The organism is Paenibacillus sp. An7 (assembly GCF_009870785.1).
In the GTDB taxonomy this organism is placed as follows: Bacteria; Bacillota; Bacilli; order Paenibacillales; family Paenibacillaceae; genus Paenibacillus.
The window spans coordinates 1-47,914 of sequence record NZ_WTWX01000023.1; the positions used below are offsets into that span (position 1 = coordinate 1).

43 protein-coding genes, 1 tRNA gene and 1 other RNA gene are annotated in these 47,914 nt (G+C 43.8%); 41 read left to right on the forward strand and 4 right to left on the reverse strand.

The features are described from left to right. The first annotated feature begins 326 nt into the window (after positions 1-326). The 24 genes from GQY27_RS18330 (at position 327) to GQY27_RS18445 (ending at position 24,222) form a co-directional block, all read left to right on the forward strand. A complete protein-coding gene (locus GQY27_RS18330) occupies positions 327-1,448 on the forward strand; it encodes a PucR family transcriptional regulator (protein ID WP_160036702.1) in 1,122 nt (373 codons plus the stop codon). 144 nt (positions 1,449-1,592) lie between these two features. Next, on the forward strand, positions 1,593-2,717 hold the full coding sequence (locus tag GQY27_RS18335; protein ID WP_160036703.1) for an ABC transporter ATP-binding protein: 1,125 nt from the start codon (positions 1,593-1,595) through the stop codon (positions 2,715-2,717). A gap of 332 nt (positions 2,718-3,049) precedes the next feature. After that, entirely contained in the window at positions 3,050-3,988 is a 939-nt protein-coding gene (hprK, locus tag GQY27_RS18340) for an HPr(Ser) kinase/phosphatase (RefSeq protein WP_160036704.1), read from the forward strand. Positions 3,989-4,104: 116 nt separating this feature from the next. Beyond that, the gene (gene lgt, locus GQY27_RS18345) at positions 4,105-5,127 is read left to right on the forward strand and encodes a prolipoprotein diacylglyceryl transferase (RefSeq protein ID WP_160036705.1); all 1,023 of its coding nucleotides are present in this window, start codon (positions 4,105-4,107) and stop codon (positions 5,125-5,127) included. 18 nt (positions 5,128-5,145) lie between these two features. Then, positions 5,146-5,787, forward strand: coding sequence for a pyrophosphatase PpaX (ppaX, locus tag GQY27_RS18350; protein WP_160036706.1), 642 nt, complete (start codon positions 5,146-5,148; stop codon positions 5,785-5,787). A gap of 8 nt (positions 5,788-5,795) precedes the next feature. Beyond that, positions 5,796-6,305: an acyltransferase gene (locus tag GQY27_RS18355; protein ID WP_160036707.1), complete on the forward strand. Its 510-nt coding sequence runs from the start codon at positions 5,796-5,798 to the stop codon at positions 6,303-6,305. Positions 6,306-6,598: 293 nt separating this feature from the next. Beyond that, positions 6,599-7,819, forward strand: coding sequence for an ATP phosphoribosyltransferase regulatory subunit (locus GQY27_RS18360; RefSeq protein ID WP_160036708.1), 1,221 nt, complete (start codon positions 6,599-6,601; stop codon positions 7,817-7,819). A 37-nt stretch (positions 7,820-7,856) separates the two neighbouring features. After that, positions 7,857-8,492, forward strand: a complete 636-nt coding sequence (gene hisG / locus GQY27_RS18365) for an ATP phosphoribosyltransferase (protein ID WP_160036709.1) — start codon at positions 7,857-7,859, stop codon at positions 8,490-8,492. A 212-nt stretch (positions 8,493-8,704) separates the two neighbouring features. Then, a complete protein-coding gene (gene hisD, locus GQY27_RS18370) occupies positions 8,705-9,994 on the forward strand; it encodes a histidinol dehydrogenase (protein ID WP_160036710.1) in 1,290 nt (429 codons plus the stop codon). A 124-nt stretch (positions 9,995-10,118) separates the two neighbouring features. Further along, positions 10,119-10,736, forward strand: coding sequence for an imidazoleglycerol-phosphate dehydratase HisB (gene hisB, locus GQY27_RS18375; RefSeq protein ID WP_160036711.1), 618 nt, complete (start codon positions 10,119-10,121; stop codon positions 10,734-10,736). Between the two features lie 3 nt (positions 10,737-10,739). Further along, positions 10,740-11,363, forward strand: coding sequence for an imidazole glycerol phosphate synthase subunit HisH (hisH, locus tag GQY27_RS18380; RefSeq protein ID WP_160036712.1), 624 nt, complete (start codon positions 10,740-10,742; stop codon positions 11,361-11,363). Positions 11,364-11,392: 29 nt separating this feature from the next. Then, positions 11,393-12,148, forward strand: a complete 756-nt coding sequence (gene hisA / locus GQY27_RS18385; RefSeq protein WP_160036713.1) for a 1-(5-phosphoribosyl)-5-[(5-phosphoribosylamino)methylideneamino]imidazole-4-carboxamide isomerase — start codon at positions 11,393-11,395, stop codon at positions 12,146-12,148. A gap of 69 nt (positions 12,149-12,217) precedes the next feature. Then, positions 12,218-12,976, forward strand: coding sequence for an imidazole glycerol phosphate synthase subunit HisF (gene hisF / locus GQY27_RS18390; protein ID WP_160036714.1), 759 nt, complete (start codon positions 12,218-12,220; stop codon positions 12,974-12,976). After that, positions 12,973-13,671: a bifunctional phosphoribosyl-AMP cyclohydrolase/phosphoribosyl-ATP diphosphatase HisIE gene (gene hisIE, locus GQY27_RS18395; RefSeq protein ID WP_160036715.1), complete on the forward strand. Its 699-nt coding sequence runs from the start codon at positions 12,973-12,975 to the stop codon at positions 13,669-13,671. The genes hisF and hisIE overlap by 4 nt, the downstream gene beginning before the upstream one ends. A gap of 18 nt (positions 13,672-13,689) precedes the next feature. Beyond that, a complete protein-coding gene (gene hisJ, locus GQY27_RS18400) occupies positions 13,690-14,508 on the forward strand; it encodes a histidinol-phosphatase HisJ (protein ID WP_160036716.1) in 819 nt (272 codons plus the stop codon). Between the two features lie 127 nt (positions 14,509-14,635). After that, positions 14,636-15,583, forward strand: a complete 948-nt coding sequence (locus GQY27_RS18405) for a ribose-phosphate diphosphokinase (RefSeq protein WP_160036717.1) — start codon at positions 14,636-14,638, stop codon at positions 15,581-15,583. Positions 15,584-15,858: 275 nt separating this feature from the next. Continuing rightward, on the forward strand, positions 15,859-17,649 hold the full coding sequence (locus tag GQY27_RS18410) for a tetratricopeptide repeat protein (RefSeq protein ID WP_160036739.1): 1,791 nt from the start codon (positions 15,859-15,861) through the stop codon (positions 17,647-17,649). 40 nt (positions 17,650-17,689) lie between these two features. Beyond that, positions 17,690-18,655, forward strand: coding sequence for a thioredoxin-disulfide reductase (gene trxB, locus GQY27_RS18415; protein WP_160036718.1), 966 nt, complete (start codon positions 17,690-17,692; stop codon positions 18,653-18,655). Positions 18,656-18,826: 171 nt separating this feature from the next. Next, on the forward strand, positions 18,827-19,777 hold the full coding sequence (locus GQY27_RS18420) for an ROK family glucokinase (RefSeq protein ID WP_160036719.1): 951 nt from the start codon (positions 18,827-18,829) through the stop codon (positions 19,775-19,777). 71 nt (positions 19,778-19,848) lie between these two features. Next, positions 19,849-20,754, forward strand: a complete 906-nt coding sequence (gene rapZ / locus GQY27_RS18425; RefSeq protein WP_160036720.1) for an RNase adapter RapZ — start codon at positions 19,849-19,851, stop codon at positions 20,752-20,754. A 199-nt stretch (positions 20,755-20,953) separates the two neighbouring features. Further along, a complete protein-coding gene (gene mgfK / locus GQY27_RS18430; RefSeq protein ID WP_160036740.1) occupies positions 20,954-21,919 on the forward strand; it encodes a gluconeogenesis morphogenetic factor MgfK in 966 nt (321 codons plus the stop codon). A gap of 6 nt (positions 21,920-21,925) precedes the next feature. Then, positions 21,926-22,870 carry a DNA-binding protein WhiA gene (gene whiA, locus GQY27_RS18435; protein ID WP_160036721.1) on the forward strand — a complete coding sequence of 315 codons (945 nt, stop codon included), beginning with the start codon at positions 21,926-21,928 and terminating at the stop codon, positions 22,868-22,870. Between the two features lie 118 nt (positions 22,871-22,988). Further along, positions 22,989-23,258, forward strand: a complete 270-nt coding sequence (locus GQY27_RS18440) for an HPr family phosphocarrier protein (protein WP_160036722.1) — start codon at positions 22,989-22,991, stop codon at positions 23,256-23,258. Positions 23,259-23,451: 193 nt separating this feature from the next. Continuing rightward, the gene (locus GQY27_RS18445; RefSeq protein WP_236570653.1) at positions 23,452-24,222 is read left to right on the forward strand and encodes an SIMPL domain-containing protein; all 771 of its coding nucleotides are present in this window, start codon (positions 23,452-23,454) and stop codon (positions 24,220-24,222) included. An 87-nt stretch (positions 24,223-24,309) separates the two neighbouring features. Here GQY27_RS18445 and clpP read toward each other — a convergent pair whose 3' ends face one another. Next, positions 24,310-24,906, reverse strand: coding sequence for an ATP-dependent Clp endopeptidase proteolytic subunit ClpP (gene clpP / locus GQY27_RS18450; RefSeq protein WP_160036723.1), 597 nt, complete (start codon positions 24,904-24,906; stop codon positions 24,310-24,312). Between the two features lie 194 nt (positions 24,907-25,100). Beyond that, positions 25,101-25,175: transfer RNA gene (locus GQY27_RS18455), tRNA-Arg, on the reverse strand. 300 nt (positions 25,176-25,475) lie between these two features. On the opposite strand from GQY27_RS18455, the gene GQY27_RS18460 reads away from it, so the two are divergent. From GQY27_RS18460 to rnr, 9 genes are all read left to right on the forward strand, one after another. Beyond that, entirely contained in the window at positions 25,476-26,498 is a 1,023-nt protein-coding gene (locus GQY27_RS18460) for a sugar-binding transcriptional regulator (protein ID WP_160036742.1), read from the forward strand. Positions 26,499-26,597: 99 nt separating this feature from the next. Further along, complete coding sequence (gap, locus tag GQY27_RS18465; protein WP_160036724.1) at positions 26,598-27,602, forward strand: type I glyceraldehyde-3-phosphate dehydrogenase; 1,005 nt, start codon at positions 26,598-26,600, stop codon at positions 27,600-27,602. A gap of 246 nt (positions 27,603-27,848) precedes the next feature. After that, positions 27,849-29,030, forward strand: a complete 1,182-nt coding sequence (locus tag GQY27_RS18470; RefSeq protein WP_160036725.1) for a phosphoglycerate kinase — start codon at positions 27,849-27,851, stop codon at positions 29,028-29,030. Between the two features lie 31 nt (positions 29,031-29,061). Then, positions 29,062-29,817: a triose-phosphate isomerase gene (gene tpiA / locus GQY27_RS18475; protein ID WP_160036726.1), complete on the forward strand. Its 756-nt coding sequence runs from the start codon at positions 29,062-29,064 to the stop codon at positions 29,815-29,817. A 1-nt stretch (position 29,818) separates the two neighbouring features. After that, complete coding sequence (gene gpmI, locus GQY27_RS18480) at positions 29,819-31,363, forward strand: 2,3-bisphosphoglycerate-independent phosphoglycerate mutase (RefSeq protein WP_160036727.1); 1,545 nt, start codon at positions 29,819-29,821, stop codon at positions 31,361-31,363. 108 nt (positions 31,364-31,471) lie between these two features. Next, positions 31,472-32,758 (forward strand): phosphopyruvate hydratase, encoded by a 1,287-nt coding sequence (gene eno / locus GQY27_RS18485; protein ID WP_160036728.1) that lies wholly within the window; start codon positions 31,472-31,474, stop codon positions 32,756-32,758. Positions 32,759-32,861: 103 nt separating this feature from the next. Next, entirely contained in the window at positions 32,862-33,047 is a 186-nt protein-coding gene (locus tag GQY27_RS18490; protein ID WP_160036729.1) for a YjfB family protein, read from the forward strand. 92 nt (positions 33,048-33,139) lie between these two features. Next, positions 33,140-33,370, forward strand: coding sequence for a preprotein translocase subunit SecG (gene secG / locus GQY27_RS18495; protein WP_160036730.1), 231 nt, complete (start codon positions 33,140-33,142; stop codon positions 33,368-33,370). 282 nt (positions 33,371-33,652) lie between these two features. Further along, the gene (gene rnr / locus GQY27_RS18500; protein ID WP_160036731.1) at positions 33,653-36,331 is read left to right on the forward strand and encodes a ribonuclease R; all 2,679 of its coding nucleotides are present in this window, start codon (positions 33,653-33,655) and stop codon (positions 36,329-36,331) included. A gap of 166 nt (positions 36,332-36,497) precedes the next feature. Here the strand turns inward: rnr and GQY27_RS18505 are convergent, their stop codons facing one another. Together GQY27_RS18505 and GQY27_RS18510 are read right to left on the reverse strand one after the other, a co-directional pair. Beyond that, positions 36,498-37,565 (reverse strand): response regulator transcription factor, encoded by a 1,068-nt coding sequence (locus GQY27_RS18505; protein ID WP_160036732.1) that lies wholly within the window; start codon positions 37,563-37,565, stop codon positions 36,498-36,500. Between the two features lie 117 nt (positions 37,566-37,682). Further along, entirely contained in the window at positions 37,683-39,485 is a 1,803-nt protein-coding gene (locus GQY27_RS18510) for a sensor histidine kinase (RefSeq protein WP_160036733.1), read from the reverse strand. 134 nt (positions 39,486-39,619) lie between these two features. On the opposite strand from GQY27_RS18510, the gene GQY27_RS18515 reads away from it, so the two are divergent. The 8 genes from GQY27_RS18515 (at position 39,620) to ssrA (ending at position 47,498) form a co-directional block, all read left to right on the forward strand. Then, a complete protein-coding gene (locus GQY27_RS18515; RefSeq protein ID WP_160036734.1) occupies positions 39,620-40,996 on the forward strand; it encodes an ABC transporter substrate-binding protein in 1,377 nt (458 codons plus the stop codon). Between the two features lie 21 nt (positions 40,997-41,017). Next, positions 41,018-41,980 carry a carbohydrate ABC transporter permease gene (locus GQY27_RS18520; RefSeq protein ID WP_201450758.1) on the forward strand — a complete coding sequence of 321 codons (963 nt, stop codon included), beginning with the start codon at positions 41,018-41,020 and terminating at the stop codon, positions 41,978-41,980. A gap of 44 nt (positions 41,981-42,024) precedes the next feature. Next, positions 42,025-42,849: a carbohydrate ABC transporter permease gene (locus tag GQY27_RS18525; protein ID WP_160036735.1), complete on the forward strand. Its 825-nt coding sequence runs from the start codon at positions 42,025-42,027 to the stop codon at positions 42,847-42,849. 100 nt (positions 42,850-42,949) lie between these two features. Further along, complete coding sequence (locus GQY27_RS18530; RefSeq protein WP_236570655.1) at positions 42,950-43,861, forward strand: sugar phosphate isomerase/epimerase family protein; 912 nt, start codon at positions 42,950-42,952, stop codon at positions 43,859-43,861. 98 nt (positions 43,862-43,959) lie between these two features. After that, positions 43,960-44,994, forward strand: coding sequence for a Gfo/Idh/MocA family protein (locus GQY27_RS18535; RefSeq protein WP_160036736.1), 1,035 nt, complete (start codon positions 43,960-43,962; stop codon positions 44,992-44,994). Positions 44,995-45,081: 87 nt separating this feature from the next. Then, positions 45,082-46,110 (forward strand): Gfo/Idh/MocA family protein, encoded by a 1,029-nt coding sequence (locus GQY27_RS18540; protein WP_160036737.1) that lies wholly within the window; start codon positions 45,082-45,084, stop codon positions 46,108-46,110. A 287-nt stretch (positions 46,111-46,397) separates the two neighbouring features. Next, positions 46,398-46,877, forward strand: coding sequence for an SsrA-binding protein SmpB (smpB, locus tag GQY27_RS18545; protein ID WP_160036738.1), 480 nt, complete (start codon positions 46,398-46,400; stop codon positions 46,875-46,877). Between the two features lie 257 nt (positions 46,878-47,134). Further along, positions 47,135-47,498: a transfer-messenger RNA gene (gene ssrA, locus GQY27_RS18550) on the forward strand. The last annotated feature ends 416 nt before the right edge of the window (positions 47,499-47,914 follow it).

The window sequence follows — 47,914 nt, forward strand, 5'->3', positions numbered from 1 at the left end:
GTAGAGCACCTGACTTTTAATCAGGGTGTCGAAGGTTCGAGCCCTTCATGGCTCATACGAAAGTCACTAGTTTATACTGGTGGCTTTTTTTGTTATATATAATGTTGTGGCCCTCTATTTAAAACCTATAAGAATAAGAAAACAGACTTATGTATGCGGTCATACTTCTTAAAACAGCTTATATATTAGTTCGATTTTACCGAGAGATACATAAAGAATTTGGTAGAGGCAGACTTCCTGTATTATACTATTTTTGTTGGGTTGGTATGAGTGTGCGAAAACGAAGGCAATAGAGTAGACAATAAAGTCGTAAAGTGGTGGTCATCGTGGCGAATTATGAAGAACTGTTGCAAAAACTACAGAATATTCTTAACGTACCATTTCAAATAATTGAGCTTCCCATTAATAAACATACAATTATAAAAGATAATGAGTCCAGTCACTCTTTTGAAGAAGGGGATTCATTATACTTTTATCTAGAAGCAAGTAAAGAAGAAGGAAAGCAGAAGTTATTATCTGCACCAGCCCAGCTTGTCGAAGCATCTGAAAGAGCACTTATTGAATGGATTATATCATCACTACATCATAACGCAGATTCTACTGAAATTGTGAAAAATAAAGAAGTAAACTCATTAGAACAGCTAGGAACCTGGATTCAGGAGAGTGTAGATAAGGAGGATAAGCCCTTGCCTTATCCTGAAGATCTTAGTGTGTATGAAAAACAGTTTACCAAGGGAATGATTCCTTTTTACCTAACGTATGAGGGAGCCCATGAATCTGGAATCTCACTTAAAGCTTTAAATAAACTACTCCAATCCTATTTTGATGGAAAAGTGCTCTTAGTTCCCTTAGAAGAAGATAAATGGTCTATATTAGCTGAATTAGGTTTAGTGTTAGATAATACGGATGAAGATATGGACCAAGTGGCTCTGCAGCAAAAGATGCAGTTTTCCATTGAAGAAGAGCTTGCTGCCTTTACCGATGGTCTTCATGAGGTGATTGCAAATGAGTGGGTTGGGGTCTTTCATCTATCCGTAGCCAAACCTCTATTCAATATAGCTTACTTACCTCCTACGATCTCTTTTCTGAGAGAAATAACGGAACTGGGTAAAAAGTTTAAAGTTGGCGAGCATGTATACTTTCCATGGCAATTTCATTTAGAACGTTTGATCTATAGTATACCTGAGGAAGAGAGAGCGAATTATCTAAAAGGAATGAGTAACTCTTTGATTCTTTTCGAGGATGAGACGATTTCTACTTTAGAGACCTTCTTTCAGATGGATTGTAACGTAAGTGAAACGGCAAAACGTCTTTATATTCACCGTAATACTCTAATTTATCGCTTAGATAAGATAAAACAAGAGACAGGACTTGATGTACGGACCTTTAAAGATGCAGTATTGGTCAAGTTGACTCTCTTCATGTACAAAGTGACGAAAACCTCTTAATTTTTTTGTGTGAATTGTGCATAGTCACCAGCAGGCTTTCCAGGTTATCATAAGAGCAGGAAATGAATTCGATTACATTATGCTATAATTTGTATGTATTCGCTTTCAATATTAAATTGAAATGATGCTGAGGAGGCAATAATCATGGCTGGTGTACGCTTAGAACATATTTACAAACAATATCCGGGTGCAGATAAAGCGACAGTTGTTGATATTAACTTAGATATTAAAGACAAAGAATTTCTCGTTCTGGTAGGTCCGTCTGGTTGTGGGAAATCTACAACACTTCGGATGATCGCTGGCCTTGAGGAAATCTCCGATGGCAAACTATATATTGGGGATCGCGTTGTAAATGACGTAGCTCCTAAAGATCGTGATATTGCGATGGTATTCCAATCTTACGCTCTTTATCCACATATGAACGTTTATCAAAATATGGCGTTTGGTTTGAAACTTCGTAAAGTGAAAAAAGAAGAAATCGATAAGAGTGTTCGTGAAGCAGCTAGAATTCTTGATATCGAGCATTTGCTGGATCGTAAACCAAAAGCTCTTTCCGGTGGTCAACGTCAGCGTGTAGCTTTGGGACGTGCAATCGTTCGTAACCCACAAGTTTTCTTGATGGATGAGCCGCTCTCTAACTTGGATGCGAAACTTCGTGGACAAATGCGTGCTGAAATCACTAAACTTGCTAAACGTCTTGAAACGACTGTTATCTACGTAACGCATGACCAAATCGAAGCGATGACGATGGGTGACCGTATCGTAGTAATGAAAGACGGCTTTATTCAACAAGCAGCTTCACCGGAAGAACTGTACAATCATCCTACAAACTTGTTCGTAGCTGGTTTTATTGGATCACCTACAATGAACTTTATAACTGGTAAGTTGACGCAGCAAGGTGAAACCCTTCGCTTCGCAGCAGCCGGTCTAGATGTAGAAATTCCACAAGGTAAAGCACAAATTCTTAAAGGCAAGGGTTATGCTGGTAAAGAAGTAATTCTGGGTGTTCGTCCAGAAGATATTCATGAAGAGCCAGTATTCTTGGAAGCTTCTCCACACACTGCTTTCACAGCTAAAGTAGATGTTAGTGAGAACCTTGGTCATGAATTGCTCTTGTACCTGAGTGGTGTAGGTAATGATGTAACGATCGCTCGTGTTGATGGACGTTCAAATACTCGTGATGGTAACACAGTTAAAATGGCAATTGATATGAACAAAGTTCATATCTTTGATAAAGAAACAGAAGCAAACGTACTTGTTCAAGATTAATACGAGTATATTAAAGGGGGTTGTCAGGCTTATCTAAAGCCGGGCAGCCCCTTGTTTTTAATTAAATAATATTAGGATAAGAACATTATGGAACATTAAATTAATGAATAACTTTGATTGTTGAGGGTTGCGATAGTTAAGGAAAACTAATGTTCTACTTCATAGGTACAACATGAAGGTACACCTTGCCGAACATTGCAATCGACTTCATTTTCCGATACGATGAGTACAATGAGAATCAGGTTAATATAGATAGAGAACTGTACATAATAGTGGCAACACTTTCTCTTTAAATCCGCGTTATATTTGCCGTACCGAAAGGAAGATAGAATATGGCTAAAAAAGTAAAAGTATCGCAACTTGTTAATGAATTTCAAATGGAAGTTGTCTCAGGTGAAAATGGCCTAAAAAGACCAATCACGGTAGATGATCTGAACAGACCAGGCCTTGAGATGGCAGGATATTTTGAGTATTATCCATCAGAACGGGTACAGTTGCTAGGAAGAACTGAACTTGCTTTTGTTAAGATGTTGCCCGAGAAAGAACGTCGGGAACGTATGGAAGGATTGTGTCACGAAGAAACGCCTTGTATTGTAGTCACTCGTGGACTCGATGTTCCTCAAGAACTGATTGATATCAGTAATGAGAAAGATCTACCTGTACTGCGCAGTACGATGGCGACAACAATTCTATCAAGCCGTATTACGGGATTTCTAGAAGGAAAGCTGGCTCCAACCACAACCATTCATGGTGTTCTTTGTGACGTATATGGTATCGGTCTACTCATTACGGGAAGCAGTGGAATTGGTAAAAGTGAGGCTGCTTTGGAGCTTGTTAAACGCGGCCATCGTCTTGTTGCCGATGATGCGGTTGAGATCAGCCAAACATCAGACAATCAATTACACGGAACAGCACCAGAACTCATTCGTCATCTGCTTGAAATTCGGGGCGTCGGGATTATTAATGTGATGACCCTGTTTGGAGTAGGTGCCATCCGCAATCATAAAAGAATTACACTCGTTGTCCGCTTAGAAGCTTGGCAACAAGATAAGCAATATGACCGTCTGGGTCTTGATGAAGAGACAACTCGAATTATTGATACCGATGTTCCACTCGTCACCATTCCAGTACGTCCAGGCCGTAACCTTGGGGTTATTATTGAAGTGGCAGCAATGAATTTCCGTCTGAAGCGGATGGGTGTGAACGCGGCTCTGCAATTTACAAATAAGCTGACAGCTACTATTGCTGAAGATAACGATGATATGGACTAAAAATGAGATTAAATAAACTGTAGAATATAAACGGATATGAACGGATTTTAAACTTGCGATAGAGGATGTAACAAACCAGCATATGTTATATTATCAACGAAACAGGGAGTGGGTAGATGGGTACCTTATTACTTGATCCGATTGCATTTTCTATCGGTTCGCTCAGTGTCCATTGGTATGGACTAATTTTGGGGACAGCAGCCATTGTCGGTCTGCTGCTCGCAATACAGGAGGGGAAACGTTTTGGAATCCCCTCTGATTTTTTCATGGATTTATTGCTGCTCGGTGTTCCTTCTGCTATTATCGGAGCACGAATTTACTATGTAGCATTTACGTGGGATGACTATAAGAATAACTTATGGGATGTCTTTAAAATTTGGAATGGCGGTATTGCCATTTATGGAGCACTAATTGGTGCTATAATCTGTGCCTTTTTCTATTTCCGGCATAAAGGTTATAATTTCTGGCGTATCGTGGATATCTGTGCGCCTTCTCTTATTATTGGACAGGCGATTGGTCGCTGGGGCAACTTCGTTAATCAGGAAGCATACGGCGGACCTGTAGAAGAGTCTTTCCTTAGAAATACGCTGCATCTACCTGACTTTATTGTAAACCAGATGAATGTGCAGGGTACTTTTCATCACCCCACTTTTTTATATGAATCTCTCTGGAATATCGCAGGACTGATTTTACTTCTCGTTTTACGTCGTCAAAAATTCATGCGTGCAGGGGAGTTATTCCTGTCCTATTTCATATGGTATTCGATCGGTCGTTTCTTTATCGAAGCACTGCGTACAGACAGTCTTGGATTCCAAGGTCCAGAGTGGCTTGCTTCTCTCGTAAATGCTTTATGGTCTCCTATGACCGCAATGGGCTTTGAACTGGGTTATTTAGACCCTGCTTATGGGAATCTTCGTATATCACAGATTTTATCAATCGTAATTATTATAGTCGCTATTATCCTTATTGTAGTAAGGCGCGTAACAGGCGCTTCAAAAGAACGTTATATGGACCCGATTGTATCCAGTAAGACTCCTACAGATGGAGGTAGTAACAACGTTTCAGAACTAGAACGAAAAAAAGATCGCCGAGATGAGTCATCTTCTATCGGTTCTGGTACTGATCAGAAAAAGGAGTAATAAAGGAGCAATAGTTAAATGATTAAAACGGTTTTATTTGATTTAGATGGTACGATTATCGACACGAATGAGCTGATTATCAGTTCTTTCATCCATGTTTTAAATGAGCTCGGTCCGGGTGTACTCTCTAGAGAAGAAATTATTCCTCATATGGGAGGCACACTTGAGCAGCAAATGCAGGCATTTACCGGCAAACCTGATGTAGCCGAATATGTTACAGGATACCGTGCCTACAACTCGGTTCATCATGATGATATGGTGAAACCTTTTCCGGGTGTAATGGATGTAGTGAAGAAACTGCACGAGCAAGGGATACGTATGGGTGTAGTTACAACTAAAATAAGACCAAGTACACTTCGAGTACTAGAACAGTTCGATCTTCTGAAATATATGGAGTCCATCGTAACTGTATCGGATGTAACGCATCCAAAGCCGCATCCAGAACCGGTTCTTACTGCGGTGAAGCAGCTTCAGGTAGATCCATCGGAGACGCTAATGGTAGGCGATAGTCCAGTCGACATTCAGTCCGCCAAAGCAGCTGGCGTTAAGGCAGCAGGTGTGGCTTGGTCCCTAAAAGGGGAAGCGAAGCTTAGAGAGTATGACCCTGATTATATTTTGCATGATATGCATGACATTCTTACTCTGACCAAGAAGGAGTAGTAAATACTGTGAGGAAGCTGGAACGTTATCCCGTTGAAGAGCAGAATGCACTATGGCATATCTATCGAACGGTTAGTCCCTTCAAAGGGGTTCGTAACTTCGTCTGGGTGCAGCTAGCAAGATATTGTCCCATCTTACCTTTGAAAAACTGGATTTACAAAAGCCGTCTTCGCATGGAAGTAGGAGATCACACGGCATTTGCACTGATGGTGATGGTCGATGTGTTTTTCCCAGAACGAATCCATGTGGGAACCAATTCTGTAATAGGATATAATACAACGATTTTGGCACATGAGTATCTGATTCATGAATATCGCCTGGGTGATGTATGGATTGGTGATAATGTATTAATCGGTGCGAACACGACGATCCTGCCTGGAGTAACCATTGGGGACGGAGCAGTGGTTGCCGCAGGTTCTGTGGTTCATAAGAATGTGGCTGCAGGCGCTTTTGTCGGGGGTAATCCTCTGCGGGAACTTGGTTCTCAGCGAGAAAGCGGAAGTAGCACACTACACTAAAGAGTTCTCTTTACACCTAAAAGAATAGAAATTATGGAAGACCGCTTATCGAGCGGTCTTTTTTTTGTGATATAACCCTTTTAATCAAATAATGGGTGTACATACAGCAGTTTAGAAGAAGACAAAGAATTGACGGTAAAAGGGAAATCGTGGTAAGATACCGAATAATACTTTAATTTGTTAGATTGGTAGCACTTTAATGCAGTGAAGATAATGAAAAAGATTACGGTAAAAACTATGGATAACAAGTCCGGTGTGAAAGTTAGGAACTATAGATGCAGAGGTGAACAGAAATGACCAAACCAAAAGGTTTTGAAAAGCCAGCCGGTGTACGTGATTACCTTCCTCATGTCGTAGATAAGTTGAGACGGATCGAACATAGAGTGCTGGAATGTATGAGCAGCTGGGGATATCGGCAGATTATTACCCCTTCCATGGAATATTACGATACCGTAGGTGTGGCTAGTTCAACGTCCGATCAAAAACTGTTTAAGTTGTTAAACAACCGGGGAACGACACTCGTGCTCCGTTCCGATATGACAGCACCGATTGCGAGAGTAGTCTCTTCTATGCTTAAGGATGAGAAGTTACCTCTACGGCTTTCGTATCATGCGAATGTATTCCGCGCAATTGAAGAAGAAGCAGGACGTGAAGCAGAATTCTTTCAAACAGGTGTAGAGCTGGTCGGCGATGACTCACCAGAAGCAGACGCAGAGGTTGTAGCTCTAGCCATCAGTTCCCTACAGGCGGCTGGAGTGGCGTCATTTAAAATAGCGATGGGTCATGTGGGATTCTTGAACGGATTACTCGGTGAGATTATTCCAGAAGAAGTAGATTTGCAAGAAGAATTAAAGGCAGTACTACTGAAGCGTGACTATGTAGGTTACCGTGAGAAAATTGAAGATTTGTCCTTATCATCAGAGCAAAAAGAGCGACTTGAGTCTATATTACGTCTTCGGGGCGGAAAAGAAATAGGTGAGCGTGCTGAATCATTGGTCTCAAGTGAAGAAGCACGAAATTCAGTGCAGCATCTGTGCGCGGTGTGGGAAGTACTCGAAGCTTATGGAGTATCAGAACATGTACTGATCGATTTAACGATGCTTGGCGATTTTTCATACTACACAGGAATGACATTTGAGGGTTATGCTTCAGAACTTGGATTCCCGGTATGCAGCGGGGGCAGGTATGACAAGTTGCTGAAACAGTTTGGGAAAGACATTCCCGCGACGGGTTTTGCAATAAAGACAAACCGAATCATTGATGGAGTGCAAGGAATTCGAGCAGAGCAACCCCTTCCTGTACTTATTGAATATACGAAGGAACACCGAGAAGAGGCTTTATCTCAAGCATTGCAACTAAGAACGGAAGGTAGGACTGTCGTAACAAGACTCATGCAAAGAATAGAGGATCGTTATCACCAGGGTGTGGATACAAATGAGCAGGGAAGTAACTGTGCGGTGTCTACCCTTCAAGGGAAATATGAAAAAATATATACGTACAGCAGTCCGTTATAGATCTGCCTAAGTATTAAATAAGAAAGGAGCAAGGCATATGAGTGAAATTTTAAAAGTAGCGATGCCCAAAGGGCGAATCTATAAAAAAGCATCTCAATTGTTCCGCGCAGCAGGCATATACATTCCCGAGGATATTGATGATACAAGAAAGCTCGTTATTCCTATTCCAGAAGCATCTTTAGAGTTCATTATGGCGAAGCCTGTTGATGTTCCTACGTACGTAGAATATGGAGCAGCTGATATCGGGATTGTGGGAAAAGATGTACTTCTGGAAGAAAACCGCGACGTATACGAACTGCTCGATCTTGGTATCGCCAGATGCCGTATGTCTGTGATTGGTTTACCTGATTGGGAGCCAGGCATTAGGCAGAGAGTAGCGACGAAATATCCGAATGTGGCTTCACAATATTTTCGTGAGCAGGGGCAGCAAGTAGAAGTTATTAAACTAAATGGATCAATTGAACTTGCACCGCTAATTGGCTTAGCTGATCGAATTGTAGATATGGTAGAGACAGGGCAGACGTTAAAAGAGAACGGTCTTATTGAACTTGACAGCATGTTTGATATTACAAGTCGTTTGATTGCGAACCGAGTTAGTTATCGTATGAAAAACGATCAAATTCAAGGGATTTGTGATTCGTTGCAACAAGTCATCAATGCAGCAGCAAGGTAATCATAAACGATACTCATTTGCGTGAGGGCAGGAATGCAGGTCCATAGAGGCTAGAGCTAGTAATGAAGATGATGGATAAATAAATAGATTTATTAGAAGCAAATTGTTTTAGATAAAGGCCTAGATAACGGAATGTAATGGGGTTTTTAGCATCTATGAAGGTGCATTTCTGCTCAGTGAAGACATTATTTAAAGATAGGGAGTGGAGTGAGATGAAAATTGTAGCAGCTCAGGATTTTCGTCTGGATCGGAATATGGACTATGGAACAAACGAACAGAATGAATCGGTCCGCCAAATTGTTTCCACTGTTCGTAACGAAGGCGATTCCGCAGTGCTCAGGTATACAGCAGAGCATGATCGAGTAGTTCTTACTCCAGAAAAGCTCAGAGTAACGAAGGAAGAAATGATGGCAGCCTACGATAAGGTAGATCACAATTTTGTATCTCATATTCGCGAAGCTGCTAACAATATCCGTAGATTTCATGAGAAGCAAAAACGGAATTCATGGATGGATTTTGAACCCGATGGAAGCCTGCTTGGCCAAATCATTAGACCGCTTGATCGGGTCGGGGTCTATGTACCTGGAGGGAAAGCAGCTTATCCATCCTCTGTACTCATGAATGTTATTCCAGCGCAAGTTGCGGGTGTGAAAGAGATTGTGATGGTTACACCGCCGGCTACAAGTGGCGGTGAAGGAATTAACCCGTACATTCTCGTTGCTGCTGCGGAAGCAGGCGTAAGCGAGATGTACCGGGTTGGTGGCGCTCAGGCTATAGCTGCGCTGGCTTACGGCACAGAAAGTATTCGCAAGGTCGACAAGATATGTGGACCAGGCAATATTTATGTGGCGCTCGCGAAGCGAGAGGTGTTCGGTGCCGTCGATATCGATAGTATCGCAGGGCCAAGCGAGATTGTCGTGCTGGCTGATGAAACGGCGAGAGCCGAATATGTAGCAGCCGACTTATTGTCTCAAGCCGAACATGATGAGATGGCTTCTGCTATTCTTGTCACAACTTCTAGGCTATTGGCGGAGGAAGTGCAGGCAGAGGTGGAAAAGCAGCTAAGCCAGCTGCCAAGGGAGAAGATTGCTCGTGCTTCAATTGATAGTCACGGAAGTATTATTGTTGTTGGTTCCGTACTCGAAGGAATTGAAGTGGTCAACAAGCTTGCACCGGAACATCTTGAAGTGATGGTTCAAGATCCAATGTCCTATGTATCTTATATCCGCCATGCGGGAGCTATTTTCCTTGGGCCGTACAGCTCGGAGCCTGTCGGGGATTATTTTGCAGGTCCTAACCATATCATCCCTACGAACGGAACTGCGAGGTACGCATCGCCTGTGGATGTTGATGATTTTACTAAGAAATCAAGTTTAATTTACTACAGCAAGGAAGCATTACTATCAAATGGAGAAGCAATTATTGGGCTTGCTCGTCATGAGGGACTAGAAGGGCATGCACGGGCAATTGAAGTTCGGTTAAAGCAAGAAAAACAGGGATGAGAGTATCTAAAAATGAAACTTAATGAGATTTCTAATAGAGTGACCAGCGCGCAGTAAGACAAACAGCAAGGCAAATTAATATAGCAAATCAATATAGAAGAGTGATTGAAGGGTGGAGAACCAGATGGGAAATGATGCACAGCAATTTCTTGGTGATGGGCGCGGGGCGAAAGTCAGCCGGAGAACCAATGAAACGGATATTCAGCTTAGTCTTGGTGTAGATGGAAGCGGTCGTACTGAGATCGAGACAGACGTTCCTTTTCTAAATCATATGCTTGATCTGTTTACGAAACATGGACAATTCGATCTTCAGGTAAAGGCGAAAGGTGACATAGAAATAGATGATCATCACACGGTTGAGGATATCGGAATTTGTCTTGGCCAGACACTTTTAGAAGCTTTGGGCGATAAGAAAGGGATCAAACGTTATGCAAGTGTATTTGTTCCTATGGATGAAGCATTGGCACAGGTCGTCATTGATATCAGCAACCGGCCTCACTTTGAATACCGGGCTGATTATCCATCCCAGCAGGTAGGAAGCTTCTCGACTGAACTTGTCCAAGAGTTCTTATGGAAATTCGCACTGGAAGCGCGTATTACGCTGCACGTGATTGTTCACTACGGACAAAACACACATCATATGATCGAGGCTATTTTTAAAGCGCTCGGCAGAGCAATTGATGAAGCAACACTCGTTGACCCGCGTGTTACGGGAGTTCCATCTACGAAGGGAGTGCTCTAGTCTATGACCATTGCCATTGTCGACTATGGGATGGGAAATCTTCATAGTGTAAGCAAGGCGATCGAACGGCTTGGCTATGAAGCACAAGTAACGAGTAAGAGAGAAGAAATTATGGGAGCATCAGGTGTGGTATTACCGGGGGTAGGAGCTTTTGGGGATGCTATGCAGCACCTCAGGGAAACGGAGCTTGATAAAGTGATGCGAGAGGTCCAGGAGAAAGAAGTTCCGCTCCTTGGCATATGTCTTGGAATGCAGCTGTTATTTAGCAGCAGTGAGGAACATGGCTGTCATGAAGGGCTGAATATTATACCTGGGCGGGTAGTAAGATTTGAAGACCGTTCTTCATATAAAGTGCCGCATATGGGTTGGAATGAGCTTCAGTTTATACAGCAAGAGAATCCACTATTTCAGGATCTGACGGAAGGTCACGTCTATTTTGTACACTCATATCATGTGGAACCTAAGGATACTGCGGACCTGCTTGCGGTAACCGATTATGGCTTTCCTGTTACAGCAATTGCCGGCAGAGGTTCAGTATATGGAATGCAATTTCATCCAGAGAAGAGCGGAGAGCTCGGTATGCAGCTTCTGAAGAACTTTTTGAAACTAGCGGAGTCTAGTAATTAATCTGGAACATTTATAAGGGGGCCTATGCGATGACAGCATTCATGATTTACCCGGCAATTGATATTAGAGGCGGAAAATGTGTACGCCTTGTTCAGGGAGATTACAACCAGGAAACCGTGTATCATGACAGTCCTGTAGAGGCAGCAAAAGCTTGGGAAGATCAAGGCGGGTCGTTCATCCATTTAGTGGATCTCGATGGAGCCAAAGCAGGGTCGCCCGTTAACATCGAAGTCATCGGACAGATTGCCTCAACGGTTCAAGTACCTGTTCAGGTAGGCGGGGGAATTCGCAGAATAGAGGACGTTAAGAAACTGCTCGATCTGGGCGTTGCAAGACTCATTCTAGGCACTGCAGCTATTGAGGATCGGCAGTTTACGGAGCAAGTGCTTGGTACATATGGTGATAAAGTAGCCATTGGTATCGATGCGAGAAATGGTTATGTGGCAACTCGCGGCTGGCTCGAGACATCAGAAGTGAAAGCAGAGATCCTTGCAAAAGAACTTGCCCTTTACGGAGCACAGACTTTTATTTTTACGGATATTTCGAGAGACGGCATGATGCAAGGTCCTAATGTGGAGGCTATCGTTGCACTGGCGGCAGCTAGCGGACAAAAGGTTATTGCTTCCGGTGGAGTAAGCACAATGGAGGATCTTGTAAAACTGCAAAGACACCGGGAAGACGGGGTAAGCGGAGCAATTATCGGTAAAGCATTATACACAGGAGCGATTGACCTAAGACAGGCTGTAGAGACGGTACAAAACAGCAACGTAACTGATCTAAAGTAATGAAAGCCACGGCGAAAAGGAGTCTTTGCTAGAAAGTAATGAAAATAAGCGGAGAAGGGGCTGGATCAAATGCTGGCTAAACGAATTATTCCTTGCCTGGATGTAAAAGACGGCAGAGTGGTCAAAGGTGTGAATTTCGTAAATCTGCGTGACGCGGGTGATCCCGTGGAGCTTGCTGCCTTGTATGATCGTGAGGGTGCAGACGAGATTGTATTCCTTGATATATCAGCATCTGTAGAAGGACGACAGACAATGGTAGAAGTTGTACGTCAGACGGCTGGTGAGATTGCAATCCCTTTTACGGTAGGCGGGGGTATCAAGCATGTTGATGATATGAAGACCATCTTACGTGCGGGTGCCGATAAAATCGGAATCAATACAGCGGCCGTTCTGAATCCATCCTTAATTAAGGATGGTGCGCTCAGGTTTGGATCACAATGCATTGTACTTGCTGTAGATGCCAAATGGAATGATGAATTTGGTGAATGGGAAGTGTACACACACGGCGGCCGTAAGCCTACTGGGATTAGGGCACTTGAGTGGGTGAAGCAGGCAGAGAAGCTGGGAGCAGGGGAACTGCTGCTTACAAGTATGGATGCCGATGGGACAAAGAATGGTTTTGATATTCGTCTTACTTCTGCTGTTAGTGATGCAGTAGGTATTCCCGTGATTGCTTCGGGAGGAGCAGGGAAAGAAGAAGATTTTGAGGAAGTGTTTACAGCTGGAAAGGCGGATGCAGGGCTTGCTGCAACGATTTTTCACTATAAAGAAATTGCGATTCCTCATCTAAAACAACATTTGAAAGCCAAAGGGGTGGAGATTCGATGAGCAATCAATTAAAAGATCAGCTATCACTGGGACAGGTAACCGAATATATCAGATGGAACGATCAAGGGCTCGTCCCTGCCGTAATCCAAGATGCTGATTCAAGAGCCGTTTTGATGCTGGCCTATATGAATCAGGAATCACTAAAAAAATCATTAACTACGGGGGAAACGTGGTTCTGGTCACGTTCAAGAAATGAACTCTGGCATAAGGGAGCTACCTCTGGGAACGTACAATCCATTGTTTCTGTAAAATACGACTGTGATGGAGATACCCTATTGTTTTTGGTTAAACCGAAGGGTCCCGCATGCCATACAGGTGAAACGACTTGTTTCTACCGGGAAATTCATGGTGTTCATACAGAGGAAGCGGAGAGTAAGTCTTCTGAATACACAAGTCATCGCTTTGATGTGCTTGCAGAGCTCGAGTCAGTAATTGCCGAACGTGAAAGAGATCGCCCTGAAGGTGCATATACCACGTACCTATTCGACAAAGGGGTAGACAAGATTTTGAAAAAAATTGGTGAAGAAGCATCAGAGACGATTATCGCAGCAAAGAACAAAGATAATGAGGAGCTGAAGCTTGAGGTTAGTGACTTGATCTATCATTTGTTGGTTTTGTTGCAAGAGCGTAAACTACCTTTGGACCAAGTGTTAAAAGAACTCAGTCTGCGTCACGAGCGTCCGCGCCGCGATTAGAGTAAGGGAGGAATACTCATGTTAATTGATTATCATACCCATCATGCCAGATGCGGACATGCGGTAGGAGACCTGGAGGCTTATGTTAAACAGGCTGTCAAACTTGGATACAATGAGATTGGTTTGTCAGATCATATGCCTCTACTCCACGTTAATCCAGCTGAGTATTATCCAGAGATGGCGATGCCTATGGAAGAGCTGCCAAGATACACCCAGGAATGTCTTTATCTAAGAGACAAGTACAAGAATGACATTGAGGTACGTGTTGGTCTCGAAGGAGACTACATTGAAGGTTATGAAAAAGAGATCGAAGAGATCATTTCAGCCTATCCTTTTGACTATGTAATTGGATCTGTTCACTTTCTGAAAGAATGGGATATTACCGATCACAGACAGGTCCACCAATGGGAAGGAAAAGATGTGCTCGAAGTCTACCAATCGTATTACGACGCTGTTCAAAAAGCCGCAAAAAGCGGACTTTATGATTTTCTTGGACACATTGATGTGATCAAACGATTTACATATATCCCTAAGCAAGAAGAGCAGGAAGCTTGGTATGCACTAGAACGCGAAACCCTAGAGGTGATTGCTGACTGCGGGATTCCAATTGAGCTGAATGCCTCGGGCTTATCGAAGCCGTGTGCGGAAATGTTCCCTAGTGAGCGCATGTTGAAGCAGGCCTATCAGCTGAGAATACCGGTAACGGTTGGTTCGGATGCTCATGATCCGTTGAAAGTAGGAGAAAATGTAGATAAAGCCAGGAACATTTTAAGAGAGATTGGGTATACCGAACTTGCTACCTTTAAAGAGAGAAAGCGCTTTATGGTCTCTTTGTAATCTCTAACAAGCGTAGTATAATAAAGGAAAAACATCCTGTTTTTCTATATAACGCACCTATGATTCATTGTGAGCCGTGTACTTTCGGGAATGCTAATGTTAAAAATAAGTTCTTCAGGAGGCATGTATGCAGCACTCTCTCCGTATTTTTTCGGGATCATCCAATCCTCAACTGGTAGAAAATATATGCCAGAAGTTAGGGGTAGAGCAGGGTAAAATCAAAATATCCCGCTTCAAGAGCGGGGAGATTTACGTGCACTATGAGGAAACGATTCGGAATTGTGATGTTTTTCTTGTGCAATCTCTATCAAGACCGATCAATGAGTTACTAGTTGAACTGCTTGTCATGATTGATGCAGCTAAACGTGCATCTGCCCGAACAGTCAATATTATTCTGCCTTATTACGGTTATGCAAGACAGGAGAGAAAGTCTGCTCCTAGGGAGCCGATTTCTGCAAAGTTGCTGGCTGATGTACTCACCACAGCAGGGGCAAACCGGATTGTAACCATTGATCTTCATGCAGCAGCAATTCAGGGGTTTTTTAATATTCCGGTTGATCATCTTACTGCGCTGGACTTAATTAGTGATTATCTTAAAAGCAAAAACATCGATAAACCTGTCATTGTATCGCCTGATGCGGGAAGAGCATCGATGGCAGAGAAACTGGCAAGCAGGCTCGATTCCCCATTTGCTATCATGATTAAGAAGCGTCCAGCTCATAATGAGTCTGTCATTACTCATGTGATCGGGGATGTCGATGGCAGAACTCCTATTATTATTGAAGATTTAATTGATACAGGAACGACGATTGTTAACGTAGTTGAAGGGCTTAAAGAGAGAAATGCATATCCAGCGATTGTTTGCGCAACACATGGACTTTTTTCAGGATCAGCATTAGAAAAACTCTCTCACCCTCATATTGAGGAAGTGATTGTCACGGATTCTATTGAACTTCCGCCGTCGGGTCCACCTTGTTTTACCGTCTTATCGGTTGCTCCTATGCTGGCAAGGGCAATCCGTATCATTTTGGATGGCGGTTCTATTGCCACATTATTCAAGGATGCAGGTATTTAAGGACGACGAATAGACGATTCAGCAAGGTTCTTCAGTGAAGAACCTTGTTTGCGTTTGGCCCGGCAGGGTTAGCAGGCTTAACGTAAAGGATAATAAGTAGGTAGGAAACACCTAGTACCACGAGAGTTTCTCATAAAATGTGTACATCTCTTTTATAGATTGGTGAAGTAAATTTTTCATCCGTTGTATAGTTCTGCAACACGAGAAGAGTCCTTCAGATTATGTTATACTGGAGAGTATGAAATCGTATGATATAAGGAGGTGCCTTGGCACGTATGAAGGGCAAACCGCAGCGGACTGATCGCTCTCTTGTCAATGTTGTACCGATTCAACTGGACGCTTCTTTTTTCTTTGAAAGAGCTGTCCGCTCGCTGGATCGCAATCATTATGACAAGGCATTAAAATATTTTAGTAAAGCAGCTGAATATGAACCGGGAAATCCGGTCAATCATTGTAATGTGGCAGGTATCCTGTCTGAGATGGGAGATTATGCCCGCTCAAATGAAATTTTGAACCATGTGCTCACTGAAGTCGATCCCTCCATGATGGAGTGTTATTTCTATATGGCGAATAACTACGCGAACATGGAACAATTTGAAGCCGCAGAAGAAGCAATTGTTACTTATTTGGAAGAGGATGAACAAGGACAGTTTCTGGATGAGGCGGAAGAGATGCTAGATCTTCTGTTCTTTGAACTGGGCCGGAAGGCTCCTGTGAGACGAATTAAAGCTAGAGAAGGGATTGCAGAGCATGATTATGCCCGCAGCCTGCTGGAGGCAGGAAAGTTTGCTCAGGCAGCAGAAATGCTGGAGAGTATTACAAACGATCAGCCTGATTTCACAGCTGCACGCAATAATCTCGCCTTAGCCTATTACTATATGGGAAGATTCGCAAAAGCGAAGGATACCATTTTTGAATTGTTAGCAATGGAGCCGGGGAATCTGCACGGTCTATGTAATCTTGCTATTTTCTATCAGAATGAAGGTAATAAAGAACAGGTAGAAGCACTTATCAAGCAACTGCAGACTCTAGTTCCTTTCGAGCAAGAGCATGTCTTTAAATTAGGAACGACGATGGGTATTCTGGGAGAACATGAAGCAGCGTATGCTCACTTCCGCAGACTACTTAAGAATAAAGAAACTGCAAGCGACCCTTCGCTTGTTCATTATGCTGCGGTGGCAGCATGTAATACGAAGAGATATAAAGAAGCCGAGCGGCTATGGGGAATGGTGCAGGCACTCGATCCTGAATCAGAGGTCCCTAAGTTTTATATTTCCAGGCTGTCAGCACGGAAGGAAGATCAAGATTTTGGAACGGTAAGTTACCATTATCATTTGCCGTTTGAGGAACAATTCCGACTGTGGGAAAAATACGGTGCGAGTATTCCGGAGGATATCAAGAATGATCCACTCATTCGTTCTTCCTTCTTCTGGGCGCTGCATCATGGTGATGATACGAGTAAAGCCCAAGTCATCAGTGCACTGCGTCATATTGGTGACTATGAAGTATATCAGGCACTTACTGATTTCCTAGAACAACCAGGTGAGACTACGGAGCTCAAAGAACTCGCTCTTTCCGTACTGCGTGAGATTGGGGAACCGGAGATGCTTTTGAAGGAGAAGAGTCAGAATTGTACTTTGCGTTCTGCCGATTCTAGTTCAGCAGGTGAAGAGTTATCCATACTGGATAAGCAAGATACAGAAAATGCAGGATCATCCCAATACGAGCAGCTCAATGATAAACAACAAGCGGTCTTAAACAAAGTGTTGGAGAAGATGAATCAGCAACCTGATATTTTGCGTAAGGGAGTTCAGTATTTATGGGCAGACTATTTGAAGCAAGTTGCTCCAGAATTGCCATCGATCTCACTCATTGAAGGATGGTCCGCTGCACTCGAATATCTCACTGTCAAATCAGCAGGCAAGGAAGTTACCTATAAGGAAGTGGCTGGCCATTATGGTATTTCAGCTTCCACGGTGAGCAGGTACGCTAAGCAAATTGATCTAGTGTGTAATTCTACACATTTGTTAAAGCCCGTATTTGGGTCTTTATCGGAGAAGCTATAATAGTAGTAAACTTTATTTTGTAAAAGGGAGGTAACGATGTATGACTCACTATAAATCCGTTATTATCGGCACAGGTCCGGCGGGACTTACTTCTGCTATTTATCTGGCACGAGCTAACATGAATCCGCTCGTTATTGAAGGCATGGAGCCAGGAGGTCAGCTTACAACAACAACAGAAGTTGAGAATTTCCCTGGATTCCCTGAAGGAATTCTTGGTCCAGAGCTCATGGACAATATGCGTAAACAAGCAGAGCGCTTTGGAGCTCAGTTCAAAAATGGCTGGGTAGACAGCATTGATCTTGCTGAGCGTCCTTTCCGCATTAAAGTAGAAGGTCAAGAGGAAATCACCGCAGATTCCGTTATTATTTCTACAGGAGCTTCTGCAAAATATTTAGGAATTCCAGGCGAAAAAGAAAATGTAGGGCGCGGTGTGAGCACATGCGCAACCTGTGACGGTTTCTTTTTCCGCAACAAAAAGATTGTTGTTGTTGGCGGGGGCGACTCTGCTATGGAAGAGGCAAACTTCTTGACCAGGTTTGCTTCAAGCGTAACTATCGTACATCGCCGCGATCAATTGCGGGCCTCCAAAATTATGCAGGACCGTGCGAATGATAACGAAAAAATAAAGTGGGCTTTAAATCGTTCCCCTCTCGAAGTCGTTGCTGACGATCAGGGAGTAAAAGGCCTCAAAGTTCATAATAATGAAACAGGGCAGGATGAGCTGGTGGAAGCAGACGGCGTATTTATTGCGATCGGGCATACACCGAATACAGCCTTTTTGCAAAATCAAATCACGCTGGATGCAGGTGGATATATTGCTTGTAATCCAGGAACTACGGAGACAAATATCCCTGGTGTTTTTGCTTGTGGTGATGTGCAGGATACGAAATATCGCCAAGCCATAACAGCAGCAGGATCGGGTTGTATGGCTGCTATGGATTGTGAGAAGTACCTTGAGGGCAGCATGGCTCATGACTGGAGCGAAACATTGAACAACGAACAATAATATGAAAAGCTGGCCGGGCATAAAAGGGTGTCCGGACGGCTTTTTTACTTACATTGATTGGATAAGACTTGTGGGAAATGGAAGGGTATTCGTCTTGACCGGTCCCCTTCCTTCAATTATAGTGATAACGTATGAATAAATACTACAGATGATAAAGGTGGCTTGCTAGCAATGTCTGAAAATGTCTACGTTGGAGTGGATTTAGGCGGTACGGCAATCAAAGTTGGGATCTGCAATGAGCAAGGAGTACTTCTGCATACATATGAAGGTCCGACAGAAGTGAGTAAGGGCGTTGATACTGTCATTTCAAACATCGAGAAATATGTCCGTCATATTGTGGAAGAATCACCATACAGTTGGGAGCAACTTGCAGGTGTCGGAGCAGGTGTAGCCGGATTCACTAATGTGCGAGAGGGAGTAATCGTACTCGCGCCTAACGTAGGTTTTAAAGATGTACCGATCCGTTCGATACTCGAAGATAGGCTGGGAAAGCTCGTTAAGATAGATAATGATGCGAATGTTGCGGCTCTTGGAGAAGCGTGGGCTGGTTCAGGTAACGGAGTTGAAAACTGTGTCTGCTATACGCTAGGTACCGGTGTCGGCGGCGGAATTATTATTGATGGTAAGATTTATCAAGGTTTCTCAGGAATGGCTGGCGAGATTGGACACACAAATGTAGTACCGGATCTAGAAGCGATTCAATGCGGATGCGGGAAAATGGGCTGTCTGGAAACGGTTTCCTCAGCTACAGGAATTATACGTATGGCGAATGATGCAGTAGAACGTGGAGATCATACTTCACTTCAATCCGTAGACACCATTATGGCGAAAGATGTATTTGATGCAGCGAAAGCAGGAGATGAGGTAGCACTACGAATTGTTCATCGTGCCGCCTTTTATCTTGGAAAATCACTGGCTTCGGTTGCTGCCGTATTAAATCCTGAGATGTTTATCATTGGCGGAGGGGTTTCTAAAGCTGGTGATATTCTGTTTGATGAAGTGCGCAGCGTGTTTGCAAGTCTTGCGCCCGAGCCTCTTCAAAAAGGGGTGACTATTGTACCGGCAACCCTGGGAAATGATGCTGGTATTGTAGGTGCTGCTGGATTATTGATTCGTTCCTAAGATCGTACGCAACTTAAAATAATAATAGTAAGTCAATAGATAGACGAACTGAAATTGATAGGGGGAAAAACATGTTTGAAGGTGAAAAATCACCAGCAGGTGGAGCAACCCTTATTATCATTACAGGGATGTCAGGTGCAGGAAAGACCATTGCGGTTCAGAGTCTGGAAGATCTAGGGTTTTTCTGTGTTGATAATTTGCCTCCCGTTCTTATTCCTAAGTTTGCAGAACTTATTGTTCAATCGAATGGTAAAATTGGTAAGGTGGCACTTGTCATAGATTTACGGGGACGAGAGTTTTTCACTGCCCTGTCTGAATCTTTGAATTATATTAAGGATCAATTTACGATTCACTGTGAAATTATGTTTCTTGATGCTCAAGACAGTGTTCTTGTGCAGCGATATAAAGAAAGCCGGCGGAGACATCCGCTTGCACCAGAGGGTATGCCGCTTGATGGTATAAGACTGGAACGCAAAATGTTAGAAGAACTTAAAAATTCTGCTACACAGGTGCTCGATACCAGCAGCATGAAGCCTGCGCAGCTGAAAGAAAAAATTATTTCAAGGTTCTCTCATTTAGAGAGTCATATGTTGTCCGTAAATGTTACTTCCTTTGGTTTCAAATACGGTATTCCTATTGATGCTGATTTGGTGTTTGATGTTCGTTTTTTGCCGAATCCACATTACATCGAACATCTGCGTCCGAATACAGGACAGAATAGTGATGTATACGAATATGTAATGAAGTGGCCGGAAACACAAGCGTTTTTAACAAAACTGCTTGATATGCTTCATTTCCTTATTCCTCAGTACCGGAAAGAAGGTAAAAGCCAGGTTATTATCGGTATTGGATGTACAGGTGGTAAGCACCGGTCCGTTGCAATTGCTGAGTATTTAGGCAAAATGCTTGGGGCAAGTGAGACTGAATCTGTTGTAGTGAGCCATAGAGATGCAGATCGTGATCGCGGAAATTACTAAATAAAGTAGAATCTATAATATTTCGACAAGAATTACATGGTTTTATCGATTTAGGGATGACACCTGCATAGGATACAACATACAATGTATGGATCGCTCATACCGCAATCGTTAGTCATCATTTTCAGGAGAGTAACGGATTGCTGACCTTGAGCAACCTCTTATAGAAGGTGAAGTGATAGAAGTGGCTGTAGAGCAAATGAAACGTCCGCATCTTGTCGTTATGGGTGGCGGAACAGGGCTATCTGTCATGTTGCGGGGGTTAAAAAATAAGCCGCTTGATATCACGGCAATAGTTACGGTTGCTGACGATGGAGGAAGCTCAGGCATGTTGCGGGATGAACTGCAGATGCCTCCTCCAGGCGACATCCGTAATGTGCTCACAGCGCTTGCTGATGTAGAGCCGTTGATGTCAGAATTGCTTAATTATCGTTTTAGTGGAAATGGTGGATTATCTGGTCATAGTCTTGGAAACTTGATTCTGGCTGGAATGACAGATATAACAGGTGACTTTGTAACAGCGGTGAGAGAGATTAGCCGTGTTTTTGCTGTACGCGGGCAAGTATTGCCAGCTGCGGCGGAAGCTGTTGTGCTCCGCGCCGAGATGGAGGATGGTACGATCGTTACCGGCGAGTCCCAGATCCCAGCCTATGGCGGACGGATTAAAAGAGTTTATCTTGAACCGGACCACGTGGAGCCGTTGCCAGAGGCTATTCAGGCAATTGAACAGGCAGACGCCATTATTATTGGTCCCGGCAGCTTGTATACCAGCATTTTACCCAATCTTCTTGTTCCTAAATTGGCAGAAGCTGTTGTGTCCTCTAAGGCTGCCAAGATCTTTATTGGTAATGTGATGACACAGCCTGGTGAGACCGATGGTTATTCTGTTGGAGATCATTTGAAAGCCATTGATGCCCATATAGGACATCGAATATTTGATTACGTCATTGTTAACAATGGCGATATTCCTGAACCTGTTCAGGAAATGTATGCAGAAAAGGGTGCAAAGCCAGTACAGCTTGATCTTGAAGAGATCTTGAAGTACTCGAATGAATGCATCGCAGATCGACTTGTCATGTACCGGACTTACTTACGGCATGATGCGAATAAACTAAGTCATCATATTTACACGCTAGTGCAAAACTGGATGATTCGAAAGAGGTGAGATCCTTTGTCGTTTGCGGCACAGACCAAAAAAGAATTAACTCTGATCGAAAGCGAGCCTTGTTGTGAGAAAGCGGAGCTATCTGCACTCATTCGTATGCTTGGCTCGGTCCAGCTATCCAACAAGAAGGTTATTTTAGACGTTTCTACGGAGAATGCCGCGATTGCTAGGCGAATCTATTCTTTGCTCAAAAAGCACTTTCAGGTGCATACTGAGTTATTGGTTCGTAAAAAGATGCGGCTTAAAAAGAATAATGTATACATCGTAAGAGTTCCGGTTCGAGTGCAGGAGATTTTAAATGAATTGGAGATCGTATCAGAAGGGTTTATATTTACACCAGGAATCAATCCAAATGCCATTCATAAAAACTGCTGCAAACGGGCTTATTTGCGCGGTGCGTTTATGGCAGGGGGTTCTGTTAATAACCCGGAAGGGTCTTCATACCACTTAGAAATCGCCTCAATGTATGAAGAGCATTGTCAGGCTCTCGTCGATCTTGCGAATGAATTTAATCTGAATGCACGCTGTATTGAGCGGAAGAAAGGGTTTATTTTCTATATTAAAGAGGGCGAAAAAATCATTGAGATGCTTAGCATTATTGGTGCACATCAGGCTTTGTTTAAATTCGAAGATGTCCGTATTATGCGCGATATGCGGAATTCGGTGAATCGAATCGTTAACTGTGAGACAGCGAATTTGAACAAAACAATCGGTGCAGCTGTGCGTCAAATTGAAAACATAAAACTCCTTGATAAGGAAGTAGGGCTCGAAACCCTTCCTGATAAACTGCGTGAAGTAGCAGAAGTAAGACTTGCGAATCCAGATATTAATTTGAAGGAAGTCGGGGAATTACTAAAAGGAACCGTCAGCAAATCAGGCGTGAACCATAGACTGCGTAAAATTGATGAGATGGCAGAGAAAATTAGAGTGGAAAAAGGACAACTTATATAGTGTGAGATTTATCATAAAGAAGTCTTTTTTTCTTCTAGTTTCATTCATGCTATAATGGTATAATGTTAATTAATTATGTAGTAATGATGAGAGATTTTTATAGAGGGGGTAAGTTTTCATGACAAAACACCCGGTAGTAGTCCGTTTGAAGACGGGTCTTCATGCCAGACCAGCTGCTCTATTCGTTCAAGAGGCGAATAAGTATTCATCCGAAATTTTTGTGGAAAAAGACGACAAAAAAGTGAATGCTAAGAGTATCATGGGAATTATGAGCCTTGCAATTAGCACAGGAACTGAAATCCACATTAGTGCTGAAGGCGCAGACGCTGAACAGGCAGTAAATGCATTGATTAGTCTTGTAAGCAAGGAAGAGTTGGAAAACCAATAATTTTCACTTTTTCATATGTGTATACTGGAAAGCCCCATTTGGGGCTTTTTTGCGTTGCAATTTATTTTTATTGTTACAAATAGTACATAAATTAAATAGCAGAAATGGAACTTTATACAAAATATTCTCGTCTAACAGTGTGTAGCGTCCGAGTTAATTAGAAGATGTTTGAGTAGAGAGGGAGGATCTTTTAGTGAAAAACAAAATGATATGGTTAAAGCCTGCAACAGCTGCATTCATCGCAGGTACTCTATTCATCGGCGGGAGCGGAGGGGTCATCTCCTTCGCGGGAAAAGCACAAGCGCAGGAAGCCGCGGCGGTTCAGAATGTGGTCTCCGTCGTAGGGAAAGGTGAAATTTCGGTAAAGCCGGACATCGCCTATCTTTATGTTGGTACTCATACCGAAGGAAAAACAGCTGTTGAAGCTCAAAACGCAAATGCTAAAAAGATGCAAAGTTTAACCAACTTACTTAAAAAGACGTGGAAGCTGGAAAGCAAAGACATACAAACGAATCAGTTTTATGTACAGCCTGATTACACATACAGCGAAAAAGATGGACGGAAACTAAAAGGATATACAGCCTCACATTCACTAAAAATAAGCTATCGTAATCTTGATAAGATTGGAGAACTGCTGGATTCAGCTGCTAAAGTGGGAGTGAACCAGATCGACAATATTCAGTTTTCAATTGAGAATAGAGATGCTTTCGAAACGGCAGTAATTGAAAAAGCAATGTCTAATGCGAACTTGAAAGCAGGAGCTATCGCTAAAGTTGCCGGACGCAGTTTGGGAGTTGTCCTAAGTGTGAGCCAAGGGAATGTAGCGGAACCCGTTCGTTTCTATGAGCAGATGTATGATATGAAAGTGGAGACAGCAAACAGTACTGCTGATAATTCATCGTCGGTTGAGACGGGAGAAATTAAATTGACTACAGAACTTACGGTGCATTATCAACTTAATTAGTGTTTATTTTGAAGAAGACAGTCTAACACGCATGAGAAAAGCCGCAGTCTCCAAGAGGAGACTGCGGCTTTTCTCTAATTTTCTATATTAGATTCCTTGCGGTGGAGTTGAAGTAATAACTTTATCAACAAGTCCATAAGCTTGAGCTTCTTCTGCAGTCATGAAGTTATCGCGATCTGTATCTTTCTCAATACGTTCAATCGGTTGACCTGTACGCTCAGCCAAAATTTTATTGAGTTTGTCACGCATTTTGAGAATGCGGCGAGCACGAATTTCGATATCCGTTGCTTGACCTTGTGCACCGCCCAAAGGTTGGTGGATCATAATCTCGCTGTTTGGAAGTGCAAAACGTTTGCCTTTTGCACCTGCATTGAGCAAGAATGCACCCATAGAAGCTGCCATACCCATGCAAATTGTCGATACATCTGGTTTGATAAATTGCATCGTGTCATATATCGCCATACCCGCAGTAATGGAACCACCCGGGCTGTTAATGTATAGATGAATGTCTTTCTCCGGATCTTCCGCAGTCAGGAACAACATTTGAGCGATGATAGAGTTGGCTACTACATCGTTAACGTCGCTTCCCAGAAAAATAATCCGATCTTTCAGCAGTCTGGAATAAATGTCATAAGCGCGTTCACCGCGATTGGTTTGTTCTACGACCATAGGAATGTAACTCACGTGAAAAACCTCCTTAGGAATTTAGGTTTAGAGTTTAAATTTAGACGTTTAACAGCATCTACATCTACTGTTTCCGTATTAACCACATCATAAACAAATCAAAACAAAAAGTCAAAGAAAGTCAAACTATTTTGATAAAAAAAGAAACCTATTCGGTTTCATCGGTTAAGAGTATAACAAGCTGTTAAAAATTATGGCGCGCCCGCGAGGAATCGAACCTCGATCTCAGGCTCCGGAGGCCTACGTCATATCCGTTGGACCACGGGCGCACAAGTGTGACAGCAATAATGATTATATCTGATCACCATTAAAAATGCAAGAAAGTTTAGTGGAGGTGATTGATTTCCATAAGAATGTGCAGACTACATTAAGAGTGCGTTCAAAAGTAATATTTTATTTATAAGTAAACGGGGTGCATAAATGATCGCTCCTTTGCGAAATATACTTCTGACCACTTGCATACCAGGGTAGATTTAGGTAAAATAAACGTGGGACTTAAAAAGTTAACCCCGGGACAATTTTAGTCCATATTAGAGACCGGAATGAAGGAGTTTGCGGAAGTGGAAAGTATGCGAACGATTTTAGAAGTGCAGAAGCAACTTCTACCTGATCTCATGGACGTAATGAAGAAGAGATATACCATTCTGCGCCAAATCATGATTTCGGATGTAATCGGACGAAGAACGCTTGCCCACTCTCTGGATATGACGGAGCGTGTACTCAGATCGGAGACAGACTTGCTTAAATCACAAGGACTGATTGAGATCGAGAGTATGGGCATGAGAATAAGCGAGTCCGGCGAGCAGCTGCTTGCAATGTTAGAACCTATGGCTAATGAATTATTTGGACTATCGGAGATGGAAGAGTTAATCGAGAAAACGTATGGACTCCAAAAGGTTGTCGTTGTTCCCGGTGATTCTGAAAACTCGGAATATGCCAAACGTTCACTTGGGCGTGCAGGAGCTAGAGCCCTGCTGAGTGTCATGAATGATGGAGATGTTGTTGCAGTTACAGGCGGATCGACTACGGCTTCGGTCGCTGAACACTTAACTCCATCGTCTGCTATGCGCGGAGTATGGTTTGTACCCGCAAGAGGCGGACTTGGTGAAAGTGTGGAATTTCAAGCGAATACGATTGCGTCGACCATGGCTAAGAAGCTTGGGGCTGAATACAGGTTGCTTCATGTGCCTGATCTGTTAAGTAACCATGCCTACGAATCACTAGTTCAAGACTCTAACATTCAAGAAATTCTGGGTATGATTCGGAAAGCTCGCATCGTAATTCATGGAATCGGCGGAGCAATGGAGATGGCTAAAAGGCGTAAGCTTGCACCTCAGACGATCGAAGAGATTAGAGATGAAGGTGCTGTTGCTGAATCCTTTGGTTATTACTTCAATAATAAAGGAAAAGTAGTTCATACCATGCTTACCCTTGGTATGCGTCTTGAGGATATTACTCGGACGGATGTCGTCATCGCCATTGCAGGCGGTAAATACAAGGCAGATTCTATAAAGGCCGTGCTTCGTTTTGGCCAGGAAGATATACTTGTCATTGATGAGGCGGCAGCTACGGAAATTGTCAAGGATCTTTAATGGAGTAAGACAGATTTGAAACTTGTTGTCTTGATGAATCTATTTTTAGATTTGTCTTGAATATATAAAAAATTAGCAAAACTTGGGAGGAACTTACTCATGGTTAAAGTAGGTATTAACGGTTTTGGACGTATTGGACGTAACGTATTCCGCGCAGCACTCAACAACAGCGATGTGGAAATCGTAGCAATCAACGATTTGACTGACGTAAGCACTTTGGCTCACTTGCTTAAATACGACACAACTCATGGTCGTCTGGATGCAACTGTTGAACATAAAGAAGGCGCTCTTATCGTTAACGGCAAAGAAGTAAAAGTATTTGCTGAGCGTAACCCTGAAAACTTGCCTTGGGGACAACACGGCGTTGAAATCGTTGTTGAATCCACTGGTATCTTCACTGCAAAAGAAAAAGCAGAAGCTCACCTTAAAGGCGGAGCTAAAAAAGTTATCATCTCTGCACCAGCTACAAACGAAGATATTACAATCGTTATGGGTGTTAACGAAGAGCAATATGACCCAGCTAACCACACTGTAATTTCTAACGCTTCTTGTACTACAAACTGCTTGGCGCCTTTTGCTAAAGTTCTTGACGAGTCCTTCGGTATCGTTAAAGGTATGATGACAACTGTTCACTCTTACACTAACGACCAACAAGTACTTGACTTGCCGCACAAAGACCTTCGTCGTGCTCGTGCAGCTGCTGAGAACATCATTCCTTCTACAACGGGTGCAGCAAAAGCAGTTAGCCTTGTATTGCCACAACTGAAAGGTAAACTGAACGGTATGGCTATGCGTGTTCCTACTAAGAACGTATCCGTTACAGACCTAGTAGTTGAACTTGGTAAAAACGTAACTGTTGATGAAGTAAACGCAGCTTTGAAAGAAGCAGCTAACGGTCCACTTAAAGGAATCATGAACTTCTCTGAAGAGCCGCTTGTATCCAGCGACTACAACAGCGATCCAGCTTCTTCCACAATCGACAGCCTATCCACTATGGTAGTTGGCGATAACATGGTTAAAGTTGTATCTTGGTACGACAACGAGTGGGGTTACTCCAACCGTGTTGTTGACCTTGCTGCTTTCATCGCTAAAAAAGGTCTGTAAGAATAACACAATGGCTTTAACAGCCTGATGTGAATCCAGGTGAAGAGGAGAACATTTATGTCTCTCCTCTTCATCATGGTTTTTATCTTTAATGCCAGAGAACCGGAGAAACCGGTCTATATAAATAGAGAGATATAAAGCACTATATTGCTGTTTGAATGAATGGACTATTGGGTTTCGCCTAATGGTTACTACACATAAGATATCAGCTGTCTTTTTTAGATAGCACTTAGGAGGAACGTGGAGATGAACAAAAAAAGTGTACGTGATGTAGAAGTAACAGGAAAACGTGTGTTTGTTCGTGTCGATTTTAATGTACCGCTCGAAGATGGAAAGATTACTGACGATACTCGTATCCGTGAAACACTTCCAACCATTAAATATTTGGTAGAAAAAGGTGCGAAAGTAATCCTTGCTAGTCACATGGGTCGTCCTAAAGGTGAATTCGTTGATTCCCTTCGCTTGACACCTGCGGCTAACCGTCTTTCTGAGATGCTTGGCAAACCGGTTGCTAAAGCAGACGAAGCTATTGGAGACGCAGTAAAAGCAGAGATCGAAAAAATGAACAACGGCGATGTTCTTGTACTTGAAAACGTCCGTTTCTACCCTGGAGAAGAGAAAAATGATCCAGAACTAGCAAAACAATTTGCTGATCTGGCTGACCTTTTCGTAAATGATGCATTTGGTGCTGCTCACCGTGCTCATGCATCGACAGAAGGTATTGCTCATCATCTTCCAGCCGTTTCAGGTCTTTTGATGGAGAAAGAACTTGATGTTCTTGGTAAAGCATTAACTACACCAGAACGTCCTTTCACTGCAATCATTGGCGGATCTAAAGTTAAAGACAAAATCGATGTTATCGATAACTTGCTTAATCTTGCTGACAATGTACTCATCGGTGGAGGTCTCACTTATACGTTCTTCAAAGCACAAGGTCACGAAATCGGTAAGTCTTTGCTTGATGATTCCAAACTGGATGTAGCTCTTGGATTTATCGAAAAAGCGAAAAAACTAGGTAAAAACTTCCTTCTTCCTGAAGATATCGTAATCACGAAGGAATTTAGCGCGGATGCAGAAACGAGAACAGTTGATATTGATCAAATTCCTGCCGATTGGGAAGGTATTGATATTGGACCGAAAACTCGTGCGAAATATGCTGAAGTTATTAAAAATTCCAAACTGGTTGTATGGAACGGACCAATGGGTGTTTTTGAAATCGAGCCATTCTCTCACGGTACTCGTGAAGTAGCAGAAGCTTGTGCATCAACAGAAGGATACACAATCATTGGTGGAGGAGATTCTGCAGCAGCAGCTGAGAAATTCCATCTTGCTGAAAAAATGAACCACATCTCAACTGGTGGCGGTGCTTCCCTCGAATTTATGGAAGGTAAAGAGCTTCCTGGTGTTGTGGCATTGAACGATAAATAAAAAAATGGATATAAGAGGAGGAGCGTACGATATGAGTAGAACTCCGATCATCGCAGGTAACTGGAAGATGTTCAAAACCGTACCTGAATCCACTTCGTTTATTGAAGCGGTAAAAGGGCAAGCTGAAGTAGAAGGGGTAGAAAGCGTAATTTGTGCTCCATTCACCAATCTTCCAGCTTTGGTTGAAGCAGTCAAAGGAACAAACATTAAAATTGGTGCTCAAAACCTTCATTTCGAAGATAATGGTGCATTCACTGGTGAAATCAGCGGCGTTATGCTGAAAGATCTGGGTGTAGATTACGTTGTAATTGGGCACTCTGAGCGTCGTCAATATTTTAACGAAACTGATGAAACAGTAAACAAAAAAGTTCACGCAGCATTCCGTCATGGTCTTACTCCAATTGTATGTGTGGGTGAGAAACTGGAAGAGCGTGAAGCGGACCAAACGAAAGATGTATGTAAAGTGCAAACAGAAGCTGCATTTGCTGGACTAGCTGCTGATCAAGCAGCAAAAGTAGTAGTAGCTTATGAGCCGATCTGGGCAATTGGAACAGGTAAATCTTCCACTTCCCAAGATGCAAACGAAGTTATTTCATACATTCGCGGCGTGATTAAAGATCTATACAATGAAGTGGTTGCAAACGCAGTTCGTATTCAATACGGCGGCAGTGTGAAACCTGAGAACGTTGCCGAGTATCTCGGTCAAAGCGATATCGACGGGGCACTTGTTGGCGGAGCAAGCCTTCAACCAGAATCCTACATCGCGCTCGTTCAGGGGGCGAAGTAAGATGACTGCACCAAAACCAGTAGCACTGATCATTATGGACGGCTTCGGACTTCGAAACACCGATGTAGGTAACGCGGTAGCTCAAGCCAAAAAACCAAACTACGATCGCTATATGGCAAAATATCCGCATACGACACTTACGGCAAGTGGAGAAGCGGTTGGATTGCCTGAAGGACAAATGGGGAACTCTGAAGTAGGACACTTGAATATCGGTGCAGGTCGTATCGTATATCAAGATCTTACTCGGATTTCGAAATCCATTCGTGATGGTGAGTTCTTTGACAATGAAACGCTTGTAAATGCGGTGCGTTCTGCGAAGCAAACAGGCAAAAAACTTCACTTGTACGGCCTTTTGTCTGATGGTGGAGTACACAGTCACATTAAGCATTTGTTTGCCATGCTGGACCTGGCTAAGAAAGAAGAAATGGACGAAGTATATATCCATGCTTTCCTCGATGGTCGTGACGTTTCCCCGAATAGCGGTATTAAATTCCTTGAGGAGTTAAATGCCAAAATTGAGGAAGTGGGTATTGGTAAAATTGCGACTGTTCAAGGTCGTTACTTTGCAATGGACCGTGACAAACGCTGGGAACGTGTTGAGAAATCTTACCGTGCAATTGTGTACGGAGATGGACCTAAATACACAGATCCGATGCTTGCGGTTAAGGAATCTTACGAAAAATCAGTTTACGATGAGTTCGTAGAACCAACGGTAATTGTAAAAGAAGATGGAACTCCGGTTGGGCTTGTTGAAAGCGGCGACTCGGTTGTCTTCTTGAACTTCCGTCCTGACCGTGCTATTCAATTGTCTCAAGTATTCACAAACCAGGACTTCCGCGGCTTTGATCGTGGTGATAAATGGCCTCAAGGGCTGCACTTCGTATGTTTGACACTGTTCAGTGAAACGGTAGATGGATACGTTGCTTACACACCTAAGAACCTTGATAATACCCTTGGTGAAGTACTGGTTCAGAACAATAAGAAACAATTGCGTATTGCTGAAACTGAGAAGTATCCGCATGTAACGTTCTTCTTCAGTGGCGGACGTGATGTAGAACTTCCAGGTGAAACTCGTATTCTGATCAATTCTCCTAAGGTTGCAACTTATGACCTCAAACCAGAAATGAGCGCATATGAAGTAGCCGACGCTTGCGTTAAAGAGATTGAAGCAGACAAACACGATGCGATCATTTTGAACTTTGCAAACCCTGATATGGTAGGTCACTCCGGCATGCTGGAACCAACCATTCGTGCGGTAGAAGCAACGGATGAGTGCATGGGACGTGTTGTTGAAGCTGTACTCGCAAAAGGCGGCGTGGTTCTCATCACTGCTGACCATGGTAATGCGGATATGGTATTTGACGAGAACGGAAATCCGTTTACGGCACATACAACAAACCCAGTACCTTTCATCGTTACTTCCGAAAATGTAGAGCTTCGTGAAGGCGGTATTCTTGCAGACATCGCTCCTACAATTCTTGACTTGATGGAACTTCCGCAGCCAGCGGAAATGACCGGAAAATCCGTCATCTCAAGACGCAAATAGGTTGTTAACTGAACTTATTTGCAATTGACTGCCTGACTTTGTTTTAATAAGAGATATAAGGCCTAGCTAGCCAAACAATAGATTCGAAACAAAAGGAGAATATTACACATGACTATTATTTCTGATGTATATGCTCGCGAAGTCCTAGACTCCCGCGGTAACCCAACAGTTGAAGTTGAAGTTTATCTTGAATCCGGCGCAATCGGCCGCGCAATCGTTCCATCCGGTGCTTCCACTGGTGCTCACGAAGCAGTTGAACTTCGCGATGGCGACAAAGACCGTTACCTAGGTAAAGGTGTTTTGAACGCTGTTAAAAATGTTAACGAAAAAATCGCTCCAGAAGTAATCGGTATGGATGCTCTTGATCAGCTCGGTATCGATAAACTGATGATTTCTTTGGATGGTACTCCAAACAAAGCTAAATTCGGTGCGAACGCAATTCTTGCAGTATCTATGGCAGTAGCTCGTGCAGCTGCTGACGCTCTTGACCTGCCACTGTATGTTTACCTTGGCGGATTCAATGCGAAACAACTTCCAGTTCCTATGATGAATATCGTTAACGGCGGGGAACATGCCGACAACAACGTTGACGTACAAGAATTCATGATCCTGCCTGTAGGTGCTCCTTCTTTCAAAGAAGCTCTTCGTACAGGTGCTGAAATCTTCCACAGCTTGAAATCCGTTCTGAAAGCAAAAGGACTCAACACAGCTGTAGGTGACGAAGGTGGTTTCGCTCCTAACTTTACTTCCAACGAAGACGCTCTTGGCGCAATCATGGAAGCTATCGAAAAAGCAGGATACAAACCAGGTGAAGACGTTCTTCTTGGTATGGACGTTGCTTCTACTGAGTTCTACAAAGATGGTAAATACACACTTGCTGGCGAAGGTAAATCCTTCACTTCCGCTGAGTTCGTAGACCTTCTTGCTTCTTGGGTTGAAAAATATCCAATCGTTACAATTGAAGATGGTTGCTCCGAGGATGACTGGGAAGGTTGGAAACTCCTCACTGAAAAATTGGGAGACAAAATCCAACTCGTTGGTGACGACTTGTTCGTTACAAACACAGAGCGCCTGAAAAAAGGTATCGATGAAAAAATCGGTAACTCCATCCTTATCAAAGTTAACCAAATCGGTACGCTTACTGAAACTTTCGATGCAATCGAAATGGCTAAACGTGCAGGTTACACAGCTGTTATCTCCCACCGTTCCGGTGAGTCCGAAGACAGCACAATTGCGGACATCGCAGTTGCAACAAATGCAGGACAAATCAAAACGGGTGCACCTTCCCGTACAGACCGTATCGCAAAATACAACCAATTGCTTCGTATCGAAGACCAACTGGGTGAACTTGCTCAATACAACGGCCTGAACTCTTTCTACAACTTGAAAAAATAATAAGCTTACTGCTTATTTCGAAAAGAGCTGATCCAAATGGATCGGCTCTTTTTTTTGTTTCGGTAACCGATATATAGATAAGAAGGAAAGGAGGGAAATTATAATGGATATTGCAGCATTATCAATGGCTATGTCTCAAGCATCTGTTCAGCAGGCGGCTTCTCTGCAAGTGATGGGTATGGCGAAGAATCAAACAGAAATGAATGGTCAGCAGATGGTGCAGATGTTGAATTCGGCTGCACCTGCTCCCCATCCTACATCAGGCAGTGTAATTGATATCAAGGTTTAAGGATTGCTATTTCCATCTGTTGTATGATACAATGGGAATACTGTTTATCAGCGTGTGATGTATACGCACAATTTTTTTAGGAGGTGGAAGTTATGGAACTCGTTTTGAAATTGCTTCTCGTTATTTTTGCCATCGGTGTTATTGTCGTTGTCCTTCTTCAACAAGGGAAAAGCGCAGGTCTTTCCGGTGCCATCTCCGGCGGTGCGGAACATCTATTTGGCAAGTCCAAAGCACGCGGTATGGAACTCGTTCTTGAGCGGATTACGGTAGGTTTTGCCATCGGATTTATGGTTCTTGCAATTGCAGTTGCTGTAGTCCAGTAAGATTTCTAAAATAACAAACTCAGCCTTCGTTCCGTGAGGAACGGAGGTTTTTTAATATACAGATTTCGTTGTAATGTCCCTTACGGGGGCTTGTTTTACGGTAATGAGAAAGTTTAGATTAATTTGGTGTATACTAGGGTAAGATTTTACTAATGCTTAGTGATGGCAGTGACCCTGGAAAATGGAACAAATAAATCCATCTTAACATGACTTGTCATTTCCGATTTTGAATTCAATTTTATACATAAAGACCTACTTTTATGTTTCCTAGAGGTGAACCTAATGATAACAGAACAGCAATTACTCGATTTTATGCATGAAACGGCCTACAAGCCAATGACTTATCAGGAACTGGAACAGCATTTTCACATTGAAGATGCTGCTGAGTTCAAAGAATTTCTTAAATTGCTCAATCGTCTTGAAGATGAAGGGAAGATTGTGCTCACCAGTGCAAACCGCTATGGCGTACCTGGACGTATGCAAATGGTTCGTGGACGACTGCAAGCCCATGCTAAAGGATTTGCTTTCCTTATTCCCGAAGATCGTGAGCATCCAGATGTTTATATCCATGCCAATGATTTAAAAAGTTCCATGAACGGAGATACCGTTCTTGTTCGTGTAACTTCAAAAGGCCCAGAGGGCGGACGACTTGAAGGAGAAGTCGTTCGCATTGTGAAACGTGCCATTACCCAAGTTGTGGGTGTATTCCAAAATCATGAAGTATACGGCTTTGTTATCCCAGATGACAAGCGGATCAATCGCGATATCTTTATTCCTCGCGGAAGTTTTCTAGGCGCAGTAGATGGCCAGAAAGTGGTCGTGAAGATTGTGAATTATCCGGAAGGCCGTGCGGCGGCAGAAGGAGAAGTCATTGAAGTCCTTGGTCACAAGGACGATCCAGGTATTGATATTTTATCTGTCATTCGTAAGCATCAACTTCCAGAGGGATTCCCTGAAGAAGTGATGGCAGAAGCAGAGCAAGTGCCTGAATCCATTACAGAAGAGGAAATCGCTCATCAAGGGCGCCGTGACCTGCGTGGTCTGAACATTGTTACTATTGATGGTGAGGATGCAAAAGACCTGGATGATGCTGTAAATGTAGAGCGTCTTCCGAACGGACATTATAGACTCGGCGTTCATATTGCAGACGTTGGATATTATGTACCTGAAAATTCGAAGCTGGATCAGGAAGCTTATAATCGCGGATGCAGTGTGTACTTGGTTGACCGTGTTATTCCGATGCTTCCTAAACGCTTGTCGAACGGGATCTGTAGTTTGAATCCACAGGTAGATCGTCTCACTATGTCCTGTGTTATGGAGTTTAACGAGCAGATGAAGGTCGTTAACCATGATATATTCACAAGTGTCATTAAGACCAAAGAGCGGATGACCTACAAGAATGTATATAAAATTCTGGAGGAAGAAGATCCAGAGTTAATTGAACGTTATAGCGACTTGGTAGATGACTTCAAACTGATGAAGGAAATCGCTATGAAGCTTCGTAATATGCGGATGCGCCGCGGCGCAGTTGATTTTGACTTTGAAGAAAGCAAAATTATCGTTGACGAAGAAGGTAAGCCGGTAGATATCGTGAAGAGAGAACGGACAGTAGCTGAACAGATTATCGAAGAATTCATGCTCGCTGCCAATGAGACCGTTGCAGAACACTTCCACTGGCTAAAAGTGCCGTTCATCTATCGTGTCCATGAAGACCCGGATCCAGAGAAATTGCAAAATTTCCTTGCCTTTGCTTCGAATTTTGGGTATCAAGTGAAAGGACGCGGCAATGCAATTCATCCGAGAGCACTGCAATCGCTTCTTGAAGATATTCAAGGAACCAAAGAGCAGACGGTGATCAGCACTATGATGCTGCGGTCTATGAAACAAGCGAAGTACGATTCCGAGATGTCCGGACACTTTGGCCTTGCCGCTGAATTCTACAGCCACTTTACATCGCCAATTCGTCGTTATCCGGATCTCGTCATTCACCGTGTAATGCGTGAAGTATTCGAGAATAACGGTGCGCTTAGTGAGCAACGTCAAGAGTATTTGGCCAGCCGTATGCAGGACATTGCTCAGCAATCTTCCGAACGCGAACGTGTTGCAGTAGAGGCAGAGCGTGACACAGAGAAAATGAAAAAAGCGGAGTTCATGCTTGATAAAGTCGGCGAAGTATTTGAAGGTATGATCAGCAGTGTAACCAGCTTCGGGATGTTTATTGAACTGGAGAATACGGTAGAAGGTCTGATTAGACTGAGCATGCTCACGGATGATTACTATCATTTTGATGATCAGCACATGGCTCTCATCGGAGAGCGCACGTCAAAGGTCTTCCGTATCGGTGATGAGCTCGAGATTCGTGTGGCTCGCGTAAATATGGATGATTATACGATCGACTTTGAGATGCTGGACATGAAACCACGTCAAGGACGTCCAGGTGGCAGTCAAGGCGGTCCACGCGGGGGCCGTGGAGGTCAACGTAGCGATGGACGCAGCGGAGGCCGTGGCGGCAACCGGGAAGGTCAGCGTGGACGGAGTACAGAGACAGGAAGCAAGGATGAGAAACGCGGTACCAAAAATATCGCTGCAAATGCAGGCGGTAATGCGAATCGCGGTAAAGAAAGTGGACGCAGTGGACGTGACAATAATACGAACCCTCGTTCATCGGATCGTCCAAGCTTTGGATTTGGATCTGGCAAAGGTGGATACAGCTCGTCTGGATCGTCCTCTGGTTCAAGTTCAACTCTCTCTGAAAGCCGGGGCGGTTATAAGCAAGGGAAAGGCCGTAAAAAGAAAACAACCAAAAGCGGAATTTTCATCGGCAATCCGAATTCCAGCGATCAAACGGTGAATCCACCTGCAGCAGAAGGTGAATCAGCAGCGGGTAAGCGGAAACGAAATAAAAACAAAGGCGGCAACAAAAACGGAATGGCCGCATTTGTACGCAAGAAGAAAAAATAGTCCCTCCCTCTTAATAATAGAGCAGCTTACCATAAGCAGATGACTCTATAAGAACGGGTTAAACAAAAAAGCTGGCACAGAGGTCCTTGATACAGGATCTTCGTGTCAGCTTTTTTTATGTGAATAAGCCATGTACTTGGACTGTGAAATAGACTAAATGCTAATGTTAAATGCTTCGATGCAGCTTACTATAATCAGCCGGAGCAATACCATAGATTTTCTTGAATGTTTTACTGAAATGAGGATAGTCTGTGTAACCGACTCGTTCACATATTTCGGAAGCTGTGAGGAGCTGCTCGTCAAGCAGTCTCTTCGCTTTTTCCATACGCAGCCGAGTAAGGTACTGGACATAACTCGTCCCGGTCTCTTCTTTAAATAAACGACTGAAATAGGTGACTGACATACCTGCAATATCAGCTGCGACCTGAACAGATAAAGTGCTGTCTGATAGGTTTTCTTTTGTATACATAATCGCTTTAGAGATGTGAGTTCGTGAACCGAAATTTCGTGATGATTTCACCGCATGCAGCAAAATTTGAGTATAAGCTCTACACTGGGTCAGAACAGAGGAAGTGTCCTTGATTTTCTCATCTGCATTCGCAGTTAACTCTCTATAGGTTGAAGGATCTTGAAAAGGGAGCCCGCGATTCGTGAGTTCCTTTGTCATTTTCTCTTTCAATATATTATTTAAAGTGGGAAAAGGAATTTCTTCCGCGGCCTCTTTTTCGTAATGGTGAACGAGTTTGTGAAGCAAATTGTCCACAGCTTTCTCATCCAAACGCCAGATTGCATCGGCTAATTGTACCAGCAGCTCTTCTTGACTTAGAAACCACTGTCTATAATCCATTACTTTCCGTTTATGTTTCTCTAATCGGTGATAGATGGCTGTAAGCGTCTGCTGAAATTTCTCAGGGCTTACGGGCTTGAGCAAGAAGTCTTCTACTCCTAATCGCAGGGCACGCTGTGCATACTCAAACTCACCATACCCAGAGATAACAAGAAAAAGAACATCGGACCTTACTTGTTTTGCTTTTTCAATAAAAGCGAGACCGTCCAGACCCGGCATACAGATGTCGGTAATGATAAGGTCTGGTTTCTCTTTCAGCAGCATAAGTGCTTCCGCTCCATCTTCAGCTTCACCTACGACACGAAAAGGATGTTCCGAAGACTCTACCAGCTTCGCCAAACTGCGATGAATCATGTATTCATCATCTGCAATGATCACTTTATACATGAAAACTCCTCCTAAGTGTAAAGGTGGGATAGGCAGTGACCGTCTGGGGGGTTATTTTGTTGAGAAGATATAGAGAATAACGTTCAGTTCATCCGACAAAAGTTATAAGAGTTACGTTCAACTCATTCGGCGTGGAAGTCTAACTTCGATATGCGTACCCTCATGATTAGATGAGGCAATAAACAGTCCGTAAGCATCTCCAAAAGACAGACGAATTCGCTCATGTACACTCGCGAGACCAATACCATTTGATGTAATCGCCTGAGAAGCAGGTGCTTGCTGAAAATAGACATTTAACTGCATTCGCTTTTCTTCACTCATTCCATATCCTTTGTCTTTCATGTGGAGAACATACCGATCTTCCTCTGTGCTCAGGGTAAGTCCTATATACACAGGCGGAAGGCGATGATTCTGATATCCATGAATAAAAGCATTTTCGGCCAGCGGTTGCAGCGTCAGTCGGATCAGATATACGTGATGCAGCATTGATTCATCGAGTGCATTAAGGTCTATATCGATTCTCAGTTTGCGGTACCTGGCCGCCTGAATATCCAAATACGCTCTAAGATGACCAATCTCCTCTCGAAGGGTAACGATTTGGTGTGCATTTTTTAAATTGTAGCGGAAAAGGTCTGCAAGGGAAGTCGTCATTTTGCTGATAACCTCATTGTTCTCGATGATCGCATGACTATTAATAACCTCTAGTGTGTTGTATAGAAAATGGGGGTTAATCTGTGACTGCATGGCCTGAAGAGCAGATTCTTTCTGAGCCAGTGCATGTTCCCGCTCCTTCAGCTTGGCAGACTGTACCTCCTTCACAAGTCGTTTTAACTCTCCCACCATATGGGCATGACTTCGAAAAAGCTTCCCAATCTCATCGCGCCGCTCCGTCATTGTGGTAATCGGCAGCGAAAAGTCTCCCGTCTGCACCCGCTTCATTAACCTCTCGAGCAGCGACAAAGCACGACTGATTTGGAGTGAAAATCCCCCTAGGATAAAAACAGTAACAATCATAATACATGCAAAAAAGTAAATTGCCGTAGCACGAAGATCCAGCAGTTCGCCAATTACGGCGTCCTTAGGCTGTTCGAGAGCAACAACCCAGTCTGTTTTGGAAGAGTGCTCATATAATAAAATATTTTGAAGATCGGTTTCATATTCATGTAATAAACCTGTCTTGCTGGATGTTAGCTCTTGAACAAGGGTGGGGGGGAGTGAAGTGCCGATTCTCGTTTGCTCTGGATGGTAAATGACCTGTCCACTATGTGCATCGGTAATCCATATTTCAAGTTCATGGTGAGAGACATTTTTACATATGCCTGCAATCTGGCTGAGATGGAGATCGACAATAAGCAAACCTTCAAACAGATAGCTCTGATTGCTTGGAATCTTTCGAGTCACGGTGAGGACAGGCTCGGAACCTACATAACGTATCCCTTCAATATGAAAGTCGTCCATTCGTTCCATTTTCTCTAATAACAGCTGATTTTGGTGCGTAATTTGATCCATATTCAGAAGTTCGGGAGCGCGGGTATAGTCACTGACAACAAAACCATTCTTTGCTACAAGGGACATGCCGACGACATCATCTCGGCCGTATAGCATTTGGGCAAAGATCCCCTTTTCAATGGATTCAGATAGTTTCAGATAGGCGTAAGGAGACAGGCTGCGGCTGTTAATGAGACTCTGAATGCTTGCGCCCGATAGAGAAGGGTAGGTGGAGGTTTCAAGACCGGCAATGTACAAGTTTAGGTACTCTGTGGTTTGGGTCACGATCCGCTGGTTTGAAGCAATAGTCGATTCTTCAATGGTTTCCGTGGAGGCATTGTACCAATAGGTACCGAGCAGAAGAACAGGCAGACAGACGAACAACAGGCTAATGGCAATGAGTTTTTTGTTAATGGTTAGATTCTTCAGCATGGACTGCACAATCACTCCCTTGCCAACTTCAGTGTAGGAAAAGACAACCGGAATACAAAAAACCATTCAACTTTAAATTACAATATTTACAATATAAGGTGTGATATGGATCTAATATAACGGGGGGCGGTTTCATGGTCAAGCGTAAAGGAATGTCTGTACTCGTATGTATGCTGCTTGTGCTGACAGTATTCGCAGCCGGTTGCAGTAAGGGCGGGAGTGGTAATGCAGATTCACCGGGGGGAGTAACAGAACCTAAGCCAGGCACAGATACACCAGCGCAAGAACAAACCGAGATTACCCTTGGTTATTATTCAGATGGAAAAAGCGATGCCAAGATGAAAGAACTCATCACCAAATTTACGGATAAACATCCTAACATTACTGTAAAAACACAAAGTGCGCCATACGGCCAGTTTTATCAAAAACTCGATACCCAGATTGCAGCGGGTAAAGCCCCGGATGTGTGGTTATCCGATGGAGCACTTGTCATGAAATATGCGGAACGCGGCACGCTGAAAGATGTGACAGAATGGATCGATAAGGATCTGAATAAAGAGGATTATTATGGCTTAGAGTTCAATAAAGATGCCGAAGGTCACTATTGGGGAATACCTCAAGGCATTCAGATTGGTGTGCTGTATTACAACAAAGATCTCTTCGATAAAGCGGGAGTAAGTTACCCAGAGGATAGCTGGACCTGGGAAGATTTGAAGCTTGCCGCGGAAAAACTGACAGTAGATGCAAGCGGAAAGACAGCTGTGGATGCGAGTTTTGATGCAAATAACGTAAGCCAGTTCGGTCTAACCTTTTTTAGCATTACCGAAGGTTGGTTCTCCGTGCTGAAATCCTATGGCGGGGGCATTCTGGATGAGACAAATACTAAGTCCATCGTAGATTCACCAGAAAATAAGCAGGCAATGAACTGGATCGTAGACGGTATGAACAGAGGAATCTTTACGGATCCAGTTGATCTGAAAAGTTTCCAAAGCTCAATGGCTGTATTCCCTAGCGGATCTGCTGCGATGCGGATCGGAATTTATGCACGTGTTCAGGCAGCCAATGAAGCAGGACTGAATTATGATGTAGCGCTCCTTCCGACAGGTCCAGATGGCAAGCGTTTTGCTCCCGTTATTGCAAATTCATGGGTAATCAGCGCGAAGGCAGACGAAGCTAAGGCAAAAGCGGCATGGGAGTGGATGAAATTCTGGGCAACAGAAGATGAAGTACAAAAAGAGTGGGCAGCACTTGGTGAAGCCGTTCCAGTGAAAAAATCGGTAGCAAACTCTGACGTATTCCTTACCTCTGGAGCAAACCCTGCGAATCGTCAGGCTTTCCTAGATAGCTTTGAGTTTGCCGGGACTCTCGATACGAATGCCGTATGGGAAGAGTGGGTATCAAAGTTTAACGAAAATGCAGAGCGTGCGTTCCTTGGAGATACACCAGTAGAGGAAACGCTGAAAAAAGCGAATGAAGATATACAGAAAGTGCTGGATGGTTTCTATCAATAAGAAGACAAAGGAGAGCCGCCCATGATCCCAAGTGAAACTCCTCCAGAAGTACAGAAGAAAAAGCGGAGGTTTCAGGCGGCGGGACGAAGCAGGTTATTGCGATCAGAAGGCAGGTGGGGACTCCTCATGGTGTCCCCCTATCTGATTCATTTTCTCGTCTTCGTGGCAGGTCCGCTGGCTGTCTCCCTCTATTTCAGCTTCACAAAGTATGACATGTTAACTCCACCGCAGTGGATTGGACTAGGGAATTATCAGCAGTTATTTCAGGAACCTTTATTCTGGAAGTCTCTATGGAACACCCTTTACTTTGCTATTCTTTTCGTGCCGATCCAGACCGTACTTGCACTTATCCTCGCCGTGATGCTGAATCAGAAGCTGAAGGGACTAAAATTATTCCGGATGGCTCACTTTATTCCGGTGATCTCTTCCTGGACGGTTATTCTTTATGTGGCGGATTCCATCTTTAATCCCCGTTTTGGGATTGCGAACTCTCTTCTCATTAAATGGGGTCTTGATCCACAGCAGTGGCTGAACAGCGAAAAATGGGTTATTCCCTTACTCGTTATCATTGCTGTTTGGAAAGGGATCGGGTACATCATGATTCTCTTTCTGGCAGGGCTCCAAAGTGTTCCTGGGGAGCTATACCAAGCAGCAGAAATCGATGGAGCCGGTGCTTTTCATAAATTCCGTGCCATTACAGTACCGCTTATCTCGCCTACTACGTTTCTTGTCATTATCTTAAGTACCATCTCTACGTTTCAGGCATTCGAACAAGTCTACGTCATGACAGGGGCCGGAGATATCTCTTCTGCAGGCGGACCTCGAAATGCGAGTCTTGTACTCATGCTGTATTTGTATAGAGAAGGGTTCTCCTTCATGCATATGGGTTATGCCTCGGCGATTGCTTGGGTGCTGTCTATGATCTTGTTCAGCCTTACACTGATACAGATGAAAATGCAGAACCGGTGGGTGCACTACAATTAAATGCGGCTGCCCCTGTTTTTCTGTAAGAAAGGAAGTGGATACGGATGCCCGGTAAAAACCTGCGTAAAGCAGCTGCATATCTGGCTATTATGATCAGTTCGCTCGTTATGCTTGTCCCATTTGCCAAGGCTGTACTCAATTCTCTAAAGACCTATAAAGAATATACCGCCGTACCGCCTACTTGGTTCCCGGACATCTTCCAGTGGTCAAACTATGCTGAGGTGCTGAAGCTCGGTGATTTCGGAACTCAAACGATGAACAGCTTTATTGTATCTATACTCTCGGTCATTGGGACGCTGTTATCCTGCTCATTAGTCGGTTATGCGTTTGCGAGAATTAGGTTTCCGATGAAAAATATACTCTTTCTATTTGTACTCGGTACGATGATGATTCCGCCTGTGGTGATCATTATCCCGCACTTTATGATCTTCAACTCGATGAACATGCTGGATACACTAACCCCCCTTTGGGTCATTGAGTGGCTGGCTCAACCTTTTGGCATCTTCTTAATGCGGCAGGCGTTTCTTGGGATTCCGGGAGAGTATGAGGAATCGGCTAAAATGGAAGGCTGCAACCCGCTGCGGATTTACTGGCGGATCTACATGCCAATGAGCTTACCTTCGCTTGCTACCCTCGCGATTTTTACGTTTATGAGCAAGTGGAATGAGATTCTTGCTCCTTCCATTTATCTGAGTTCCAGTGAGAAGTTCACCCTTCCGATCGGGATCTTGGGGCTGAAAGGACAGTGGGTGGGGAATGAACAGCTGATGGTTGCTGCAGCACTGATGAGTTTGCTTCCAATCCTGCTCGTCTTCTTGTTTGCTGAGAAATATTTTGTGCAAAATCATTCGGCATCAGGGATTAAATAAGGGTATGGATTATACCTAGTCAGATGAAGTAGATGGATTGAAACCATATATCGCGTCATATGTCGCTTCCTACTTAGGAAGAAGAGGAGTGAACGTGCTGATGAGAAGTGGGCATGAATTAACAAAGAAGATACCCCTAGCTGCTTTTAGCGGATCGTTAATAGATTATCCTTTGCGAGAAGCAATGGAGATTACATCTGAGCTTGGATTTGATGGGATTGAGATTGCCTGCCGCTCTCCTCACCTTGGACTAGATACACCTCTTGAAGAAGTAAAAGAGTTAGGTGAATATGCAGCGGAGCTTGGACTTCGCATCCCGGCACTAGCAGGATACACGGGTCACTTTTCCACTCTAAATGATGAAGAATGTGAAGCTGCGCTGGAGGAATTTCATAAGTTGCTTCGGATTGCCGAGGTGTTGTCTGTCCCTTGCATTCGGGTTTTTCCGGGAGGACCTAATGCGTTCTTGGCAGAGAATCAGCACTATGAGCGAGCGGCTCACTATTTACGGAAATGTATCACAGAAGCCGAAGAGTCTCGAGTTCAGCTATTGATTGAGATTCATAACCAGACCTTAGTGGAAGATGCAGATAGTGCGCTCCGGCTGCTAGAGCTAACCGGTGGAACAGGGCTTGGTTTTATTCATGACGCAGGCAATATGTATATTTCGGGTGTGGACTATGGGGAAGCGTCCGTGCGTAAGCTTGGAAGTCATCTGAGCCATATTCATATAAAAGATGAGAAACGGATTGCAATAGAAGGTGCAGAAGGGTCTTTTACCAATCGGACTCGGCATGGCATAGAGGCATTTATGCAGTGCAGGCTTGGGGAAGGTTCCGTAGATCATCGGCCCATGCTGGCTGCTGTTCTTACGAGCGGGTATGCCGGCTGGATCACACTGGAGTGCGCGGCCCCTTTTCCACCGAAAGAGCGGCTGGCTTATGATCTGGCTGAGATTGAAGGACAGCTTGAAGCTGTGAGAGAGGTCAAGAGAAGCAGTCCGATTGAATAGTTGAAATCAGAGGATGGCGAACCCATGCATGATGAAGGTAGAAGAATCAGAGGATGGTGGGCCCGTGCAGATGCAGGTAGAGAAGGGGGAATTGTTCCATGACGTTTGGCAGCAAAAGATCAGAAGAAGGGAAGGGTGACGGTGCCTTTGCGATAGTCGGCTGTCAGCATCCCCATATTTCTATCTTTATAGAGGAAATGCAGGCACTAGGACATGCTTGTGCTGGGATCTATGATGAAGGTGATCAAACGCTGGCAAGGAAGATAGCAGAGCAGTACCAGCTTCCTTTTGCGGACAGTGCGACAGAACTGCTGGCGAACGAAGACGTAGAGTATATCGGTTGTTCTGCAATTAATAACGAGAAGATTCAGATCGCTGCTGCCTGTGAGCGGTATGGAAAACATCTGATGCTGGATAAGCCTGCTGTGGTAGACCGGGCTGGGCTTAATCAGTTGGAACAGATCATAGGCAGGGGTAAGATTCAGATCGGTATGCTGTTAACGGAGCGATACCGGCCGGCTGTATATACGCTGTATGATCTCATTCGTAAAGATGTGCTTGGACAAGTGATGAGTATTACGATGCGAAAACCGCATCGATTACGGCCTGATACGAGGCCAAATTGGCATTTTAGTAAGGAGCAGTCCGGCGGGATTGTTATTGACCTGCTCATACATGATTTTGATCTTCTCAGATGGCTCACAGGACAGGAAGTAAGCGAAGTGAGCGGTAGAATGGGGAAACAGATCTTGCCGGAGTACCCGGAGTTCTATGATACGGCAGCGGTACAAGTAGAAATGGATCAAGGAACCGTAGCACAGCTATATGCTGATTGGCATGCACCTGAGAAATGCTGGACGTGGGGCGATGGCCGTATTTTTATAACGGGAACAAAAGGAAGTGCGGAGATTCGGCTTGCCGGTGACCCTGCTGTTTCGACTGACGAAGAATTGCTGCTTATGATGACGCATGAACAAGTGATTGTGGAAGTTCCACTTAGAGCACCGGCAGCATCGGTGACTGAGGATTTTTTGAGACGTGTCCGAGGAGAAACACATGATTTCACCCATTATGATTTGCTTGAAGCGACGAAAGCAACTTTGCTTGCCGATGAGCAGGCCATACGAGTGTAGTTCTTGAGATCAATCTCTTAGTCATAATCTTATAACCCAGATCTAAATAAAGGTGAGATCACATTGAATGGGACAGGGGGAAATAGGATGGTATCTAAGGTGGAACCGCTAAGGTATGGAATTGTTGGTTGCGGAATTATTGCAGAAGTACATGCAGCGGAGATGGTCAAAATATCAGAGGCTGAGCTGATCGCCGTATGTGACAGCAAGCCCGATCAGGCAGCTAGGTTCTCAGCACAATACGGGGCGGCTGCTTACAGTGATCTAGATCAGATGCTTGCACGAACGGACATTGAAGCGGTATGTATCTGTACTCCCAGCGGACTGCATGTCGAGCAAGTGATTCGGGCCGCTAAGGCAGGAAAGCATGTTCTCTGTGAGAAGCCGATGGCTATTGAGATGAAGGGTATGGACCGGATGGTTGAGGCTTGCCGCGAGGCGGGCGTGAAGCTGGCTACTATTTTCCCAAGAAGGATGTCTCCTCAAGCACAATATGCGAAGCAACTTATTGAACAAGGGGCTTTGGGCAGGCTCAGCTTATGTTCTGCTTACGTCAAAATTTATCGCAGTCAGGATTATTACGACAGTGCCGGCTGGCGGGGGACGTGGGAAATGGATGGCGGGGGAGCGATGATGAATCAGGGGATTCATACAGTCGATTTGCTGCAGTGGCTTGCTGGAAATGTCGTTTCATTGCAGGGCAAAGCTCGGAATGTGCTGAGGGACATCGAGGTAGAGGATACCGCTATTACAATGCTTGAGTATGAGAGTGGCGCAATGGGTGTGCTTGAAATTACAACAACTGCCTACAAAGGCAAAGGAATGCGTATTGAAATCTACGGTGAGAAAGGTTCGCTAATCATCGAAGAAGAAGATATTGTGCAGCTGGAGATTGAAGGGCAGCAGGTTCAGCTTCCTGTATTTCCGCCATTTCAAGTGATTCCTGATGGACATAGGGAGCAGATCCGTGATCTCTGTTATGCGGTGCGTGAGCAAAGAGAGCCGGTGATAACCGGAGAAGAGGGGAGACATTCGCTGGAGATCATACTTGGAACGTATGCTTCTTCTCGTCAGCAAGAAGAAATTCGGCTGAAAGAGTATTTCGCTGTGAGATAGGCGTGACATGTAGGAGTGACTGAAGAGGGAAGATGGGCCGGCAGGATCAATCTTCTGCGGGCCTTGATTTGTTTTTTATGAGGATTTAAACAGGGGGAGGAATGAAGGCTGATGTAGAGGTAATATTAATAGTTTCTGATGCTTCAAAAAAGCTTGTTTGGGGTACAATGCATATAGAGGTTTGTTACCTTGATTTTGGGTCTGTATATTTGTTACAATAAAGACCGGAACAGAGTTAGCTAGCAATACCGTCCAGTGAATAAATGATCCTGAGAAGAGGTGAGAACATGGCGAAGAATACGGACAGTAAAGTGCTTGCGCAGAATAAAAAAGCTTCCCATGACTACTTTATCGAGGATACGTATGAAGCAGGGATGGTGCTGACCGGTACGGAGATTAAGTCTCTGCGGAATGGTCGTGCGAATATAGGAGATGCCTTTGCGACGATTCGTAATGGTGAGATTCATATTCACAACATGCACATTAGTCCATTTGAGCAAGGGAACCGTAACAATCCGGATGACCCAACAAGAACGCGTAAGCTGCTTATGCATAAATCGCAGATCCATAAACTCCTTGGATTATCCAAGCAGGATGGATACTCAATCGTACCACTCAAGATTTATATCAAGAATGGGTACGCGAAGCTGCTTCTTGGACTTGGTAAAGGTAAGAAGCAATATGATAAGCGAGATACTGCTGCGAAGCGGGATGCACAGCGTGACATTCAGCGTGCACTGCGCGAGAAGCAGAAGATTGCTCGTTAAGATTTAAGGTTTAGGGTATGAAGCTTCATATGGTAACTGTCTCCTTGTTTACCTGCAAGATGTAGGCTGCCATCTGTCGCATTATATATATTTTTGTGATATACTAAGTTTCGTACGAGAGAGGAACATACGATCTCGTGAAGACAAGTTTTTACTGCTTCTGATCATCCTTTTACCATGGAGGAAAAGGATGCGGAATAGATCTACTTTTTGCTCAGGATCATGATCCGATCTATCCAAGAAGCCCTTTTTATTAAGGGGGCGTTTATGGATTCGACGGGGATAGTTCGAGCATGGGTAGCGGGTAGTGGGGACGCGTCCGCTTCATCAACGCTAAAGCCAATTAAACGGCAAACAACAAAACAACTACGCTTTCGCAGCTTAATAACCTGTGAGCGTGCTCTTACTCTGTATCGCCCATGTACCGGGATAAGGGCTCAACTTTAGTGGGATACGCTGTCTAGTCTCCGCCTGCGGCTAGCTGAAGAAGACAACCAGGCTGACCTGAAGGGAATCCGGTAACGGGGAGTCTCTAGGGTGACATTAAATCTGTTACTACACCCGTAGAAGCCTATGTGGCGTTATCTTCGGACAGGGGTTCGACTCCCCTCGCCTCCATACATAAACCCAGCCCTGATAAGGGCTGGGTTTTTTAAATTAATATGGATTGTTGATCAGGGACTCAGTTCGAAACGCATAGTTACCTCTTACCTCTGTCGCCAGTTTGCAATGCTCTCTCTATTGAATACTTCCGAAAAGTTTGTTTTTCATATTCAAATTAACAGATGTGTTATTAGTAGAGAATACCAGCCCAAATCTCTATATTTACTTCCACATTAATAGTTAGGGAATAACGAAATGTAAAAGTTCGTCTAACCAAGAATGGAGTGTCATTGTCTGCAGATCCACATGGGGTTAGAAGAGTATAAGTCATGCTTAATTTTTTTCGAAAAAAGTACTTGCATAATTTTTATCAGCATGATATATTCTAATTCCGGCCAAGAAGTTAGCCAGTAAGCAACACACTGAATAACAAG

What these genes read in the sequence shown, in the direction of transcription:
- GQY27_RS18540 (WP_160036737.1), top strand. Translation starts at nt 45,082, where the DNA reads ATGGTATCTAAGGTGGAACCGCTAAGGTATGGAATTGTTGGTTGCGGA.
- tpiA (WP_160036726.1), top strand. Translation starts at nt 29,062, where the DNA reads ATGAGTAGAACTCCGATCATCGCAGGTAACTGGAAGATGTTCAAAACC.
- hisIE (WP_160036715.1), top strand. Translation starts at nt 12,973, where the DNA reads ATGAGCAATCAATTAAAAGATCAGCTATCACTGGGACAGGTAACCGAA.
- GQY27_RS18515 (WP_160036734.1), top strand. Translation starts at nt 39,620, where the DNA reads ATGGTCAAGCGTAAAGGAATGTCTGTACTCGTATGTATGCTGCTTGTG.
- hisH (WP_160036712.1), top strand. Translation starts at nt 10,740, where the DNA reads ATGACCATTGCCATTGTCGACTATGGGATGGGAAATCTTCATAGTGTA.
- secG (WP_160036730.1), top strand. Translation starts at nt 33,140, where the DNA reads ATGGAACTCGTTTTGAAATTGCTTCTCGTTATTTTTGCCATCGGTGTT.
- rnr (WP_160036731.1), top strand. Translation starts at nt 33,653, where the DNA reads ATGATAACAGAACAGCAATTACTCGATTTTATGCATGAAACGGCCTAC.
- GQY27_RS18525 (WP_160036735.1), top strand. Translation starts at nt 42,025, where the DNA reads ATGCCCGGTAAAAACCTGCGTAAAGCAGCTGCATATCTGGCTATTATG.
- GQY27_RS18510 (WP_160036733.1), bottom strand. Translation starts at nt 39,485, where the DNA reads ATGCTGAAGAATCTAACCATTAACAAAAAACTCATTGCCATTAGCCTG.
- hisD (WP_160036710.1), top strand. Translation starts at nt 8,705, where the DNA reads ATGAAAATTGTAGCAGCTCAGGATTTTCGTCTGGATCGGAATATGGAC.
- GQY27_RS18530 (WP_236570655.1), top strand. Translation starts at nt 42,950, where the DNA reads ATGAGAAGTGGGCATGAATTAACAAAGAAGATACCCCTAGCTGCTTTT.
- hprK (WP_160036704.1), top strand. Translation starts at nt 3,050, where the DNA reads ATGGCTAAAAAAGTAAAAGTATCGCAACTTGTTAATGAATTTCAAATG.
- GQY27_RS18420 (WP_160036719.1), top strand. Translation starts at nt 18,827, where the DNA reads ATGTCTGAAAATGTCTACGTTGGAGTGGATTTAGGCGGTACGGCAATC.
- GQY27_RS18505 (WP_160036732.1), bottom strand. Translation starts at nt 37,565, where the DNA reads ATGTATAAAGTGATCATTGCAGATGATGAATACATGATTCATCGCAGT.
- GQY27_RS18360 (WP_160036708.1), top strand. Translation starts at nt 6,599, where the DNA reads ATGACCAAACCAAAAGGTTTTGAAAAGCCAGCCGGTGTACGTGATTAC.
- GQY27_RS18410 (WP_160036739.1), top strand. Translation starts at nt 15,859, where the DNA reads ATGAAGGGCAAACCGCAGCGGACTGATCGCTCTCTTGTCAATGTTGTA.
- lgt (WP_160036705.1), top strand. Translation starts at nt 4,105, where the DNA reads ATGGGTACCTTATTACTTGATCCGATTGCATTTTCTATCGGTTCGCTC.
- trxB (WP_160036718.1), top strand. Translation starts at nt 17,690, where the DNA reads ATGACTCACTATAAATCCGTTATTATCGGCACAGGTCCGGCGGGACTT.
- GQY27_RS18470 (WP_160036725.1), top strand. Translation starts at nt 27,849, where the DNA reads ATGAACAAAAAAAGTGTACGTGATGTAGAAGTAACAGGAAAACGTGTG.
- hisJ (WP_160036716.1), top strand. Translation starts at nt 13,690, where the DNA reads ATGTTAATTGATTATCATACCCATCATGCCAGATGCGGACATGCGGTA.
- GQY27_RS18460 (WP_160036742.1), top strand. Translation starts at nt 25,476, where the DNA reads ATGCGAACGATTTTAGAAGTGCAGAAGCAACTTCTACCTGATCTCATG.
- mgfK (WP_160036740.1), top strand. Translation starts at nt 20,954, where the DNA reads ATGAAACGTCCGCATCTTGTCGTTATGGGTGGCGGAACAGGGCTATCT.
- gap (WP_160036724.1), top strand. Translation starts at nt 26,598, where the DNA reads ATGGTTAAAGTAGGTATTAACGGTTTTGGACGTATTGGACGTAACGTA.
- smpB (WP_160036738.1), top strand. Translation starts at nt 46,398, where the DNA reads ATGGCGAAGAATACGGACAGTAAAGTGCTTGCGCAGAATAAAAAAGCT.
- hisF (WP_160036714.1), top strand. Translation starts at nt 12,218, where the DNA reads ATGCTGGCTAAACGAATTATTCCTTGCCTGGATGTAAAAGACGGCAGA.
- GQY27_RS18405 (WP_160036717.1), top strand. Translation starts at nt 14,636, where the DNA reads ATGCAGCACTCTCTCCGTATTTTTTCGGGATCATCCAATCCTCAACTG.
- ppaX (WP_160036706.1), top strand. Translation starts at nt 5,146, where the DNA reads ATGATTAAAACGGTTTTATTTGATTTAGATGGTACGATTATCGACACG.
- gpmI (WP_160036727.1), top strand. Translation starts at nt 29,819, where the DNA reads ATGACTGCACCAAAACCAGTAGCACTGATCATTATGGACGGCTTCGGA.
- hisG (WP_160036709.1), top strand. Translation starts at nt 7,857, where the DNA reads ATGAGTGAAATTTTAAAAGTAGCGATGCCCAAAGGGCGAATCTATAAA.
- GQY27_RS18335 (WP_160036703.1), top strand. Translation starts at nt 1,593, where the DNA reads ATGGCTGGTGTACGCTTAGAACATATTTACAAACAATATCCGGGTGCA.
- GQY27_RS18440 (WP_160036722.1), top strand. Translation starts at nt 22,989, where the DNA reads ATGACAAAACACCCGGTAGTAGTCCGTTTGAAGACGGGTCTTCATGCC.
- GQY27_RS18520 (WP_201450758.1), top strand. Translation starts at nt 41,018, where the DNA reads ATGATCCCAAGTGAAACTCCTCCAGAAGTACAGAAGAAAAAGCGGAGG.
- hisA (WP_160036713.1), top strand. Translation starts at nt 11,393, where the DNA reads ATGACAGCATTCATGATTTACCCGGCAATTGATATTAGAGGCGGAAAA.
- eno (WP_160036728.1), top strand. Translation starts at nt 31,472, where the DNA reads ATGACTATTATTTCTGATGTATATGCTCGCGAAGTCCTAGACTCCCGC.
- GQY27_RS18535 (WP_160036736.1), top strand. Translation starts at nt 43,960, where the DNA reads ATGACGTTTGGCAGCAAAAGATCAGAAGAAGGGAAGGGTGACGGTGCC.
- rapZ (WP_160036720.1), top strand. Translation starts at nt 19,849, where the DNA reads ATGTTTGAAGGTGAAAAATCACCAGCAGGTGGAGCAACCCTTATTATC.
- hisB (WP_160036711.1), top strand. Translation starts at nt 10,119, where the DNA reads ATGGGAAATGATGCACAGCAATTTCTTGGTGATGGGCGCGGGGCGAAA.
- GQY27_RS18490 (WP_160036729.1), top strand. Translation starts at nt 32,862, where the DNA reads ATGGATATTGCAGCATTATCAATGGCTATGTCTCAAGCATCTGTTCAG.